Genomic DNA, 57,431 nt, shown 5'->3' with positions numbered 1-57,431 from the left:
GGGCTACCGCTGGCAGATCTTCGAGCCGCTGATGATGTGGAACCCGGTCAAGCCGGCCGAGCCGTTCAAGCCGTGGCTGGCCACCAAGGCCGAGTGGTCGGCGGACTACACCTCGGTCAAGGTCACCATCCGCGACAACGCCACCTGGTCGGACGGCCAGAAGGTCACGGCCGAGGACGTCGCGTTCACCTACAACCTGGTCAAGAAGTACCCGGCCCTCAACGACCAGGGCGTTCCCTACACCGACGCGACCGCGAGCGGCAACGAGGTCACGATCAAGATGTCCAGCCCGCAGTTCGTCAACCAGCAGAAGGTGCTGTGGCGGGTGCCGATCGTGCCCAAGCACGTCTGGGAGAAGATCAGCGACCCGACCACCGACCCGGTCAAGCAGCCGATCGGCAGCGGGCCGTACACGCTGAAGTCGTTCACCCCGGCCACCACGACCCTGACCGTGCGCGACAGCGGCTACTGGCAGGACCTGCCGAAGGTCAAGGAACTGCGCTACACGTCGTACACCGACAACAGCGCGCAGACCACCGCCCTCGCCAACGGCGAGTCGGAGTGGAGCTTCGTCTTCATCCCCAACTACCAGGCGGTCTTCGTCGCCAAGGACCAGGCCCACCACAAGGTGTGGGCACCGCCGGTGCTCGGCATCCACGGCCTCTACCTCAACACCACGAAGAAGCCGTTCGACGACCCGACGCTGCGCCGCGCGATGAACATGGTCATCGACCGCGAGGACATCTTCACCACGGCCGAGGCCGGATACTTCCACCCGCTGGTGAAGAGCGTGACCGGTCTGCCCAGCCCGGCCGGTGACGCGTTCGTGGCGCCCGAGTTCAAGGGCCAGGAGCAGAAGGTCGACGTCGAGGGCGCCAAGGCGCTGCTCACCGGCGCCGGCTACAAGCTCGACGGCAACACCCTCAAGGACAAGGCGGGCAAGGCCGTCACCATCAAGCTGACCGACCCGGCCGGCTGGTCGGACTACCAGACCAGCCTCGAGATCGTGAAGGACGGTCTGTCGAAGATCGGCATCGCCGCGACCGTCGACAAGGCCAACCAGGACGCCTGGTTCCGCAACGTCGAGCAGGGCAACTTCGAGGCGACCTTCCGGTGGACCGAGGGCGGCGCCACGCCGTACGACATCTACCGGACGGTGATGGACGGCCGGCAGCTCAAGCCGATCGGCACCGCCTCCCCCGCCGGCAACTTCGGCCGCTTCAACAGCAAGGAGGCGACCGACGCCCTGGTCGCCTACGCGAACGCGACCGACGACGCCACCCGTACCACCGCGATGAACACGCTGCAGAAGGTCTTCGTCGACCAGATGCCGATGATCCCGGTCGGCGCGGACAACATCGGTGGCGCGTACAGCACCAAGAACTGGACCGGCTGGCCCGACGACTCGAACCCGTACGGCGCCCTGCAGCCCACCCAGCCGAACGCGCTGGACGTGGTCCTGCACCTCAAGCCCGCCAACGGCTGACACCCGGCACCGCCTCCCCGGCCGCGGTCGGCCGGGGAGGCGGTGGCCACCTCCATCACATGGCAACCCCAGACAGGAACTCGGCATGACGTTGAGCGACAGCGCGGCGGCGCCGGCCGACGAGGTGGTGCTGGAGGCCGTCGGCCTGACCAAGCACTTCCCCGTCCGCAGGCGGCTGCGTGACCTCTTCACCCGTACGCCGGCGGTCGTGCACGCCGTCGACGACGTGACGTTCGCGCTGCGTCGTGGCCAGGTGACCGCGCTGGTCGGGGAATCCGGCTCCGGCAAGTCCACCGTGGCCCGGCTGCTGGCCCAGCTCTACCCGCGCACCGCCGGCGACGTCCGCCTGCACGGCAGGTCGACCCGGGTGCGCGGCGGCCGGGCGTTCCGGGCCTACGTACGACGGGTCCAGCTGATCCTGCAGGACCCGTTCGCGTCCTTGAACCCGGTGCACACCGTCCGCTACCACCTCACCCGATCGCTGCGGATCCACGGCAACGCGGGCCGGACCGACGCGGACCTGGACCAGGCCCTCGCCGACCTGCTCACCCGGGTCCGCCTCACCCCGCCCGAGCGCTTCCTGGACGTGTTCCCGCACGAACTCTCCGGCGGCCAGCGGCAGCGCGTCGCCATCGCCCGGGCGCTCGGCGCGAACCCGGAGGTGCTGCTCGCCGACGAGCCCGTCTCCATGCTCGACGTCTCGATCCGGCTCGGCGTGCTCAACCTGCTCCAGGACCTCAAGGAGCGGCTCAACCTCGCCATCCTCTACATCACCCACGACATCGCCTCGGCCCGCTACTTCGCCGACGAGACGATCGTCATGTACGCCGGCCGCATGGTCGAGGGCGGCGACAGCGAGACGATCACCCAGCAGCCGGCCCACCCGTACACCCGGCTGCTCATCGAGTCCGCGCCCGACCCCGACCGCATCACCGGCGACGATGCCGACGAGACCGCCGGGAAGGACCGCGGTCAGGGCGAGCCGCCGAGCCTGATCCGCCCGCCCACCGGCTGCCGGTTCCACCCCCGCTGCCCGCACGCCATGCCCCGCTGCACCGCGGACCTGCCGCCCCGGCTGACCATCGCCGACCGGCCCGGCCACTGGGCGGCGTGCTGGCTCTACGACCCGGCCGCCGTCGCCGCCGACGTGCCCGGCTCCGCCGTTCCCGACGCCGACCCGACCGTGCCGCCACCGCCGGCCGCGCAGGAAGGCGCCGCCACCCTGGGTGAGGCACGATGAGATTCCTCCTGCAACGCACGATCTTCTATCTGTTCACCGCGTGGGCGGCGATCACGCTCAACTTCTTCATCCCGCGGCTGGTGCCGGGAGACCCGGTCCAGTCGCTGATCTCGCGCAACCAGGGCCGGATCAGCGCCGACGCGATCCAGTCGTTGCGCGTGCTGTTCGGGCTGGACAAGAACGAGAACGTCTGGGAGCAGTACCTCGACTACTGGCGGCAACTCTTCCACGGTGACCTCGGTCTGTCGTTCACCTTCTTCCCGACGCCGGTGTCCACGGTGATCGGCGACAGCCTGCCGTGGACGGTGTGTCTGGTGGGCATCACCACGATCGTCAGCTTCCTGCTCGGCACCGCGCTCGGCGTCGGCGCCGGCTGGCGGCGCGGCTCATGGATCGACGCGCTGCTGCCGGCCACCACGTTCCTGTCCTCGATCCCGTACTTCTGGCTGGGTCTCGTCGCCATCGCGGTGTTCACCGGGCCGGGGAGTTTCTTCCCGTCCTCCGGCGGCTACGAGCCGGGACTGGTGCCGGCGTTCGACCAGTACTTCATCCCGAGCGCGATCCAGCACAGCGTCCTGCCCGCCGCCACCATCCTGGTCTCCTCGATGAGCGGCTGGATCCTCAGCATGCGCAACATGATGGTCACCGTCTCGTCGGAGGACTACATCACGGTCGCCCACGCGAAGGGTCTGCCGGAGCGCCGGGTCGCACTCAGCTACGCCGCCCGCAACGCGCTGCTGCCCAACGTCTCCGGATTCGCGCTGTCGCTCGGGTTCATCGTCGGCGGCACGCTCCTGGTGGAGATCGTCTTCTCCTACCCGGGCCTCGGCTACCAGCTCTTCCAGGCGGTCGGCTACAAGGACTACCCGCTGATGCAGGGGATCTTCCTGATCATCACGATCTCGGTGCTGGTGGCGAACCTGCTGGCCGACGTCGCGTACCTGCTTCTCGACCCGCGCACCCGAAAGAGCTGAGCGATGGCAATCTCACCGTCGAGCATCGAACAGGTCATCCCCGGCCAGGGGGCGATGGCCCAGCCGTCGGCCGTGCCGGGCCGGGCGAAGCGGCGCCGGTTCCGCTTCCTGGCCAACGCCAAGGCCGCGACCGGCGTGGTGATCCTGGCCGGCTACTGCCTCTTCGCGGTCATCGGGCCGTGGGTGGCGCCGTACGACCCGGACGCCCGCAGCGGCGACGTCCTGCAGGCGCCCTCGGCCCGGCACTGGTTCGGCACCACGCACCTCGGTCAGGACATCTTCAGCCAGATCCTGGTCGGCGCACGCAGCGTCATGGTGGTGGGCCTGATCGCCGGGGTGCTGGCGACGATCCTGTCCATCCTCATCGGCGTGACGGCCGGCTATCTCGGCGGGGCCGCCGACGAGGGGCTGTCGGCCCTGTCCAACGTGTTCCTGGTCATCCCCGCGCTGCCGCTGATCATCATCGTCACGTCGATCGTCGAACAGGCCAGTGACACGCTGGTCGCGCTGATCATCGGCCTCACGTCGTGGGCGTGGGGCGCCCGCGTGCTGCGCGCGCAGACGCTGTCGCTGCGCCGCCGGGACTACGTCGAGGCGGCGCGGGCCACCGGCGAGCGGACCGGGCGGATCATCCTGTTCGAGATCCTGCCCAACCTGACCGCGATCATCGCGTCCGGCTTCGTCGGCACGGTCATCTTCGCGGTCATGTCCGAGATCACCCTGGCCTTCATCGGCATCTCGTCGGTCTCGTCCTGGAACTGGGGCACCATCCTGTTCTGGGCACAGGGCCAGCAGGCCCTGGCACAGGGCGCCTGGTGGTGGTTCGTCCCGGCCGGGCTGGCCATCGCGCTGCTCGGCACCGCCCTCGCGCTGATCAACTTCGGCATCGACGAGTTCGTCAGCCCCCGGCTGCGCAGCAGCGGCCGGACCCGGATCCGCACCGCCGACGGGCGTACCGCCCGGATGCGGGTCGGCTTCACCCCCGTGCTGGCGCCGGCCCGCACGGTCCCGGCTCCCCGCAAGGAGGTTGCGCGATGAGCGATCCCGTCCTGGAGATCCGGGGACTGCGCGTCGACTACGGCCTCGGCGACGCGGCGGTGCACGCGGTCCGCGACGTCGACCTGACCCTGCACCGGGGCGAGGTGCTGGGGCTGGCCGGGGAGAGCGGCAGCGGCAAGTCCACCCTGGCGTACGGGCTGACCCGGCTGCTGCCCCCGCCGGGCGTGGTCAGCGGCGGCCAGGTGATCTACCACCCGGTCGACGGGCCACCGGTGGACGTGCTGGCCCTGAGCCCGGCGCAGCTGCGGGCGTTCCGCTGGGCGGAGACCTCGATCGTGTTCCAGGGGGCGATGAACTCGCTCAACCCGGTGCACCGGATCTCCACCCAACTGCTCGACGTGATCAAGGCGCACGAGCCGCGGAGCACGGCGGCGGCGCGGCGGGACCGGGCGCGCGAGCTGCTGCGCCTGGTCGGCATCTCCGCCGACCGACTGGACAGTTACCCGCACCAGCTCTCCGGCGGAATGCGGCAACGCGTCATGATCGCCATGGCGCTGGCGCTGGAGCCGCAGGTCGTCATCATGGACGAGCCGACCACCGCGCTGGACGTGGTGATGCAGCGGCAGATCCTCGGGCAGCTCGCCGAGCTGCGCGAGCGGCTGGGCTTCGCGGTGCTGTTCATCACCCACGACCTGTCGCTGCTGGTCGAGTTCTCCGACCGGATCGCGATCATGTACGGCGGCCGGATCGTCGAGGAGGCGCCCGCCGCGCAGCTGTACCGGCGGGCGCTGCACCCGTACACCGACGGGCTGCTGCACTCCTTCCCCGCGCTGCGCGGCGCGCGCCGCGAGCTCGCCGGCATCCCCGGCTCGCCGCCGGACCTGCGAGCCATGCCGGACGGGTGCGCGTTCCACCCGCGCTGTCCGAAAGCGTTCGACCCGTGCGACAAGGAGTTGCCGCCGCTCGGCCCACCCGGCGACGGGGACCCGCGGCGGAGCGTCGCCTGCTGGCTGCATCCGGCCGCCATGCCGCTGTCCCGCTGACCACCACCGCCCGACCGACCACCCGCACGACTCGCGAGGAGAACCATGGACACCGACCTCACCAGCCCAAGCCTCGGCCAGGCCGACCCGATCGACACCCTGCCGCCGACCTTCCGGTGGGGGGTGGCGACCTCGTCGTACCAGATCGAGGGTGCGGTGGCCGAGGACGGCCGCACGCCGTCCATCTGGGACACGTTCTGCCGCGTCCCCGGGGCGGTGGCGAACGGCGACACCGGCGACGTGGCCTGCGACCACTACCACCGGATGCCGCAGGACGTCGCGCTCATCGCCGACCTGGGCCTGGACACGTACCGGTTCTCGGTGGCCTGGCCCCGCGTGCAGCCGGGCGGGCGCGGCCCGGCGAACCCGGCCGGGGTGGGCTTCTACGACCGGCTGGTCGACGAGCTGCTGGGCCGGGGCGTGGACCCGTGGGTGACGCTCTACCACTGGGACCTGCCGCAGGAACTGGAGGACGCCGGCGGCTGGCCGAACCGGGACACCGCGTACCGGTTCGCCGACTACGCCGAGCTGGTCTTCGCCGCGCTCGGCGACCGGGTGAAGACCTGGACCACGCTGAACGAGCCGTGGTGCTCGGCGATGCTCGGCTACGCGTACGGCCAGCACGCGCCGGGCCGGCGGAACCTGGGCGACGGGATCGCCGCCGTGCACCACCTGCTGCTCGGCCACGGGCTGGCGGCGCAGCGGCTGCGCGCGGCGGCCGGCACGCCGATCGAGCTGGGCATCACCCTCAACCTGGCCCCCGCCGACCCGGCCACCGACTCCCCGGCCGACCGGGACGCCGCCCGGGCCGCCGACGGCCTGGCCAACCGGATCTACCTGGACCCGCTGGTCCACGGCCGCTACCCGGAGGACGTGGTCGCCGACCTGGCCGCCGAGGGGGTCCGCATCCCGGTCGAGGACGGCGACCTGGCGGTCATCGCCACCCCGGTCGACGTGCTCGGGGTGAACTACTACTTCGGGCAGCTGCACTCCGGGGTGGACGAGCAGGGGCGGGAGCGGGACGAGCAGGGCCGGCCGGTGCGCCGCGTGGTCCCCCGGGACCTGCCGCGCACCGCGATGGACTGGGAGATCGTGCCGGAGTCCTTCACCGACCTGCTGGTCCGGCTGCACCGGGACTACCCGGGCGTGCCGCTGGTGATCACCGAGAACGGCGCGGCCTTCGCGGACCGGCCGGACGCCGACGGGTACGTCGCCGACGACGACCGGGTGGCGTACCTGGCCGAGCACCTGCGGGCGGTGGCCCGGGCCCGGCAGGCCGGCGCCGACGTGCGCGGATACTTCGCCTGGTCACTGCTGGACAACTTCGAGTGGGCGTACGGCTACGACAAGCGGTTCGGCATCGTCCGGGTTGACTACGACACCCAGCGGCGCACGCTCAAGCGCAGCGCCCACTGGTACCGGGACACCGTCCGGCGGGTGCGCGGGGACGCCTGATCCCGCTCCGGGACGGCCGCGCGGGCGCTGCCCGGGTGGCCGTCCCGGCGTGCCCGTGCGCCCTGCCGGGGCGCTTTTTTCATGTCTTGACATAAGCAGGTGCGAGGGGTTTTCTCATTCACGGATGTCGATTTTGCGAAGGGAGCATCCGTGTCCCCCACCACCGCCCCCCGGCTCGCCGGCCGGGTCGCCCTGGCGCTCTGCCTGGCCGCCGGCACCGTCGCCCTGTCCCCGCCCCCGGCCGCGCACGCCGCCGGGGAGACCGTCAACGTCTGGCTCACCACCACCTCCGACTCCGGCGGCCGTACCGTGACCCGCGGCCTGCAGCAGCAGAGCCCGCTGGGCTTCGCCGCGTCCAGCGCCGCCGCCACGCACACCGTGACGATCGACGAGAACACCCGCTACCAGCAGTTCGAGGGCGCCGGCGCGTCCATCACCGACACCACCGCCTACCTGCTGCGCGGCGGGCCGGTCAGCGCGGCCACCCGGGACGAGGTGATGCGCAGGCTCTTCAGCCCGACCGACGGCATCGGCCTGTCGTACGTGCGCAACCCGGTCGGCGCCTCGGACCTGTCCCGTCCCGGCAACGTCTCCCTCGACGACACCTGCTGCGACCTGAACGACTTCGGCGCCAACGGGTACGACACCAACGTGGAGCTGCTGACCGCGCAGGCGAAGCAGCTCAACCCGGGCCTGCGGGTGATGGTGGTGCCGTGGAGCGCGCCCGGCTGGATGAAGGACAACGGCCGGATGGACCAGATGGGCTGGCTCAAGTGGGAGTACTACGCCACCTACGCCCAGTACTTCGTGAAGACCATCCAGGCGTACGCGGCCCGGGGTGTCACGGTCGACTACGTGTCGCTGCAGAACGAACCGAACTGCTGCCAGGCGAGCAACCCCACCGCGATGGACTACCCGGGGATGAACTGGAACTCCTCCGGCCTCGTCGAGCTGAGCAAGAACTTCGTCTACCCGGCGTTCCGCAACGCCGGCATCACCACCAAGGTCCTGGTGCACGACTGGAACTACGGCGACTACGGCACCATCGGCTCCGGGCTGCTCGCCGACAGCGCGGTCCGCACCGACCCGCTGTTCGGCGGGATCGCCTGGCACGGCTACTGGGGTGACCCGGCGGTCGGCAGCCAGGTGCACGACCAGTACCCGGCGGTGCCGCAGTTCAGCACCGAGCACTCCGGCGGCACCTGGATCGCCAACCAGCACAACGAGGACATGGCCGACATCGTGAACTACGCCCGGAACTGGAGCCGGAGCGTCGTCAAGTGGAGCCTCGCGGTCAACCAGAACATGGGCCCGCACAACGGCGGCTGCGGCACCTGCACCGGCCTGATCACCGTGCACGAGGGCGACTCCCGGGCCGGGCAGGTCGACTACACGATCGAGTACTACACCACCGGCCACCTGACCAAGTTCGTCAAGCCCGGGGCGTACCGGATCGCCTCCACCGCCAACGCGACGGTGCAGAACGTCGCCTACCGCAACCCGGACGGCTCCAAGGCGCTGATCGCACACAACGGCGGCACCTCGGCCCAGTCGGTGAAGATGGTGTGGGGCGGGCAGTCCTTCACCTACACCCTGCCGGCCCGCACCACCGCCACGTTCACCTGGTCCGGCACCCAGTCCGGCGGGGGCACGCCGAGCGGCCTGATCACCGGCATCGACGGCAAGTGCCTCGACGTCACCGACAACGCCACCGCCGACGGCACGCCGATCCAGATCTGGACCTGCTTCGGTGGGCCGAACCAGCAGTGGACCCGGGCCGCCGACGGCACCCTCCGGTCGCTGGGCAAGTGCCTCGACGTCGCCGGCGGCGGCACCGCCGACGGCACGAAGGTGCAGCTGTGGACCTGCAACGGCACCGCGGCCCAGCAATGGGTCTGGACGTCCGGGCGGGACCTGGTGAACCCGCAGGCCAACAAGTGCCTCGACGTCACCGGCAACACCTCGGCCGACGGCACGAAGACGCAGATCCGGAGCTGCACCGGCGGCGCCAACCAGAAGTGGACGCTGCCGTCCTGAACCCGGCGCCGGGCCGGCGGCTCCCCGCCGGCCCGGCGGCTCAGCGGGTGCGCGCCCCGGGACTCAGGTGGTCCGCGACCGCCGGCGCAGCGGGCCCGCACCCGGCGGCTCGGCGGTGGCGCGCGCCGGCCGCGTCGGCGGGGCCACCCGGACGACCGGCTCGCGGGGCACGCCGCCGTCGCGCAGCAGCCGGGCCATCGGCAGGGTGGCCGCGCCCATCGCGACCGCGTCCGGTCCGAGCCGGCACAGCTCGATCGAGGTCTGCGCGTACGGCTGGCGCAGCGCGTGCCGCGCGGTGGCCTCGCGGATCTGCGGCAGATAGCGCTCGCCCAGGGCGAGGCCGGCCCAGCCGCCGAGCACCACCCGCTCGGGGTTGAAGAGGTTGACCAGGTTCGCCACCCCGGCGCCGAGGTAGCCGACCGTCTCGTCGAGCACCTTGGCGGCGGTGCGGCCGGTCGACCGGAGCAGCTCGCCGAAGGCGGTCTCCTCGTCGCCGCCGGCCGCCGGGCGGCCGCGGTTGGCCTGGCGGAACCGGTCCAGGACGCCCTCCGCCCCGACGTACGCCTCCAGGCAGCCGAGGTTGCCGCAGCGGCAGCGGCGGCCCCCGTACACGATGGTGGTGTGGCCCCACTCGCCGGCGCTGCTGTGCGCGCCGCGGTAGCCGACGCCGTCGGCGACCACGCACGCGCCGACGCCGGAGCCGACCAGCGCGACCACCGCGTGCCGGACGCCCCGGCCTGCGCCGAACCACATCTCGGCCTGGCCGAGGGTCTTCGCGCCGTTGTCGATGTGCACCGGGATGTCGGTGCCGGCACGCAGCATCGCGCCGAGCGGCACACCCTCCCAGCCGAGCGTCTGCGCGTGCACGACCGCGTCGGCGGTCCGCTCGACGGTGCCGGAGACGGCGACGCCGAAGCCGAGCACGGCGGCCGGGTCGACGCCGGCCTGTTCGACCACCGCGTCGAGGCCGTGCAGCAGGTGGCGGGCCACGTCCTGCGGGTCGGGGTCGGCGGCGGCGATCGGGTACTCGGCCTTGGCGAGGGCGGTCATCGCGAGGTCGAAGAGCTCGACCTGGACCCGGGTCTCGCCGACGTCGGCGCCGACCAGGTAGCCGTAGCCGGGTGCGACGCGCAGCAGCACCCGCGGCCGGCCGCCGTCGGAGTCGACCGAACCGGCCTCCTCGACCAGCCCCTCGCCGATCATCTCGCCGACCAGGTTGCTCACACTGGCCAGGCTCAGCGCGGTGGTCTGCCCCAGCTCGTGGCGGCTGAGCGGGCCGTCCAGCCAGATCCGGCTGAGCAGCACCGACCGGTTGGCCCGGCGCATGTCGCGCACCGTGGTGCGTCTGGCGTCCACGTCCCGCGCCGTCCTCTCCCCGACCGCCCTGCGGGCGGCCGCATTCACTCCGTGAAGCAAGTGGTGACAGAGTACTGCGCATTTACACTTAACAAAGTTAACTGATAACCTCCGGCGCATCGATGAGGAGGTATGTCATGCGACTTCGACGCGGGTTGACCGCCCTGCTCGGCGGCGCCGTGCTGCTCGCCGTCGGCACCGCCCTGCCGGCCGCCACCGGCCTGGCCGCCACCGCCGGCACCACCGCGCTGGTGTCCTGCGCCGGCGTGCCGGCCTGGGCCGAGGGGGTGACCTGGACCGCCGGCAGCAAGGCCACCTACGCCAACCGGCTCTACCAGGCGCTGCAGACGAACACCCCGCCGGTCGGCGCCGGCTGGACCCCGCCCGCCACCCCGGCGCTCTGGACCGACCTCGGCGCCTGCGACGGCGGGAGCACCCCGTCCCCCACCCCCACCACGTCCTCGCCCTCCCCCACGCCGTCGCCCACCACGTCCCCCTCCCCCACCACGTCACCCACCCCCACGGCGTCGCCGTCGCCCACACCCACCTCGTCCCCGGGCGGGACCACCTGCGCGCCGAAGCCCCGGCCGGCGGGCAAGGTGCTCCAGGGCTACTGGGAGAACTGGGACGGCGCCGCCAACGGGGTGCACCCGGGCCTCGGCTGGACCCCGATCACCGACGCGCGCATCACCGGGCACGGCTACAACGTGGTCACCGCCGCCTTCCCGGTGATCCGCTCCGACGGCACGGTGCTCTGGGAGGACGGCATGGACGCCGGGGTGAAGGTGCCCACCCCCACCGAGATGTGCCAGGCCAAGGCCGCCGGGCTGACCGTCCTGCTCTCCATCGGCGGGGCCACCGCCGGCATCGACCTCAGCTCCAGCGCGGTCGCCGACCGGTTCGTCGCCACCGTGGTGCCGATCCTGAAGAGGTACAACTTCGACGGCATCGACATCGACATCGAGACCGGACTCACGGGCAGCGGGAACATCACCCAGCTCTCCACCTCGCAGGCCAACCTGGTCCGGATCATCGACGGGGTGCTGGCCCAGATGCCGGCCGGCTTCGGACTCACCATGGCCCCGGAGACCGCGTACGTCACCGGCGGCAGCGTCACCTACGGCTCGATCTGGGGCGCGTACCTGCCGATCGTCAAGCGGTACGTCGACAACGGCCGGCTCTGGTGGCTGAACATGCAGTACTACAACGGCAGCATGTACGGCTGCGCCGGCGACTCGTACTCCGCCGGCACGGTGCAGGGCTTCGTCGCCCAGACCAACTGCCTGAACACCGGGCTGGTCGTGCAGGGCACCACCATCCGCGTCCCGTACGACAAGCAGGTGCCCGGTCTGCCCGCCCAGTCCGGGGCCGGCGGCGGGTACCTGAGCCCGTCCTCCGTGGCGCAGGCGTGGAACACGTACCAGGGCGGCCTGAAGGGGCTGATGACCTGGTCGATCAACTGGGACGGGTCGAAGGGCTGGACCTTCGGCGACAACGTCAGGGCTCTCCAGGGCCGGTGATGCCGGCGGGGCCCCGCAGGCGCGCGGGGCCCCGCGTCACCGCCCGGCCAACCAGTCCCGGACGGCGGCGTAGTCGGCGTCGGTGAGGCCCCGGCGCGGGTCCACCCGGTACGCGAGCACCGGGGCGGGATGGTGCGCGGCCAGCCACGCCCGGTCGGCAACGCCGATCTCGTCGTCGATCCAGACGAACGGCCGGCGCCGGGCCCAGTCGGACAGCGCCCGGGTCTTCCAGTGCAGACCGTCGGGCGGAGGGTCGACGTCGGGCCAGTCGACCACCGGCAGCTCGGGCAGCCCGAGCCGGCGGCCGACCACGCGGTTGGCCTCGGCCATCCAGGTCGTCGCCCAGACCAGGTCGCCGGGCAGCGCCCAGAGGCGGACACCGTGCCGCGGATCGAGGCGGCCCAGCAACGGATTCCCCGGGCCGCCGGCCGGGACGGGCGCACCCGCGCCGAACGGGATGAGGGGTCCGTCGACGTCGAGGAAGAGCAGGGGGCGATCGGGCATCCCGCCGACCCTAGCCGCCCGCGGACCTGACCGTGGCCCGACTGATCGGCTGCGACCACGCGCCCACCCTCCACGAGGGCGACACCGTGGACAGCGTCAGCCCGCATCGACTGGCTCGCCGGCCACCTCGACGCCGCGGGATGACGCCGGGCCGCCCTCGGACGGCCCGGCGTGAGCGAGGTCAGCCCTGCTTCTGCTGGCAGGGTACGCAGAAGCGGGCGTGCGGCAGCACCTCCAGGCGCTCCGGCGGGATCTGCGTCCGGCACCGCTCGCAGGTGCCGTAGGCGCCCTCGGCGATGCGGCGCAGCGCGTCACCGATCTGCCCGAGGCTCTGCCGCGTGGTGGCGATCATCGCCGCGCGGGTGTGCGCCTCGCCGGGGTCGCCGGTGTCCGCGGTCAGTTCGGTCAGCCGGGCGGTCTGCGTCTCGAACTCGCTGGTGAGAGTGGCCCGCAGCCGCGCGAGCCACTGCTGGTCGATGCTCTCTCGAATGTCGGTGCCCATGTCGGATCCTTCCTCGGAAAAAGAAAAAGGGCCGAAGCCGGATGGCTTCGCCCTGGTGGCCGTTCGCGGAGTGGGATGCGGTTCTCCGGGCGGGCCACGGTCCGTGGGGATCGGACTGGGCAGGCCGTGCACGGGCGCGACGGCGGCCCGGAGGCCACAGGCAGCGGCCGGCGCCACCGCGGCGACCGCGGTGGGGGTCGACTGACCGGCCCGGACCATGCGGCCACCATAGGCCGGGCCGGCGGGTACGCCAAGGCATTTCCGCGCCGGACGCCGGTTCCGCCGGCGTCGCCCGCTGGACGCCGGTGCGTCACAGGACCGTCGCGACGGCGGCATTTCATATTCATGATCTTCCTTGTACGGTGCCGCTCATGTCCGTACCTATCCGCCATCGGAGCCCGGGAATCCTGGCCGCGCTCCTGCTGGCGTTCACTCCCGCCCTCGCCGCGCCGGCCACCCCCGCCGCCGCGGCAACCACCGTGCACCGGGTCCTGTTCGACAACAGCAAGGCCGAAACGGCCGGCAACGCCGACTGGATCATCAGTACCAGCCAGCCCGATCCGTTGAACCAGAACGCCAACCCGACGACCGAGACCTCCTGGACCGGCGCCATCTCGGCCTGGGGGGTGGCGTTGCAGCGGACCGGCCGGTACAGCCTCAAGACGCTGCCGGCCGGCAGCACCATCACGTACGGCGGCGGTGGCAGCCTCGACCTCGCCAACTTCGACGAGTTCGTGATGCCGGAGCCGAACTCCCCGCTCAGCGCGGCCGAGAAGAGCGCCATCATGCGGTTCGTCCAGAACGGCGGCGGCTTCTTCCTCGTCGTGGACCACACCCAGAGCGACCGGAACAACGACGGCTGGGACTCCGTCCGCATCGCCAACGACCTGTTCAGCAACAACGGCGTGGACAACACCGACCCGTTCGGCATCAGCGTCGACGTCAACAACATCGCCAACGAGAACCCGAAGGCGATCAGCGACGCCACCGACCCGGTGCTGCACGGCCCGTTCGGCACGGTCACCGGCAGCATCATCCGCAACGGCAGCACCCAGACCCTGCACCCGGCCGACAACCCGTCGGTGAAGGGCCTGGTCTACCGGGTCGGCTACAACGGCAACACCGGGGCGGAGTTCTCCGTCGCCACGTTCGGCTCCGGCCGGGTGGCGGTGTGGGGCGACAGCTCCCCGATCGACGACGGCACCGGCCAGTCCGGAAACACCCTCTACAACGGCTGGACCGACCCGGCCGGCACCGACGCCGCGCTGGCGCTGAACGCCACCGAGTGGCTGGCCGGCGGTGGCTCCGGCGGTGGCGGCACCGGCGGTTGCACGGCGGCCCAGCTCCTCGGCAACCCCGGCTTCGAGACCGGCACGGCCGCACCGTGGGCCGCCTCCACCGGCGTGGTGTCCAACTCGGCCAGCGAGCCGCCGCACAGCGGCTCCTGGGACGCCTGGCTCGACGGGTACGGCTCGACCACCACCGACTCGCTCAGCCAGTCGGTCACCATCCCGGCCGGCTGCGCCTCGGCCACCCTGTCGTACTGGTTGCACATCGACACCGCCGAGACCGGCAGCACCGCGTACGACAAGCTGACCGTGACCGTCAACGGCACGACGGTGGCCAGCTGGTCGAACGTCAACGCCGGCAGCGGCTACACCCTACGCAGCGTGAACCTCTCCGGCTACCTCGGCCAGACCGTGACGGTGACGTTCACCGGCACCGAGGACTCCTCGCTGCAGACCTCGTTCGTCATCGACGACACCGCCCTCACCGTCGGCTGACGCCGCGCCGGGCCCGCCGGTGGCTTCCTCCACCACCACCCGGCGGGTCCGGCCACCAGCGGTGGTCAGTGGGCCGTCGTGCTCGGCCCGTTGGCGGCCACCCAGGTCGGGTGGGCCTCGACGAAGGACCCGACGTCGTCCACCTTGACCGCGTGCATCAGCTCCATGCTGGTCGGGCTGAGGATCTCGGCGCTGCCCACCCCCGGGACCGACCGGCTGTTGAAGCTGCCGCCGTTGGTCTTGATGGTGGTGATCGCGTCCGGCTTGATGCCGCGCATGGCGAACGCCCAGTCCTCCAGCGGGATGCCGCCGTCGTCGACGGTCATCGTCTTGCCGACGGCCGTCAGCAGGCCGGGCAGCTTGGTCGGCGAGTTCAGGCCGTCGGTCATCACCTGGTGCAGCACCGCCCGGAGGAACTGCTGCTGGTGGCGCTGCCGGCCGTAGTCGTAGTCGCCGTTGGCCAGCAGGTCCCGCTGCCGCACGAAGTCCAACGAGTCCGCCGGGTTCAGGCAGTGGTTGCCCTTGGTGTAGACGTTCGGGGTGACCCCGGGGATGCGGTGGTTCACCGTGCCGTCGGGATTGATCTTGTACGGCCCTGCCGGCTTGCCGTTCTTGTCGTGCCCCACGTGGATCGAGGTGGTGGTCTCGTCGACGTACAGGCAGACCTTGCCGAGGACCTGGACGATCTGCTTGAACCCCTGGAAGTCGATGATCGCGCCGGCGTCCGGGGTGATCCCGGTGAGGTCGCGGATGGTCAGGGCCAGCAGCTCGAAGCCGTGCGACAGCGCCGCCGGCCCGCTCAGGCCACGGCTGCCGAAGGCGAAGGCGGCGTTGATCTTGTTCTTCCCGCCGCGGTACGGCGTGGCGCCGTTCTCGTACGCGGGGATGTCCACCAGCGAGTCGCGCGGCAGCGAGACCAGGTAGGCCTGACTGTGGTCGGCCGGAATGTGCACCAGGATGATCGAGTCGGACCGGGTGAGCTGGCTGGGGTCCTGGTTCGGCCGGGTGTCGACCCCGACCAGCAGGATGTTCTTCGCACCCGTGATCGTCCGGTGCTGGCGCGGGGCCGCCGCCGCGCCGAGCAGGTTCTGCTGGGTGACCTTGCTGGTCGCGGCGTGCAGCAGGAACTGGCTGCCGCCGAGCGCCACACCGCTGAGCGTCATCAGCGTCGCGCCGGCCGCCACGCACCACCGGGCCCAGCGCGGGGCACGCCGACGCGCCGGCCGCGCGGGCGGGATTGGCGCGTCCGGCCGGTTTGGTCGGTCGGAACGCACGGGGGCGTGCGGCACGAGGTTGCCTCCTGCGGACGGGTTGGTCAAGCGGCACAAGGGTATGCGCCCGAACGGCCCACCGTCTGCCCGCGCAGCTGTGAATCGGCTGGGCGACCCGGCTCTTCCCGAGTTGTTCGACGAATGATCCACAAGAGGTAACGTGCCGGCCACGGCCCCTTCGGCCGCCGCCGCCCGCATGATCCCGACGGACAGCGGGGACACCCCGGCCTGATCCACTCCACATGCCGCAAACAACGGCGTGCGACGCGTCGAACACCGCGACCTGCCGCCGGGCGAACCAACCACGCGCTCGGGCCCGGACCGCACGAAACGGAGCGGGCCGGGACGAGGCGTCCCGGCCCGCTGCGCGTACCCGATCGGTCAGCCGGCCCGGCGGCGGCGGGTGACCGCCAGCGCGGTCGCGCCCGCGGCGACCAGCGCGAGGCCGGCGATCACCAGGCCGGCGACGTCGACGCCGGTGATCGCCAGGCCGCCGCCCTGACCGCCCTGACCGCCCGGGGCAGCCTGGCCACCGCCGGCGCCCCCCTGGTCGTCGTCGCCCTGGTCGTCGCCGCCGTCGCCGAAGGCGGTGGCGAGGCTGGCGACCTTCGCGTCCCGGCCGGTCAGCGGCGCCAGGTGGAACTTCTCCTCGATGGTGGCGAGCACCGAGGTGGTGTCGTGGGCGGTGCGGTCCACGCTGAACGGGGTGGCCAGGCGGGGCGAGATCACCAGGGCCGGGATCCGGGTGCCGGGGCCCCACACGTCGCCCTTCGGCGGGGAGACGTGGTCCCACTGGCCGCCGAACTCGTCGTAGGTGACGATGACCATGGTGTCCTTGGCCTGCTTGCCACCCTCGATGGCCTTGAGCAGCTCGACCAGGTGGTCGCTGCCGGTGGCCTCGGAGGCGTAGCCGGGGTGCTCGTTCTCCTCGCCGACCGGCTTGACGAAACTGACCGGCTTGAGCCTGCCCGCCTTCGCCGCCGCGATGAACTCCACCTCGTCGCGCAGGTGCCGCTCGCGCGCCTCGGTCTCCGGGGCGTACTTCTTGAAGTAGGTGAACGGCTGGTGGTGGAACTGGAAGGTGGCGTCCGGGCAGTTCGGGTAGGCCGCGCCGGTCATGGTGCGCGGGTCGGCGCAGGTCTTGCCGTCGGCGCCGTTCGTCCAGCCGGCGCCGCCGACGTTGCCGGCGGCGTTGTCCCAGCCGCCGGCGTACCAGGCCCAGTCGATCTTCCTGGCCGACAGCCGGTCGCCGATGGTGTCGTAGGTCAGCGCGGGCATCCGCTTCGCGTCCCCCGTGCCCGGGGCGTACGGCTGGTACCAGGGCTGCACGGTGTTCACCGCGTAGTCGCCGCAGACCGCGACCTTGCACGAGCCGTCCGGTTCGGGGGCCTGGGTCAGCGCCCCGTCGTGATAGAGCGTGGTGTCGGTCGGGTGCAGGGGGTAGCTGCTCGGCATGCCGTCCGGGCCCACCACGGCGTTCTTGCCCGCGGCGGTGGCCTTGTCCGTCCACACCGGAGTGCGGGCCGCGATCAGCCACTGGTGGTTGAGGAATGAGCCGCCGAACGCGGCCTGGAAGAAGTTGTCCGCGACGGCGTAGCGCGGCGCGCCGGCCCCGTGCAGGTACCGGTAGATGGGCAGCGACCTCGTGTCGTAGTGGCCCATGGTGAGGCCGATGGCGTCGCTGCCGGTGACGTAGCGGTTCTGCCCACCGCCGTTGATCTGGTACTGCTCCTGGTAGAAGCGGTGCACGAGGTCCTCGGTGCAGCCGCCCGGCGTGCCGGTGCCGGCGAGCCAGCCGTTCGGCTTGTACGGGCCGTTCAGCACCGGGCAGGTGGTGTCCTCGGGCTTGATGTAGTCCTCGATGCCGAACGGCTTGTTGGGGAAGGTGCCGCCGGTGCAGTCGGTCGCGATCGGGGGCAGGTTGACGTCGTTCTGCGGCAGGCAGCCGAGCGCGGTGCCGTCGACGCCGACCTGGGTGGTGTGGGCGGAGTCGGCCCCGGCCAGGCCGTTGACGCCCTCCCAGTCGCCGAAGAGGTTGTCGAAGCTGTGGTTCTCCTCGTAGATGACCACGATGTGCGTGATGCCGGCCAGCGCGTCGCCGGCCGCGAGGGCCGCCGACGGGTTCGGCACGGCGACGGCCGTGACGACGGCCAGCGCGGCGCAGCCGGTGAGCACCCGGCGCGCGTGGGAACGGATGGACACGGATCCTCCCGTGGGACGGGGAACGACGCGGAGCCCAGGGGCGCTTGCCAAACGGCAAACGTCGCCCGGGTAAACCTATCGACCGCGGTGCCCATCCGGAAGCATCCCGGCCGGTCGAGCCTCACTCCGCCAGCCAGGCGCGGATCTCGGCGCCGTGCGCGTCCAGCGCGGGCGGGGGCAGGTGGTAGCGCGGCGGGGTGACCGAGAAGCCGACCGGGTGCCGCACCCCGGGCGCCCCGTCGACCTCGACCACCGGGTCGAGGCCCAGGTCACGGGCCAGCGCGACGCCCCGGTCGAGGGTGTTGATCGGGCTGCACGGCACCCCGGCCGCCCGCAGCTCCCGGAACCAGTCGTCGCCGCCGCGCCGCCGCAGCCGTTCGACCAGCAGCGGCCGCAGCGCGTCCCGGTTGACCGTGCGGTCCTGGTTGCGGCGGAACCGGGGATCATCCGCCAGCTCCGGCACCCCCAGCACCTGGCAGAGGGTACGGAACTGGCGGTCGTTGCCGGCGATCACGACCAGCTCGCCGTCGGCGGTGGGCAGCGGCTCGTACGGGAAGATGCTCGGGTGGGCGTTGCCCATCCGAGCCGGGACCACTCCGGCGGCGACGTGCGCGCTGGCGTGGTTGACCAGCCCGGACAGCGCCGAGGAGAGCAGGTCCACCTCGACGTGCTGGCCGACGCCCGTCCGCTCCCGGTGGCGCAGGGCGGCGAGGATCCCGACCGCGGCGTGCAGTCCGGCGATCACGTCGAACACCGCCACCCCGGCCTTGTACGGCGGGCCGTCGGCGTCGCCGGTGAGGCTCATCAACCCGGAGGCCGCCTGCACCATCAGGTCGTACCCCGGCAGGTCGGCGCCGGCCGCGGCGCCGAAGCCGCTGATCGAGGCGTACACGATCCGGGGGTTGGCGGCCGCGACCCCGGCGTGGTCGAGGCCGAACCGGCGCAGCGCGCCCGGCCGAAAGTTCTGGATCATGACGTCGGCGCGCTCGGCGAGCCGGCGGGCCAGCACCAGGTCGCCGGGGTCGGCGAGGTCGAGCACCACCGAGCGCTTGTTCCGGTTGACGCCCAGGTAGTAGGTGGCGACGCCGTCGCGGACCGGGGGCGCCCAGGTGCGGGTGTCGTCGCCGCCGGGGCCCTCCACCTTGACCACGTCGGCGCCCAGGTCGGCGAGGAGCATGGTGGCGTACGGCCCGGCGAGGATCCGGGAGAAGTCCGCGACCAGCAGGCCGCTCAACGGGCCGGACCGGTCCGCATCCATCGACGTCCCCTTCGCTCGGCGGAGGACCACCATGTCACACCGCCGGGTGCCGGCGGGGTGCCCCGCCCCACCGGTTTCCGGGCACGGTCGGGAACCGGGCGGGCGGCGCCGACGACTACCCGTACATGGCGTGTGAGCAGTGGCGGGAGATCCTGTCGGCGCAGCTGGACGGGGAGGCGACCCGGTCCGAGGCGGCGGCGGCCGAGGAGCACCTGGCCGGCTGCGCCGGCTGCCGGGCCTGGCGCGACGCGGCGGTGGCGGTGACCCGGCGGGCGCGGACGCACGCGGTGCCGCAGCTGCCGGACCTCGTCGACGTGGTGCTCGCGGCGGCGCCCCCGGCGCCGGTGCGGCGGCCCTGGCGGGACCGGGTGTCGCTCGGCCTGCGCACCCTGCTCGGGCTGCTCGGCGCCGTGCAGTTGGTGCTCGGGCTGGCCCAGGTCGGCCGGGACGCCGTCGTCGACCACGTGCACACCTCCGGCCAGCACCTGTGGCACGAGTCCGCGGCGTGGAACGTCGCCGTCGGCGCCGGTTTCCTGGTCGTCGCGGTACGCCGGTCCACCCCGGCCGGGCTGCTGCCGATGCTCAGCGCCTTCGTCGCCACGCTGCTGCTGTTGTCGGTGAACGACCTGATCACCGGCCAGGTGGGGGTGTCGCGGCTGGTCAGCCACGGGTTCCTGCTCGTCGGGTGGGCGGTCATGATGGTGCTCTCCCGGCCCCGCTGGCGGCCGGGTGGCACGCCGCCGCGGCGCGGAAGGTCGGCCGGCCCCGGCTGGTCACTGCGGCTGGAGGAGCCGCCCGAGCCCGCGCCGCTGCGGCTGCTGCCGCCGTACTCCGCCCAGGCCCGCGACCGCCGGGCCGCCTGACCGGCGCCGGACCATGCCCGTGCTCAGACCACCCGGGTGCCCCGGGCCGGGCGGGATCCGTCCTGCCAGGCGGCGACCAGGTCCTCCCGGGCCCGGGCCACCCGGGAGCGGATGGTGCCGACCGGGCAGCCGCACACCTCGGCGGCCTCCGCGTACGACAGGCCGACGACCTGGGTGGCGACGAACGCCTCCCGGCGCTCCGGGGCCAGGGCGGCGACGAGGTGCCGCAGGGTCACCGTGTCGTCACTGCCGGCGGTGACCGCGCCGGCCGCCTCGGCCGCGCTCTGCCAGTCGGGCAGCGCGGCCACCCGGGGCCGGACCGTCGCGGCCCGGACGTGGTCGACCGCGACCCGTCGGGCGATGGTGAAGATCCAGGTCCGGGCGGAGGAGCGGCCGGCGAAGCCGGGCAGGCTCCGCAGCGCGCGCAGGAACGTCTCCTGGGTCAGGTCGTCGGCCTCGCCAGGCCCGGCCAGGTGGGCGAGGAACCGCCACACCGGGCCCTGGAGGGCCCGGACGAAGGCCGCGGCGGCCTGTTGGTCACCCCGCCCGGCCCGCTGCGCCCAGCGGGTCACCTGGTCGTCGTCGGCCTCGGCCGTCATCCGACCGGCCTCCCCCGCCGCCCGCTCACCATCGACGGTACGGAGCGGGGCCTCGCTCGGTTCATCCGCACGGTCCTCCTCCGACCTCACATCCGGCGCGGGCGGCCGTCGCCGCGGCGACGGCCCTCCCGTGTTGGTCGGCGGTGCGGGCGGGAAAGTTCCCGAGCGATGCGCCCGGCGGTGCCGGCGGTCCGGCTAGCGGTCGCCGGTCGAGGCGGGGCGGGGCGTGCCGGTGGGCTCGGTGCGGTGGTCCGCCGGGCCAGCGTGCCGGCGGGTGTGCCGGCGGGCGCGGAGCAGTTGGAGGCCGATCGGCAGCACCGAGACCAGCACGATGCCGAGCAGGATGAACTCGATGTTCGACCGGACGAAGCCGATCTGGCCGAGGAAGTAGCCCAGCACCGTCACGCCGGTGCCCCAGAGCGCGCCGCCGAGGACGTTGTAGACCACGAAGGTGCGGTACCGCATCCGGCTCACCCCGGCGATGATCGGGGTGAACGTCCGGACCACCGGCACGAACCGGGCGAGCACCACCGACCGGGCGCCGTAGCGCGCGAAGAAGTCGTTGGCCCGCTGCACGTTCTGCTGCTTGAACAGCCGGGAGTCGGGGCGGCGGAACAGGCTCGGGCCGACCCGCTTGCCGAACAGGTATCCCACCTGGTCCCCCGCGACGGCGGCCACCGCCACCAGCAGGCAGACCAGCCAGAGCGGCTGGTGCAGGTAGTGGCCGTCGGCGACGAGCAGCCCGGCGGTGAACAGCAGCGAGTCCCCCGGGAAGAAGAAGCCGATCAGCAGGCCGGACTCGGCGAAGACGATGGCGAGGATCCCGACCAGCCCGAACGTGGAGATCAACCACTGGGGGTTCAGGAAGCCGGGACCCGCGGCCGGCAGGGCCAGGGATGGGGACACGGGGACCTCCGGTGAGGTGGGGTGCGGCGGGCGCCCGTCCGCTCACCGGTACGGCGATCAACGGGCTGCCCGAACCGCTACCCCGGCCCACCGGGGTGGAAACGCCGAGCGGCGGTCAGGAGCGCGGCGGGGTGAGCAGGTAGTCGTCGGCGTCCTGGTCCCAGCGCAGGTCGACCACGCCGCTGGTGGCGGCCGCCTTGACGAACTGGAGGAAGCTGCGGTAGCCCAGCTTCTTCTCGCTGAAGTCCGGCCGGGCCCGGCGGAGCTGGTTCTTCAGGCCGGACAGCGCCGCGCTCCCGCCATCCGCGGCCAGGTCCGCGACCACCGCGCGGAGCAGCTCGAAGGCCGCCTCCCGATCGCCCCGTTCCGGCAGCGACACCTCCGGGTCGCCCTTGGCCGGCCCCTCCCCCAGCTCGACCACGTTGTGCTCGGCCAGGTGCCGCAGCAGCTCGCCAAAGGTGCGGAAGCCGTAGTCGGACTCGGTGAACGTGGGATCCTTCCGCAGCAGCGTCCGCTTCAGCCCCGAAGCGGTCACCTCGCCGCTGGAGCTGCCCTGCAGGCCGGCCACCGTCTGCGCCACGAGGACGGCCAGGCGGTCCACGTCCCGGGCGGGTTCCTCCTCCTCCGCCACGGGCGGGACCTCGGGCTGCGGCTCCACCTCGGGCGCGGCCGCCCGGGCCGCCGCCCGGCCCCGCCGGGCGGCAGGGGGGGGCACCTCGATCCCCTCCAGCCGGTCGTAGTAGAGGAACTCGTCGCAGGCGGGCGGGAGCAGCGCCGAGGTGGACTTCTCCACCCCGACGCCGATGACCCGCTTGTTGAGCTCGCGGAGCTTGTGCACGAGCGGGGTGAAGTCGCTGTCGCCGGTGCAGATCACGAAGGTGGAGATGTAGTCCCGCTCGAAGGCCAGCTCGACCGCGTCCACGGCCATCTTGATGTCGGCCGCGTTCTTCCGGGAGGCTCCCATCCGCTGCGGGATCTCGATGAGTTCGACGTGCGAGCGGGTGAGCATGCGCCGGTCCTCGTCGAAGTACGACCAGTCCGCGTACGCCCGGCGCACCACCACCCGGCCGCGCTCGGCGAGCGCGTCGGCGATCGGGCGGAAGTCGAAGGACCTGCCGCCGTGATGGTCGCGTACGCCCAGCGCCAGGTTCTCGTAGTCGAGGAACAGCGCGATCCGGTCTTCCTGATCCACGCCGTTCAGCCTACGCGGACGATCACGTTTCGACCGTGACGGCGAGCCGGCCGACACGGAGCAGACCGTCGGTGAGCGGCTCGCAGCGGACGCCGCCCCGACCCCGCAGCGCCTTCCAGGCGCCGGGCCCGACGGTGACGTCCATCCAGGCGCAGGGGTGGGCCCGGGTGTGCACCCGCAGCCGGACCGGCCCGGCGCCGGAGTCCAGCACCAGCACCCGGCCGACCAGGTCGTCGACGGCGAGGCCGGCGGTCAGCACGTTGCGCCGGACCTGGGTGAGGTCCGCGCCGGGCGGCAGCGACTCCTGCGCGATCAGCGTCACACTCGCCTCCCGATGCGCCGGCTGGCCGAAGTAGCGGTCGCCGACGATGCCGAGGCCGGCCCGGATCCGCACCTCGTCGACCAGTTCGCCGGGCGGGGCGGGTGCCGGGCCGTCCGCCGGGCGGCCCACGAACCGGTGGGCGGGCGAGGCCAGCAGCTGGACGATCCGGGGCACGGGTCGAGTCTAGGAAGCCGGGCCCCGGCCCGCGGCCGGGACGGCCGGGCCGGGGTTCGGTGGGCGGATCCGGCGGACGTCAGGAGCCCGAGATCAGCGCCAGGCCGGTCTCCGGGTCGACCCGCTTGGCCAGTTCCGGCGAGACCTCCGAGATGATCACCTCCAGCGTCGGCCAGACCTGGCCGCGCAGCAGGTGGCCGCCGACGGTGCCGCCGTCCGAGCGGCCCAGCACGGCGTGCACGTGCAGGACCGGCGCGCCGTCGTGTTCGGCGACGTCGCCGAGCAGGGAGAGCACCTCGACCTGCTCGGTCACCGGGATGCGCCGGTAGTCGCCGGCCGCGCGGTCGAACCAGCCGACCTCGGCGTCGGCGAACCCGCCGACGGCGGTCACCCGGGCGGCGCGGATCCCCTGCTCGCGCAGCGCGGCGCCGACCGCGGCGACCGCCTCCTCCCCCTTGTCGCAGACCACCACCAGCACCCGCCCGGTCTGGTGGCGTACCTCCCGTGCCCGCATCGGGGCCTCCTCTCCCGGCGGTCCATCGACCGCTCAGCCGATCCGGTACCGCTCCGCGTCGGCGCTCCGCAGGTCCAGGCCGGTGCCGGGCCGGTCGAGCGGGACGGGCACGGCGCCGCCGGTGGCCGGCGCCGCGCCGTCGAAGAACATCGACTCGATCCGTACGTGGTCGTGGAACCACTCGACGTGCCGCAGGTTGGGGGTGGCGGCGGCGACCGCGAGGTGCTGGTGCGGGGCGCAGTGCGCGGACACCTCGAGGCCGGCCGCCGCGGCCACCGCCGCCGCCCGCAGGAACTCGGTGATCCCGCCGCACCGGGTGACGTCGATCTGGAGGCAGTCGACGTACGGGGCCATCCGGTGGAAGTAGACGAGGTCGAAGCCGTACTCGCCGGCCGCCACGTCGGGCAGGACCTGGTCGCGGACCAGTCCGAGGCCGGGCAGGTCGTCCGAGCTGACCGGCTCCTCGTACCACCGCACGTCCAGGTCGGCGGCGGCCCGCATCACCCGGACGGCCTGCTTGCGCTGGTATCCGCCGTTGGCGTCGACGTACAGCTCGGCGTCGTCGCCGATGGTCCGCCGGGCGGCGGCCATCCGGGCCAGGTCGCGCGGCACCTCGGTGCCGCCGGACTCGCCGATCTTGATCTTCACGCGGGGGATGCCCTGCTCGTGCACCCAGCCGGCGAGCTGCCGGTGCTGCTGCGCGTCGTCGTAGGTGGTGAAGCCGCCGCTGCCGTACACCGGCACCTGCCGGCGGGCGGTGCCGAGCAGCCGGGCCAGCGGCAGGCCGTGCCGGCGGGCCTTGAGGTCCCAGACCGCGCAGTCGGCGGCGGAGAGCGCCAGCCCGGCCACCCCGGGCCGGCCGGCGTTGCGCAGCCGGCGGCGCATGGCCGACCAGGCCGCCGGCACGTCGTCCGGGTCCAGGTCGGCCACCGCCGGGGCGAGCAGGTCGCGCACCGCCGGCGCGACGGCCGCCGGGCCGTACGTCCAGCCGAGGCCGGTGTGCCCGCCCGCCTCGGCCCGGACCAGGACCAGCGTGGTGGCATCCCAGGCAAGGGTGCCGTCGCCCTCGGGCGCGTCGGTGGGCACCTGGTACGCGGCCGCGGTCAGCCGCACGCCCTCACCGTCCGCCTCGGCGCAGCCGGGCGGCGACGGCGGCTGCCGCCGGGGCGAGCGCGGCGAGCCCGACCAGCCCGGCGGCGGCCCATCGGGACAGCCGCGACGGCGGCGCGGGCCGCTGCGCCCAGGCCTGTTCCGGCCGGGGCGGCACGCCGGTGCCGTGCAGGCCGGCGCGGAGCAGCTCGGCGAGGTGGATCGCGGTGCGGCCGTCCGCCGCGCTCTGCTGCACCTGGGTACGGCAGCTGAAGCCGTCGGCCAGGATGACGTCCCGGTCGGCGGCGTCCCGCACGGCGGGCAGCAGCACCCGCTCGGCGCACGCCTCGGAGACCTCGTAGTGCCCCTGCTCGAACCCGAAGTTGCCGGCCAGCCCGCAGCAGCCGGAGTCGAGGAACTCCGCCCGCACCCCGGCGCCGGCGAGCACGGCCTGGTCGGCGGTGGTGCCGAGGATGGCGTGGTGGTGGCAGTGGGTCTGGATCAGGGCGTGTGCCGGGATCCGTGGCGGCGCCCAGCCGGGGCTGTGGTCGTGCAGCAGCTCGGCCAACGTCACGGTCTGCTCGCGCAGCTTGGTGACGTCCTGATCGGCGGGGAACAGCTCGTGGGCGTCGCCGCGGAACACGGCCGTGCAGCTCGGTTCCAGCCCGACCACCCGGGTGCCGGCCCGCAGGTGCGGGCGCAGCACGTCCACGGTCCGCGCCAGCACCCGCTTGGCGGCGCCGAGCTGGCCGGTGGAGATCCAGGTCAGCCCGCAGCAGACCGGCCGGTCGGGGACGCGCACCCGCCACCCGGCCGCCTCCAGCACCTCGACCGCAGCCCGGGCGACACCGGGGTGGAAGTGGTTGGTGAAGGTGTCCGGCCAGAGCAGCACCTCGCCCCGTGACCCGTCCCCGCCGGGGGTCCGGCCGGCGAACCAGCGTTGGAAGGACTGCGGGGCGAAGACCGGGATGTCCCGGCGCTGGTCGACGCCGCCGGCCACCTTGGCCAGCCGGCCCAGGCCGGGCGCGTGCGCCAGGGCGTTGACCACGCGGGGCGCGCGTCCGGCGGCCGCGGCCATCGCCGGCAGCCAGCCCATCGAGTAGTGCGCGCGGGGCCGCAGCCGGCCCGCGTAGTGGTGGGAGAGGAACTCCGCCTTGTAGGTGGCCATGTCCACGTTGACCGGGCAGTCCGCCTTGCAGCCCTTGCACGCCAGGCAGAGGTCGAGGGCGTCCCGGACGGCGGTGGAGCGCCAGCCGTCGGCGATGGTGCCGCCGCGGGCGGTCCCGTCGAGCATCTCGAACAGCAGCCGGGAGCGGCCACGGGTGGAGTGCTCCTCCTCCCGGGTGACCATGTAGGACGGGCACATCACCCCGCCGTGCTCCCGCCGGCACTGCCCGACGCCCACGCAGCGCAGCACGGCGCGGCTGAAGCTGCCGGCGTCGTCGGGGTAGCGGAACGTCGTCGCCACGTCGCCGTGGTTGAAGTCGACGCCGAGCCGCAGGTGGCTGTCCAGCGGGTAGGGGGCGACCACCTTGCCGGGGTTCATCCGGTCGTCCGGGTCGAAGATCGCCTTGAACTGCCCGAACGCGCGGATCAACCGGTCACCGAACATCCTCACCAGCAGTTCGCCGCGGGCCTGCCCGTCGCCGTGCTCGCCGGAGAACGAGCCGCCGTAGGACATCACCAGGTCGGCGGCCCGCTCGACGAACGAGCGGAACTGGCGGATCCCGTCGGCCGTCCCCAGCTCGAACGGGATCCGGGTGTGCACGCAGCCCTGCCCGAAGTGCCCGTAGAGCGAGGCCTGCTCGAAGCCGTACTCGCGGAAGAGGCCGGCCAGGTCCCGCAGGTAGTCGCCCAGCCGCTCCGGCGGGACCGCCGAGTCCTCCCAGCCCTCCCAGGTGTCCCGCTCCCCCGGCACCCGGGCGGTGGCGCCGAGCCCGGACTCGCGGACCGCCCACATCCGCTCCTCGTCGGCCATGTCGTCGAACCGGTGCACGCCCGGCCCGCCGTCGCCGCGGACGGCGTCGATCAGGCGCGTGGCGGCGGCCTCCGCCTCCTCGACGGTGTCGCCGCCCAGCTGCACCATCAGCCAGCCACCGCCGGGGGGCAGCTTGTGCAGGGCCACCGGGTGCAGATGCTTGCGCTTCTCGAAGTTGATCAGTTTGTCGTCGAGCCCCTCGAGCGCGATCGGGTCGTGCCGCAGCACCCGCGGCACGTCGTCGCCGGCCGCGCCGATGTCCGGGTAGGACAGGAACACCATCGACTTGGCGCGTACCACCGGCAGCAGCTTGAGCCGGGCCCGCAACACGGTGACCAGCGTGCCCTCGGAGCCGACCAGGGCCCGGGCCACGTGGAAGTCCTGCTCCGGCAGCAGGCTGTCGAGGTTGTAGCCGGAGACCCGGCGGGGAATGTGCGGGTACCGGGTGCGGATCTCGGCCAGGTACTCGTCGCGCAGCGCCCGCAGTTGCCGGTGGATCTCGGCCGGGCGGCCACCGCGGCGCTGGATCTCGGCGTACCGCGCGTCGGTGGTCTCGCCGACCCACATCCGGGTGCCGTCGTAGAGCAGCACCTCCAGCTCGACGACGTTGTCGACCGTCTTGCCGCTGCGCTGCGCGGTCGACCCGCACGAGTTGTTGCCGATCATCCCCCCGATGGTGCAGTGGCTGTGGGTGGAGGGACGCGGCCCGAACTCCAGTCCGTCCGGCGCCAGCAGCTCGTTCAGCGTGTCGAGCACGATGCCCGGCTCCACCAGGCAGGTCCGCGCCGCCCGGTCGACCGCCAGTAGCCGGTTGCAGTACTTGGACCAGTCGATGACCACCGCCACGTTGGTGACCTGCCCGCCCAGGCTGGTGCCCCCGCCCCGGGACAGCACGGGCACGCCGTGCCGCCGGCAGACGGCGACCGCGGCCACCGCCGCGTCGACCGTCCGGGGCACCACCAGGCCGAGCGGCACCTGCCGGTAGTTGGAACCGCCGGTGGCGTACGCCGCCCGGGAGCCGGCGTCGAAGCGGACCTCGCCGTCCACCTCGGCGCGCAGCGCGGCGGCGAGGGCGGTCAGGTCGACGTCGCACGCCGGTTCGGGTGGGCGCAGGACGGGATCGGGCAGCGCGACGGTCGCCGCGGTCCGCGCCGCGGTGCCGGTGGCGCGGCGGCTCATGACCGCAACTCGTTGATCTTGTCGCGGGCGACGGTGGCGAGGGTGGCCATCTTGTGCGGCTGGCCGCGCAGGAACGCCTCGGTGAAGTGCTTGGCCTGGTCGTACTTGACCTTGCCGGGCATCGGCGGCTCGTTCGGATTGACGTCGCAGTCCACCAGCGCGGGGCCCGGGTGGGCCAACGCCTCGCGGACCGCACCCGGTACGTCCTTCGGGTCGGTGACCTTCGCGCCGTACCCGCCGCAGGCGCGGGCCCAGGCGGCGAAGTCGGCCTCCGGCTGCCGGTGGCGCACCGCGTACTCGGGGTAGCCGAGGACGATCTGCTCCCAGAGGATCTGCCCGTACGAGTTGTTGTTGTTGATGATCACCTTGACCGGCAGCTCGTGCCGCACCGCGGTGAGAAACTCCGCCATCAGCATGGCGAACCCGCCGTCGCCCACGAAGGCGATCACCTGCCGGCCCGGGTACGCCTGCTGCATGGCGATCGCGTACGGCAGGCCCGGCGCCATCGTGGCGAGGTTGCCGGAGAGGTAGAACTCGCGTCCGTCCCGGATGGTCCAGTGCCGGGCCGCCCAGGTGGCGATGGTGCCGGAGTCGCAGGTCAGGATCGCGTCCGAGGTGGCCGCCCGGTCCACGCAACTGATCAGGTACTGCGGCGCGATCGGGTCACGGGAGGCGTCCTCCAGGGCGGTCATGTCGGCGCGCCAGGCATCCCGCTCCCGCTGGTACCCGGTCAGGAAGGACCGGTCGGCGCGGGGCTGCAGCAGTGGCAGGAGCTGCCGCAACGCCACCCCGGCGTCAGCGGTGACCGCGGCGTCCACGGGCAGGCGCAGGCCGATCAGGCTGGCGTCGACGTCGATCTGCACCACCCGCGCCTGCCCCGGTGCGGGCAGGTACTTCCCGTACGGATAGGACGTGCCGACCATCAGCAGGGTGTCGCACTCCTCCATCAGCTCCTCGCTCGGCTTCGTGCCGAGCAGGCCGAGGCCGCCGGTGGTGAGCGGGTGGTCGTCGGGGACCACCATCTTGCCCGACAGCGTCTTGACGATCGGGCTGCCCAACGCCTCCGCCACCGCGATTACCTCGTCCCGCGCGCGGCGGGCGCCGATCCCCACCAGCATGGCGATCTTGTTGCCCGCGTTGAGCACCTCCGCCGCGCGGGCCAAGTCGGCCTGCTCCGCCGGCACCGCCGGCTGCGACACCACCGGGCTGCTGGCCGGCGGCTGGCCGGGGCTGACGTGCCGGTAGGGGTCGTCCCCCGCGGCGGCGACCTGCACATCGTTGGGGAAGCTCAGGTGCGCGACGCTGCGCCGGGCCAGCGCGTGCCGGATCGCGATGTCGAGCACGCCGGGCATCTGCTGCGGGTTGGTGACCATCAGGTTGTAGGCGTCCGCGACGTCCTGGTAGAGCAGCTCGGTGTGCACCTCCTGCTGGTAGTGCGAGCCGAGCACGGAGGTCTCCTGCATGCCGGTGATGGCCAGCACCGGCACGTGGTCCAGCTTGGCGTCGTACAGGCCGTTGAGCAGGTGGATGGCGCCGGGGCCGGAGGTGGCGACGCAGACCCCGAGCCGTCCGGTGGCCTTGGCGTACCCGGTCGCCATGAAGGCGGCCGCCTCCTCGTGGTGCACCAGGACGAAGTTCAGCTTCTCCCGCTGCCGGCGGAAGCCCTCCATCAGGCCGTTGATGCCGTCGCCGGGCAGGCCGAAGACGGTGTCGACGCCCCATTCCACCAGTCGCCGGGCCAGGCTCTCGCCCACGATCTCCTGCACGTCACGCCTCCTGAGCTGGAGTTCCGCGTTGTCCGCCCCCCGCTGGCGCCGGTCGTCTCACCGCCGGCGCGGGCGGCGCGCCGGCCGCCCGCGGCAGGGCGCGCGGGCGTCGAGCCCGCCCGGCGGTCCACCGCGCGTCCCCCGATGGTTCGGCAGCTACCCGTGCCCATTGCCGGCAAACATCCGATCCGGCCGGATTTCCGGCGTGGGCCCCGTCGGCCGCCGGTGCCCGGGCCGTCCGACGCGCCCTCACGTCCGCCCGCCGGTGGCCGGTTCCTCCGCCGGCTCGGGCGGCGGCCCGGCGTCGCCCGACTCGGGTGGCGGCGGCGCGACCTCGCTCCCCGGCGGCGGGCGGCGGCGGTCCCGCCGCCGCTGCAGGAGGGCGGCCGCCAGCAGCGATCCGGCGGCGGCGGCGCGACCCCAACGACGCAGCGCGGCCCGCAGCGGTCCGGGGGGCGCGGCCGGCGGCGGCCCCGGCACCACCACCCGGTCCACCCCCGGGTACGCCAGCCGCGACGCCGCCACCGCCTCCGCCTCGGACCGCAGCGCCCGGTTCCCGGTGAGCACGACCCGCCGCTCCGCGTCCCGGTAGCGCCACCGCCAGAGATCGCCCTCCGGCCACAGCTCGATCCGCTCGCCCGGCCGGTCCGGGGCGGGCGTCTCGAGTTCCTCCTCCCCCCTCGTCGGGCCGGTGTTCCGGTGACCGGCCCGGCGCAGGTCGGCACGGGTCAGCTCACCGAGGGAGGCGGCGTCGCCACGGCGCAGCGCCCGAGCGGTCAGGTACGCGGCCAGCCCGGTCACCACGGGCAGCACGAGCACCAGCGCCCGGAACACATTCAGCAGGTCGTAGACCGGCACCCCCAGCAGCCGGGCGAGGATGTCGTCCCCGGCGGCCACCACGAGCACCGCGTAGAAGGTCAACGCGGCGACGCCGACGGCCAGCCGGACCGGGTGGTCCCGTGGCCGGTCGAGCAGCTGGTGGGCGCGCCGGTCCCGGGTCCGCCGGCGCTCGACGAACGGCCAGGCGTACAGGGCGAGGAAGGTGACCCCGCCCAGCAGCACGCCGGGCACGAACGGCGCGGGCACCAGGTGCCCGAAGACGCGGATCTCCCACGGCGGGAACAGGCGCAGCGCCCCGTCGCCCCAGGCGACGTACCAGTCGGGCTGGGCCGGCGAGGTCGACTGGCCGGGCTCGAACGGCCCGTACAACCAGACCGGGTTGATCTGCACCAGCCCGCCGAGCGCGAACAGCACCGCCAGCACCCAGGCGAACAGGGCGAGCGTCCGCAGCGTGTAGCTCGGCCACAGCCGCGAGCCGACCACGTTGTGCTCGGTCCGCCCGGGTCCGGGGAACTGGCTGTGCTTCTGCCGGACCAGGATGCCCAGGTGCAGCGACAGCAGGGCGACCAGGATCGCGGGCACCAGCAGCACGTGAGTGACGAACATCCGCGGGATCATCGCGTCGGAGGGGAACTCGCCGCCGAGGCCCAGCGCCACCAGCCACGTCCCGACCAGGGGCACCGACTCCACCACCGAGGTGATGATCCGCAGGCCCAGGCCGGAGACCAGGTCGTCCGGCATGGAGTAGCCGGTGAACCCGTTGGCCAGGGCGAGGGTGAGCATGGTGACGCCGATCAGCCAGTTCAGCTCGCGCGGCCTGCGGAACGCGCCGGTGAAGAAGATCCGGGTCAGGTGCAGCAGGATCGCCGCCACGAAGACCAGCGCGGCCCAGTGGTGGGTCTGCCGGATCAGCAGTCCGGCCCGGACGTCCCAGCTCAGCCGGACCGTGGAGGCGTACGCGGCGGAGACGGTGGCGCCGTCCAGCGGGGCGTACCGGCCGTGGTAGACCCGGTCGGCGGAGCTGGCGTCGAAGAAGAAGGTCAGGTAGACCCCGGTCAGGATCAGCGCGACGAAGGAGTAGAGCGCGATCTCGCCGAGCATGAACGCCCAGTGGTCCGGGAAGACCTTCGCCAGTGCGCGGCGGGTGATCGGGGAGAGCCGGAGCCGGTCGTCCAGCGCCCGGGCGAGCCGGTCGGTGATCACGGTGCGCTCCAGAAGCCGGCGCCGGGCGGGGCGGTGAAGTCGCCGGTGGCGCGCAGGTACCCGTCCGGGCCGACCTCGATCGGCAGTCCCGGCAGCGGCCGCGCGGCCGGTCCGGCGAGCGGGCGGGCGCCGGCGAGCAGGTCGAAGGAGGACTGGTGGCAGGGGCAGAGCACCCGCCCGGTGCCCTTGAGGTAGAGCCGGACCGGGCAGCCGGCGTGGGTGCAGAGCGACGACCAGACGGCCAGGCCGTCGAGGTGGCCCCCGGAGGGCGGCCGGATGAAGCGCCCGGGATCCAGCCGGACCGCGAAGGCGGGCCCGTCACCGGCGTCGACCTGCCCCTCCGGGTAGACCGCCAGCACCGTGTCGGCGGGTACGTCCGCCGGCCGTACCGGGCGGCCGTCGACGGTGACCAGCCGCATCCCGGGTCCCCACGGGGTGTCCTTGCGCGCCCGGTCCGGGCGGCCCCGGTCCCACGGGAGCAGGGAGCGCAGGGGGAACAGCGCGGCGGCGCCGAGCGCGGCCAGCGCCAGCCCGAGCGCCGCGAGCAGGCCGCGCCGCCGGACCGGGCTGTCCGGCGCGGTGAGTTCCGCCGCCGTCATGGCCTGCTCGTCCGGTGTCGGGGGGAAACCCTCGTGCTCCTCGACGTAGCCGCCGACCGGGACCAGGTGCCGCCCCCACTGCGCCAGCCCGACGGCCAGGCCGGCGAAGGCGATCGCCAGCGCGACCCCCTCCCACTGCGGGCCCGCGTCCAGGCCGTAGACCACCGCGAAGCCGACCGCCCCGGCCGCGCTGGTCAGGAAGGCGGTGACGATCCGACGGTTCGCGCGGCGCTCGGCCGCCGAGGGGTGCCGGGCCCTCACTGCCCCGCCCTCCGGCCCAGCCAGCGGACGGCGGCCACCAGTAGCCCCAGCACCGCCAGCCAGGCCACCAGTCCTTCGGCGAGCGGGCCCAGCCGCCCCAGCGGGTCGCCACCCCGGTCCGCCCGCTCGCCGCGCAGCCGCTGCACGTAGCTGGTGACGTCGTTCACCTGCGCGTCGGTGAGCACCTGGCTGGGGAAGACCGGCATCAGCCCGGGGCCGACCCGGATCGCCTCGGCGACCTGGGTCGGGGTGGCGTCGTACAGCGGCGGGGCGGTCCACCCGTTGGTCAGCGCCGCGCCGGCGCCGGTCGTTCCGTGACACGGCGCGCAGTTCGCCGCGAACAGGTCCCGGCCGGACCCGACGTTGCCGGGCGCGACCCGGGGCACCTGCGGCCCGCCGCCGCCGAAGCTGGTCACGTGGTCAACCAGCGCGGCGATGTCGTCGGCCGAGAAGACCGGCTCGCCGCGCCGGGCCTGCTGCACCTCGGTCGCCGCCGGCATCCGGCCGGTGGAGAGCTGGAAGTCCACCGCGGCGGGCCCGACGCCGACCAGGGACGGGCCGCGCTGCGCACCCTGCCCCTGCGGGCCGTGGCAGCTGGCGCAGTGCTCGAGGTAGAGCTGGGTGCCCCGGTCCCCGGCCGTCGGCGGGACCGGCGCGGCGGCCGTCGCGCCGCCGGGGCCCGGCGCGGCGAGCGCCACCGGACCGGCGGCGAGCACCAGCACCGCCCCGACCGCGAGGGCGCGGCGCGGGCGCGGGGCGGGCCGGCGTACGGCCGGACGTGATCGCGGCATGGTCAGCCCAGCGTGTAGAGGTAGGCGGCGATGTCCTGGGCGTCGATCGCGCTGACGCCGAGCTTCGGCATGGCGGTGCCCGGCTCCACGGCCTGCGGGTCGGTGATCCAGCGGCGCAGGTTGTCGGCGTTGTTCGGCAGCTCACCGGCGATGTAGGAGCGGGCCCCGAACCGGGTCAGCGGCGGGCCGACCAGGCCGTCGGCGCGGTCGACGCCGGGGATGGTGTGGCACGAGCCGCAGCCGTACTGGGCGATCAGTTGCGCGCCCCGGTCCGGCCGCCCGACCCGCGACTCCGCCGGGGGCGGCGGCGGGGTCGAGGCGCAACCTGCGACGGTGACCATCGGCAGGCCGACGAGGGCCGCACCGAGCACGCGGAGCCGACGGGTCGGTGTCATCGGGCCATCCCTTCCGATCCGAGGTCGACGGCCGCCGGCCCGGGCACCGGCCGCACCGGGTCCGTGCGCAGGCCGTCGGGGCGGTCCAGCGCCATCCGCCGCAGCCAGCGCAGGAAGACGCTCAGCGCCACGACCAGCACGACCAGGTCCATCGGCGCCCACATCAGCAGCCCGGCGAGTTGCTGGTCGGTGAGCGGGTCGGCGGCAAGCACCCGCGCCGGATAGACCGGCGCCGGCGCGAAGGTGAGCACCGCGCCGAGCGCCGCGGCGGGCAGCATCGTGCCGACCAGCAGCAGGACGGTCACCGGCGGGGGCGGGCGGTGCCGGGCCGGGCCGAGCACCGCCGCCCAGAACCACCAGGCGGTGGCCAGCAGGCACAGGTGTTCCACCGCGTGCGGCACCGGGTCGTCGACCGCCGCCACGTACGGCCCGGGCAGGTGCCAGAACCACAGCACGGCCGTCTGCGCCGCGCCGGCCAGCAGCGCGTACGTGGTGGGCCGGCGCAACCGGCGCACCGGCGGCGCCACCCGGGCCCGGGCGAGCAGCCGACGCAGCGACGGCGGCGCGGCCAGGCTCAGCGGCAGTCCCGCGGCGCCCGCCGCGAGCAGCGGCCCCGCCCCCAGCAGGAGCAGCATGTGCTGGGCCATGTGCCCGGCGAACGACGACTCGGCCAGCTCGTGCACCGGCCCCTGGTCGGCGGCCAGGGCCAGCACGGTCCCGGCGACGAAGGCGGCCACCCGACCGCCGGGCACCACCCGGCCGCGACCGCGACGCGCCCACAGCTCCTGCACCCCACGCCCGTAGCCGGCGACGAGCAGGCAGGCGGTGGCGACCGCGAGCATGGTGAGCAGCCCGTCGGCCACCGGGTGCTGGCCGGGCCCGTGCGCCCGGTCGAGGGTCAGCGCTGGCATGGCGGCAGCACCAGCACGGCGATCCCGCCGAGCACGATGATGGTCAGGAACAGCAGGTTCGCCCAGACGCCCACCACGGCGAGCATCCGGGCGCGCCCGTACGCCCGATCCCGCGCCCCGGTCGCCTGGGCCGCCGCCGTCCGCCGCCAGGTCAGCACGGCGACCAGCAGGGAGCCCACGGTGACCACGGCGGGCAGCGCCACGGCCAGCCCGACGGCCTGCCAGAGCGGTACGGCGGCGACGGTCTCCGACCCGGCGGCGCAGGTCAACTCGTCCAGCGGCCAGGCGACGAGCAGGTGCACCGCCCAGGCGACGGCGCCGCCGAGCACGCCGTACCAGAGCAGCAGTCCACCGGCGAGGCGGGCGTGTGCGTCGGGTCGCGTGGTCATCACAGCCGCGGGGAGAGGTAGATGGTGAACAGGATGGCGACCCACACCGCGTCGACGAAGTGCCAGTAGATGGCGGCGTTGCGGACCCGTTCGTGGCGGTGGGCGCCGAAGCTGCCGCCGCGCAGCGAGGCGGCGAGCAGCCAACCGATCATCGTCAGTCCGACCAGGACGTGCAGCCCGTGGAAGCCGGTGATCAGGTAGAACAGCGAGCCGTACGCGTCGGTGGTCATGGTGAAGTGCCTGAGCTTCTCGGCGTACTCGCCGGCGAACAGGGCCAGGAAGGTCAGCCCGAGCACCATGGTGGCGGCCAGCCCGGCCCGCAGCCGCCACCGCTGGCCGCGCCGGATCCCGCGCTCCGCCCAGACCACCGGCAGGCTGCTGGGCACCAGCACCGCCGTCATCACCAGCGGGGTGAGCAACTTCGGCGCCTCGATGCCGTCGGGCGGCCACTGCGGTCCGTACTGGAAGCGCAGGTAGAAGTAGCTGCCGAGCAGGCAGGCGAAGAGGGTGGCCTCGGTGACCACGAACATCACCATGCCCCACCAGCCGGTCGGCCGGCCGACCGGCAGCTCCGTGCTCAGCGCCCGCGCGCCGGTGGCCGCGGCCACCACCCCGCCCCGGCCCGTCACGCGGCCACCCCGACTTCCTCGTCCGGGCGGCGGGGCGGCCAGAGCCACACCGCCATCGTCGCCGCCACCACCAGCACCGCGACCGCCGCCACCGGGTACCAGGCGAAGAGCATGGCGGTGAAGAAGAGCAGCAGGACGCCGGCGAGCAGCAGCGGCTTCAGGCTGGACTCGGGCATCTCCACCGCGCGCTCGACGCGGGCGTCCAGTTCGCTGGTGACCAGCGTGCGGCGTCCCTCGCTGAGGATCCGGTCCGGGGTCGCGCCGGGCCCGGTGGACTCGGCGGTCCGCTCGTCCCAGGTGGGGTGCAGGCTGTGCACCGTCGGCACGACCGGGAAGTTGTACGGCTCCGGCGGCGAGGCGGTGGACCACTCCAGGCTGTCGCCCTGCCACGGGTCGGCCGGGGCCGGCCGCCCCCGACGCAGCGCGTGCAGCACGCCGATCAGCACCAGCAGCAGCCCGAGCGCGAGCAGGTACGCCCCGGCGGTGCTGACCAGGTTCCAGCCGTCCCAGCCCGGCTCGCTGCGGTAGGTGTAGACCCGCCGCGGCATGCCGAACAGGCCGTAGAGGTGCATCGGGAAGAACGTGATGTGCATACCGGCGAAGACCAGCCAGAACGCCCAGCGGCCGAGCCCCTCGTGGTACATCCGCCCGGTGATCTTGGGAAGCCAGTAGTAGACGCCGGCGAGCATCGGGAAGACCGCGCCGCCGATCAGCACGTAGTGGAAGTGCGCGACGACGAAGTAGGTGTCGGTGACCTGCTGGTCGAACGCGGTCAGCGCGAACATCGCGCCGGTGAGGCCGCCCAGCACGAAGGTCACCACGAACCCGATGACGTACAGCAGCGGCACCCGGAGCACCAGCCGACCGAGCAGCATGGTGGCCAGCCAGGCGAAGATCTGGATCCCGGAGGGGATGGTGATGACCGTGCTGGCGGCGCTGAAGAAGCTGTACGACAGCTGCGGCAGGCCGGTGGCGAACATGTGGTGCACCCAGACGCCGAACGAGATGATCGAGATCGACACGATGGCGAGCACGATGAGCGGGTAGCCGACCACTCCCCGGCGGGTGAACGCGGGCAGCACCGCGGAGACGATGCCGAGCGCCGGCATCACGATGATGTAGACGTCCGGATGACCGAAGATCCAGAACAGGTGCTGCCAGAGCAGCACGTTCCCGCCGGCCGACGGGTCGAAGAAGTGGGTGTGGAACCGGCGGTCCAGGAAGAGCATCACGTTGTCCGCGTTCAGCGCCGGCAACGCGAAGATCACCATGAACGCGGTGGCCACGATCGCCCAGACGAACAAGGGCACCCGGTTCAGCGACATCCCGGGCGCGCGCAGCTTCAGCGCGGTGACGATGAAGTTGATCGCCCCCGACGTGGTGGAGATGCCGAGGAAGAGCAGCCCGAGGGTGTAGACGTCCATGTGCAGGCCGGGGTTGTGCGCTGCCCCGCTGAGCGGCGCGTACGCGAACCAGCCGTTGTTGGGGGCTGCGCCGAAGGGCAGGCTCGCCCACATGAACAGTCCGGCGAAGAGGAAGACCCAGTAGCCGAAGGCGTTGAGTCGCGGGAAGGCCATGTCCCGGGCGCCGATCATCAGCGGGACGAGGAAGTTGCCGAAGCCGAAGAGCATCGGGGTGGCGAACAGGAAGATCATCGCCGTGCCGTGCATGGTGAACAGCTGGTTGTACAGCTGCGGCGACACGACGCCCGCTTCCGGCCGGGCGAGCTGGGTACGCATCGCCAGGGCGCTGAGTCCGGCCAGGACGAAGAAGAACCCGGCGGTCACCAGATAGCGGCGGCCGATCCGCTTGTGGTCGACCGTGCCGAACCAGGCCCGCAGCGAGGGCCGCTCACCCCAGTGCTCGGCCAGCCGGGTCAGGTCGTCGCGGCCGATGCCGGTGGCCGCCTCGGTGGTCGTGGACATCCGCCACCTACTCCAACGACCGCAGGTAGGCGATCAGGTCGGGCAGCCGGGCGGCGTCGACCGGCTGCGGCGGCATGGCGTTGCCGGGCTTGACCGTCTGCGAGTTGGCGATCCAGCCGCCGAGGTGTCCGGCGTCGTTGGGCACGGCTCCCGCGCCGATGCTCCACCGGGAGCCCACGTCGGACAGGTCCGGCCCCACCCGGCCCTGCGCGCCGGTGCCCCGGACGGCGTGGCAGGCGGCGCAGGTGCCCTGCACGAACGCCTGCTGGCCACGGCGCTCGGCGTCCGTGGCGGGTTGCCGGGCGGGGGCGTCCAGCCGGGCCAGCCAGGCGTTGAAGTCGGCGCGCGGCTGGGCGACGACGAGGAACGCCATGTGGGCGTGCTGGGTGCCGCAGTACTCGGCGCACTGGCCGCGGTAGCTGCCGGCCCGCTCCGCCCGCAGCCAGGTCTCCCGGGTCTCCCCGGCGATCAGGTCCGTCTTCGGCATGAGTTGCGGCACCCAGAAGCTGTGCAGGACGTCGTCGGTGCGCAGGCGGACCCGTACCCGCTCCCCCACCGGGATGTGGATCTCGTTGGCGGTGGCTCCGGACGATCCCGCGTAGCGCACCTCCCACCACCACTTGTGGCCGGTCACCTCCACGGTGGGCGCGTCCCGGTCGGGTGCCGCGCCGAGCGCGGCGAGGTCGCGCAGGCCCACGCCGTAGACGGCGACGAGGATGACGAGCGGGATCCCGGCGCCGGCGATGGTGACGAAGCGCAACGGCTGGCCGTGGCGTACCCGGGCGTTGCCCCGCCGGAACAGCAGTGCCCAGGCCAGCAGCGCGACGACCTCGGCGAACACCGCCATGGAGAGCCAGAAGAGCAGCCACCACAGGCCCGCCACGCGGGACGCCCCGCTGCCGGCGGGATGCAGCGTCGAGGGCGCGTCACCGGCGCAGCCGGCGAGCAGCAGCGCGGCGGACAGCGCGGTGAGGACCGGGCGCGGTCGCCGGCGCCGCCCGGCCGCACTCCACGTCGTCTGCGCTGTGGTCTCCACCGGACGGAACGGTAGACCGACCGGAAGCCTTACGCGCCTTTTATTGCGATAAGAACCGCCTCACGGCTTATGGGGCTTATGGTGGGTCCGCTTTCTGCTCATCCGGCAAGCGCCCCTCTGGGCGCGGACAGGGAGATCATGCGCGCCTCCACGGTGGACCTGGTCGCGGACACCGCCCGAGCCGCCGCCGCGCGCCGGACGACCGGCTGGCTCGCCGGCGGGCTCGGCGCCGCCGCCGTGGTGGCCGGCGGCTGGCTGGCGCCCCCGGACGAGATGCAGGGCCAGGCGCAGCGGCTGATGTACCTGCACGTCCCGGCCGCCTGGGTGGCCTACGCGGCGTTCGCCGTGGTGCTGGCCGCCAGCGGCGCGTACCTGATCGGGGGCGACCTGCGCTGGGACCGGTTCGCCCGGGCCGCCGCGGAACTCGGCGTGACGTTCACCGCGGCCGCCATCGGCACCGGCGCGCTCTGGGGACACCTGGTCTGGGGCACCTGGTGGGCGTGGGACCCCCGGCTGGTCGCCACGGCGCTGCTGCTGCTCGCGTACGCCGGTTATCTGGCCCTGCGCCGGACGCTGGCCGAGCGGGGCGGGGCCCGCGACGGCGGTGACCACCGGGTGGCGCGGCCGGCGGCGCTCGTCGGCATGGCCGGCTTCCTGCTCGTCCCGGTGGTCCACTTCTCCGTCGTCTGGTGGCGGTCGCTGCACCAGCAGGCGACCCTGCTCACCCCGCAACGTCCGCCGATCGATCCGCGGATGGCCACGGCCCTGCTGCTCGCGGTGGCCGCCGCCACGCTCGCCGCGTTCGGCGTCCTGCTGCACCGGGTGGTCCGGCTGGAACGGCGGCTGGCCGTCGAGCCGACCGGCACCGGCGAACGCACGCCGGCCCGGATCGGATGATCCGTCGCCGGGCGGGTCGGACCGCCCTCGTCGCCGTCCTGCTGGCCGCCGGTGGCCTGCTGGTCACCAGCGCGCTGCGGGACACCCTGACCTACTACCGCACGCCCGGCGAGCTGCTCGCCGACCCGGCCGCCGCCCGGGAGCGGGTCCGCCTCGGCGGCGACGTGGTGCCCGGATCGCTGCGCCACGACGGCGACCTGGTGGTGTTCCGGCTCGCCGAGGGCGGCCACGAGATCACCGTGGCCCAGCGCGGCGTGCCGCCGGAGACGTTCCGCGAGGGGCAGGGAGCGGTCGTGGAGGGCACCCTCGGCACGGACGGGGTGTTCCACGCCGACCACGTGGTGGTCCGGCACGGCAACGAGTACCGCCCGTCCACCGCCCCGGCGGGACCGGTCGATGCTCGGTGACCTCGGCACCGCCAGCCTCGCGGTCGGCCTGGCCGGGGCCACCCTCACCGCCCTGCTCTGGCTGCGGGTGGCCCTGTTCGGCGCGCCCGCCGGCCCGGCCCGCGCCGGCACCGCACTGACCCTGGCCGCCGCCGCCGGCGCCTGCGGGGTCCTGGAGGTGGCCCTGCTCCGGCACGACTTCGGCGTCCGCTTCGTCGCCGAGAACGGCGGCCGGCACGTGCCCGCCTACTACGCGGTGACCAGCCTCTGGTCCGCCCTGGACGGGTCGCTGCTGCTGTGGCTGCTGGTCCTCGGCGGGTACGCGGCGCTGCTGGCCCGACGCCCGTACCCGGCGCGGCTGCACGCCTACGCCATGGTGGTGGTCAGCGCGGTCACCGTGTTCTTCTTCGCGCTGTCCCGGTTCGCCGCGAACCCGTTCCGGGCGGTCGACCCGGTCCCCGCCGACGGGCCCGGGCCGAACCCGCTGCTCCAGCAGCATCCCGCCATGGGGGTTCACCCGCCCCTGCTCTACGCCGGCTACCTCGGGCTGGTGGTGCCGTTCGCCCTCGCGCTCGCCGCCCCGCTGGCCGGGCCGGAGGGCCGGCGCTGGCTGCGGCTCGCCCGGCCGTGGGCCCTGACGGCGTGGGCGGCGCTGACCGCCGGCATCGGGCTGGGCGCCTGGTGGTCGTACGCGGTGCTGGGCTGGGGCGGCTACTGGGCGTGGGACCCGGTGGAGAACGCCTCCCTGCTGCCGTGGCTGACCGCCACCGCGTTCCTGCACACCACCCTCGGGCGGGCCGCCGGCCGGGCCGCCTGGCACACCGCGCTGGCCTGCGCGAGCTTCGTGCTGGTGCTGCTCGGCACCTTCCTCACCCGGTCCGGCGCGGTCACCAGCGTGCACGCCTTCACCGACTCGCCACTGGGGCCGATGCTGCTCGGCCTCGTCCTGCTGGCCGTGGTGGCGTCGACCCTGCTGGGCGGACGGCGGACCACCCGGCCCGTCCGCCGGGCCGCCCCGCCGCTGTCCCGCCCGACCGCGCTGCTGGTCAACGGGGTGCTGCTGGTGACCATCGCCGCGGTGGTGCTGATCGGCACGATCCTCCCGCTGCTCACCGGGCCGCTCACCGGCGTACGGGCCACCGTCGGACCGGCCTACTACCAGCGCACGGCGGTGCCGCTGGCCATCGTGGTGCTGCTGCTCACCGGGGTGGCCCCGGCGCTGCGCGACCGGGCGCGCGCGCTGCGCCGGCTCGCCGTGCCCGGCGGCGTCGCGCTGGCCACCGTGGCCCTCGTCGGCCTGCTCAGCCGACCCGGCCTGCCCGCGCTCACCGCGTTCGGCGCGGCGGCGTTCGTGCTCACCGGCCTGGCCGGGGACCTGGTCGAGCGGCTGCGCGCCCGCCGGCCCGCCGTCGGCCTGGCGGCGGTCGTCGCGCACGCGGGGATCGCCCTGGTGGCGGTGGGGATCGCCGGGTCCTCGGCGTACGGCCGCAGCGCCGAGGCGACGCTGCGCACCGGGGAGTCCCTGCGCGTCGGCGAGGTCGGCGTACGGCTGGTCGGGGCGGACCGCAGCGCCGGCGGCGCGGGCATGCGGGTGCGCGCCCGGCTCCAACTCACCGGCGCGGACGGCCCGGCCCGCACGGTCACCCCGGCCCTGCGCTACCACCCCGCACGGGACACCGCGGTGACCGTGCCGGTGATCGACACCGGACCGCTGCGGGACACCTACGTCACCCTGATCGCGGTCGCCGCGGACAGCGGCAGCGCCACCGTACGACTCGCCGTGAACCCGCTCGTCGGGCTGCTCTGGGCCGGTGGCGCGCTGACCGCCCTCGGTGGACTCACCGCGGCGCTCGGGGCGGCCCGGTCCCGGCGGCGACCGTCCGGGCGGCCGGTCCGCCACCCACCCGCGCCCGCACCGGTCGCCGCGGGAGCCGGTCGATGAGCCGCCCGCGCCGCCGACGGTCCGCCACACCGCGCGTGGGGCCCGCGCTGGTGCTCGCGCTCACCGTCACCGTCGGTGCCCTGATCGCCCTCGGCCTGCGGGCGCCCGCCCCGCCGACCGACCCGGACGCCCCCACTGCGCCGTCGCCCGCCCCGGCGCTGTCCGGCGCCACGCTCGACGGTGGACGCTTCGACCTGGTCGCCGCCCGGGGCCACGTGGTGCTGGTCAACGTCTTCGCCTCCTGGTGCGGCCCGTGCCGGGACGAGCTGCCGGTGCTGGTCGACGCCGAACGGCGCTGGTCGCCGCGCGGGCTGCGCCTGGTCGGCCTCAACGTCCGGGACGGCACCGAGGCGGTGCGGGCCCTGCTCACCGAGACCGGCGCGACCGGGCTGACCGTGGTGCCCGACCCGGCGGGCACCCGCTCGGTCGACTGGGGCGTACGCGGTGTGCCGGAGACCTTCCTGGTGGACCGGGACGGCCGGATCGTGGACCGCCAGCGGGGCGTGGTCACCCGGGCCTGGCTGGATCAGCGGGTGACCCCGCTGCTGACCGGATGAGGTGGCGGGCGGCGCTGGGCGCCCTGGTCCTCGCGGCGCTGCTCGCCGGTGCCGCCGCCGGGGTGCTGCGCTCCGCCGGCCACACCGGCGGCGAGGACCGGGTACGCACGGTGGCCGCCGGACTGCGCTGCCCGGCCTGCCAGGGCGAGTCGGTGGCGGACTCCCGGTCCCCGATCGCCGCCGCCATGCGGCAGGTGGTGGCCGACCAGCTCGCCCAGGGACGCGAGGGCGCGGAGATCCGCCGCTGGTTCGTCCAGCGCTACGGCCCGGGCATCCTCACCGATCCACCCGACCCGGGCGCGCGGGCGCTGCTGTGGGCGGTGCCCGCGCTCACCCTGCTGGGCGCCGGCTACGCCGCCCTGCGTACGTTGCGCCCCCGGCCCGGCCCGGTCCGGCCCGCCGCCGCGGGGCCGGTGGGCGGGGAACGGCCCGCCGCGCGGCCGGTGGGCGGGGATCGGGCGGCGCGCCGGGCGTGGCGGGCCGGCGCGGCCGGGTTGCTGGCTCTCGTGACCTCGGTCGCGGTCGCCGCCGACCGGCTGGACCGGCCGGCGCGGCAGCCCCCGGCCGACCCGGTGGCGGTGGCCGTGCGGCTGGCCGGCGACCTGGAGGACCAGGACCGGTACGCGGCGGCCGCCGAGCTCTACCGGGAGGCGCTGCGGGACCGGCCGGACGACGGCATCCGGCTACGGCTCGCCTTCGCCCTGCTCCGGTCCGGCGACACCGGCGCGGCCGAGCGGACGGCGCGGGACGTCCTGGCGCGGACCCCGGACTCGCCGGACGGTCTGCTCGTGCTGGGGCTGGCGCAGCGCGCGGCCCACTCCGCGCAGGCGCCGGGCACGCTGCGCCGCTTCCTGACCGTCGCCCCACGGCACCCCGCCGCGCCGGAGATCAGCCGGCTGTTGTCGGCGTCCCGGCCGTGATCCCGTTCCGGTCCGGTCAGCGTCGCCGGGCCCGGGCCAGCAGGAAACCGACGGCCAGTCCCGCCGCCACGGTGACCAGGACGCGGGGCGTGATCACCGCGCGGAGCCGCGCCAGCCCCGCCCGCGGGTCCACCACCGTCCCCGCGACGTCGCCGGCCGCGCCGACCACCAGGTCACTGAGCCGATCCTTGTTCATCACGCGCCGCCCCTCGTCCGCCGGTCATCCCGCCGGTACCCGTCCCGTCCCGGGGCAAACGGCGGATCCGGTTGGCCGAGACGGCGACGGGCCGCCGGCGGATCGCCGGCGGCCCATCGCTGGCAGTCAGTGCAGGCCGACCGGCATCGGCGGCTGCTCCGTCGGCTCGCCGTCGAGCAGGTGCGACGGCTCGCGCCGGCGGGGCAGGAACGCGACCGGGATGAAGGTGGCCAGGACCAGCGCGAACCCGACCCAGAAGGTGGTGGCGAACGAACTGGCGGCGAAGTCGAGGCCGCGCTCGATCAGCGCCGGGGGCACCGGGAACTGCTGGGTCACCTCGGGGTGCTGCTGGGCCGTGATCGCCAGGTAGGCCTCGGTGACGGGCTTGCCGCTCGCCGGGTCGGTCATACCGGGGATGACCCGGGAACCGTTCAGCTCGTTGGTGAGGATCACCGACATCACCGCGGCGCCCACCGAGCCGCCGATCTGCTGGAGGATGTTGACCAGCGTGGAGCCCCGGGCCACCTCGGCGGCGTGCAGCGTCTTCAGCGCCGAGGTCATGATCGGCATCATGGTGGCGCCCATGCCCAGACCCATCACGAACAGCGCCCCGCAGAGCAGCCAGTACGAGGTGTGCGGGTCGACCTGGGTGAAGGCGAAGAAGCCGGCGGCGATGAGCACCAGCGCGAACGGCACGGTCCGGCCGACCGGCACCCGGTCGGCGAGCATCCCGGCGACCGGCATGGTGAGCATGGCGCCGATGCCCTGCGGGGCCATCAGCAGGCCGGCGGTGAGCGTCGACTCGCCGCGGATCTGCAGGAAGTAGCTCGGGAAGAGCAGGCCGGCGCCCATGAACGCGATGATGAAGACGAACAGGCTCGCCGAGGCGACGGCCAGGTTGCGGTTGCGGAACAGCCGCAGGTCGAGCAGCGGGTGCTTCGGCTTGAACGAGTAGAGCACGAACCCGACCACGAGCACGGCGCCGATCAGCATGGGCAGCCACACCGCGTTGTCGGTGACCGTGCCGGCCTCCGGCAGCGAGGAGACGCCGTAGAGGAACAGGGCCAGGCCGGGCGAGAGCATCACCATGCCGAGGAAGTCGAACGACTCCGACGGCTCGGGGGCGTCCTTCGGCAGCGCCAGCCAGGCGTAGCAGAGCGCGATCAGACCGATCGGCAGGTTGATCAGGAAGATCCAGTGCCAGCTCGCGGTGTCGATCAGCCAGCCGCCGAGGATCGGGCCGCCGATCGGGCCGAGCAGCATCGGGATGCCGAGGACGGCCATCAGCCGGCCGATCCGGTGCGGGCCGGCCGCCCGGGTCATGATCGTCATGCCCAGCGGCATGAGCATGCCGCCGCCGAGCCCCTGCAGCACCCGGTAGCCGATCAGCTCGGTGATGCTGTCGGCGGTGGCGCACAGCCCGGAGCCGATGGTGAACAGCGCCAGGGCGGTCATGTAGAGGCGCTTGGTGCCGAACCGGTCGGCGGCCCAGCCGCTGAGCGGGATCACCGTGGCCAGTGCGAGCGTGTAGCCGGTCATCGTCCACGCCACCCGGGCGTACGACGCGTCGAACTCGTTCTGGAAGGTCGGCAGCGCCACGCTGACGACCGTCACGTCGAGGATCGACATGATCGCGCCGAGCACGACCACTCCCGCCACCTTGAGCACCGCGGCGTCGAGCTTGTTCGACGTCGCGACGGGTTGATGGGTCACGAGTTGTCTCCTGATTCCGATCCGGTGGGGGTGGTGGCGGCACCGCGCCCCGGAGGGGGGCAGGCGCGGCGAGGGGCGTGCGCACGCAGACTAACCAGCACCTCCGACGCTCGGCCTCCCGTTTCCGAAGCCTCGTGGCGCGGAGCACGCCTCAGGCCGTCGCCCGATATTCGTGGGGACTGATGCCGCGGACCCGCTTGAAAGCGGCGCTGAGCGCGAACGGACTGCCATAGCCGACCCGGCGGGCCACCGCGGTGAGCGTCAGCCCGGTGTCCCGCAGCAGGTCGGCGGCGATGGCGAGGCGCCAGCCGGTGACGAAGGCCATCGGCGGCTCGCCGACCAGTCGGGTGAAGCGACGGGCGAACGCGGCCCGGGAGACGCCGACGGCGGCAGCGAGCCCGGCCACCGTCCAGGGGTGAGCGGGATCACGCTGGACCAGCCGGACCGCCGGGCCGACCACCGGGTCGGCGTAGGCCCGGTACCAGCCGGGCGGCCCGTCGCCGGGGCGCGCGAACCAGGCGCGCAGCGCGGCGATGACGAGCAGGTCGAGCAACCGGTCGAGGACCACCTCCTGCCCGGGTCGCGCCCGGTCCAGCTCCGCCGCGAGCAGCGGGACGACCGGCAGGTCGCCCTCGTCGGCGGTGAGCACCGCCAGGGGCGGCAGCGCCGCGAGCAGGCCCGCCCCGACCGCGCCGCTGCTGGCGTACGTGCCGGTGAGCAGCGCCGTGCCGGCGTCCGGCCGGGTGCCCCAGGTACGCAGGCCGACCGCCATCGAGTCGGTCAGCTCGCGGCCGTCGAGCGTGGTGCACCGCTGGTCCGGGTGGATCAGCACCTGCGGCGGGGTCTCCGGCCGGTCGGCGACCGTGTACGGGTCGGGCCCGCGCAGCACCGCCACGTCACCAGGGTGCAGCGCCACCGGCGGGCCGCCGTCGGGCAGCACCCAGGCGGCGCCCCGGACCACCGTGGTGACGCTCAGCGGGGCCGCGTCGCACACCCGGATCGACCACGGCGGATCCATCACGGTACGGAGCAGGAAGGCGTCCCGGGCGCGCAGACCCCGCAGCACCTCGGCGAGCACGTCCACCCGGCGAGCGTAGACGCCTGCGTATGGTTCCGGGCTTTCCGGCCATGGACCGTCCAGCCACGGTCGGGTGCGATGGAGGGCATGACGAGACGAGGAGGCGCCCGGTGACCGCGCTGCGGACCGGCGCGCTGCTGTTGGCGACGCTGACCACGGGCCTGACGGCGGGGCTGTTCGCCGGCTTCGCGTACGCGGTGATGCCGGGCCTGGCCCGGGTGGACGACCGGACCTTCGTGGCCACCATGCGGTCGGTCAACCAGGCCATCCTGAACGGCTGGTTCGCGCTCTGCTTCGGCGGCGCCCTGGTCGCCACCCTCGCCGCCGTGCTGCTGCACCTGCCGGACGGCCGGCGCGCGCCGCTGCCCTGGCTGCTGGCCGCCCTGCTGCTCTACGGGCTGGTGCTCGCCGTGACGGCCACGGTGAACGTGCCGCTCAACGACCGGCTCGCGGCCGGTGCCGCCCGGTCGGCCGACCCGGCCCAGCTGCGGGCGATGTTCGAGGACGCCTGGGTGCGCGGGAACCTGGCGCGGGCCGTGCTGAACACCGCCGCCCTCGGTTGCCTCTGCGGGGCGCTGCTGGTCGCCCGGTCGGCGGCCGGCTGACCGGCGCCCGGGTGGTCACGGCCGGTGGGCCGCCCGGAGCTTGGCCATCAACCCGACCTCGGCGGTCCGGGACCGTTCGATGCGCCCGGCCAGCTCGCGCACGCGGGCGCTGGTGCCGGCGCGTACCTGCGCCCGGGCCAGGTCGGCGGCCTGGCGCTGGTGTGTGCCGAGCACGTCCAGCAGGACCGCGTCCACCCGGCCCGGCGGCGCGGCCCGCAGCCGCGCCAGGCCGGCGGCGGCGTCGCTGTGTCCGGAGTGGTCGTGGTGGGCGGCGACGGCCGCCGCCGAGGGACCGGACTCGCGCAGCCAGCCGCGCATGGTGGACTGTTCGTCGGCCTCGGTCACCTCGACGGCCGCGATGAGGGTACGGATCTCCCGGTCCGTCGTGCGCTCGAGGCCGAGCCGCACGATCTGCCGGGTCTGGTCGATGTGCGCCGCCATCATGGTCAGGAACAGCAGGTCGATGGGGCTGGTGGCACTGTCGCCGGCCGGGGTGGCCGCCGGGCCGGGCCGGGCGGGCGCGGACGTGCAGCCGGCGGCGGCCGTCACCAGCGCCAGCAGGACGGCGGTGAGCAGGCGGCGGGTACGGCCGCGCTGCCCCGGGGCGGGGCGGGTGCCGGGGGCGGCACACGCGGGGCGTGGCCGCACCCGGGCGGTCAGATCCGCTGCCACAGCGCGGGCACGTTCGGCGGCTCCCACCCGGGGAGCGCGGTGTGCGCCTGGATGCACCGGTAGGTCAATCCGCTGTAGGTGACCACGTCGCCGACCCGGTAGGCGGTGCCGGCCGTCCAGGTCCCGGTCGGCGCGGGGCTGGTCGGGCTCACGGTCGGGCTCGGGCTGGGCGACGGGCCGGTCGGGGACGGTGTCGGGGACGGAGACGGGCTCGGCGACGGGCCACCGGACCCGATCTGCAGGTCGACGCAGGAGTAGAAGGCGTTGGCGGTGTCGGCGATGTTCCAGATGGCGAGCAGCTTCTGCCGGCCGGAGAAGCCGCTGAGGTTGACGCTGTGCGACACGGTCGCGTCGGGCTGCCGGCCGCCGCCGTCGAAGACGGCCACCCGGGTGCCGCCGATCCAGTACTCCCAGTTGGCGGTGGCGTGGCGGGCGGTGTTTACCCAGGTGAAGGTGACCGAGCTGCCGACCTGGGTGGCCGGCCAGTCGCGGCTGTCGTCGTTGAGCACGGCGAACTGGGCGATCCCGGCGTGGCAGCTGCGCAGCCCCTTGGGGCCCTCGACGCTCTGCGGCTCGTACTGGATCTGGCCGCAGTCGGGGACCTTGTGCTGGGCGCAGAGCGCCTGGCGGCTGGGAGGCGCGGAGACGTACCCATGGGCCTGGGCGGGCGCGGCGACGGCCAGGGTGGCACCGACCACGCCGGTGGTGAGCAGCGGCAGGGTGATTCTTCGACGCACGGCGGCAACTCCTTCGGTGGGGCGGTAGGAGATGCCACGAACATAAATTAAACCTTGTTAACAGTAAAGACGCCTGTCTATAAAATAAGCCCCCGACGAAGCCGCCTCGAGTTCGGGGGCGCCGGCACGGAAATTTTCTGGTACGTCGATGGCTCAGCTCGCGCGCCGGTTTCACCCGCGGCCCGGCGGCCGGAAGCGGCGAGCGCCGCCGGTGGAGCCCACCCGGTTCCGTCGACGGCGCCCGGCGTGCCGGCGGGTGTCCACCAGGTGGGGCCGGACGGGTCCGGCGGGCGCCGGTACGGCCACCGGGCGTCGGACGGCCGGCGGTCGGGGCAGGACCGCCAGGATCGGCACGAGCAGGACCGTGGCGACCACGGCGTCGAGCCAGTAGTGATTGCCGGTGCCGACCACCACCAGCAGGGTGACCAGCGGGTGCGCCAGCCAGAGCCAGCGCAGCCGCCCGGCGGTCACCGCCACCAGCGCCACGGCGACGGCCAGGGCCCAGCCGACGTGCAGCGATGGCATGGCCGCGTACTGGTTGCTCAGGGTGTCCGCCTCGGGTGACCCGTAGACGGCCGGGCCGTACCGCCGCCCGGTGTCCACCAGGCCGGTCAGCGCGGTCATCCGGGGCGGGGCGAGCGGGACGAGCAGGTGCAGGGCCAGCGCCGCCGCGGTGAGCGCGGCGAGGGCCCGGCGCAGCCGGAGGTAGTGGCCGGGGTGGCGGGCGTACAGCCACATCAGGCAGATGACGGTGGCCGGGAAGTGCACGTAGGCGTAGTAGCCGTTCGCCAACCGGACCAGCAGGTCGTGGGTGAGCAGTGGCTGTTGGACGGCGGCCTCGCCGGGCAGGTGGAGCAGTCGTTCCAGCCGCCACACCCCCTCCCCGTTGGCCAGCGCGGTGGACGTCCGGCCGGCCACGGCGAGGCGGCCCGCCTTGTACGCGAGAAACAGCGTGGCGACGAGCGCCAGTTCCCGGGCCGCCCGGCGTACCACCCCGGTCCACCGGACCCGGGCCACCGCGCGGGACGCCCCGGCCTCGGTCGTGTCCACGTGCTCCTCGATTCGGTCGAGGCCGCCGGGCGGACGGCCCGCGCGACCCACGGGCCAGGGCCGCCGCCGGGTCACGGCGACGGCCCTGGACGGGCGGTCCGGCGTCAGCGCCGGGCCGGATCCGAGGTCACCGGGTCCACGGCGACCTCGTCGAAGGCGGGCGCCCCGTCGACCGCGTCGGCCGCCACGGCCACCGACCGGCCGGTGTCGGGCAGGTCGAGGCTGGACCGCAGGGTGACCGGCTTGAGCAGGAGCGCGGCGATGATGCCGACCACCGCGATGGCCGCGGAGATCAGGAAGATGTGCCCGGTGGCGTCGCCGTACGCGGCCCGGACGATGTGCTCCACCGGCGCGGGCAAGGCGTCCAGGTTGAGGTTGCTCTTGCCCCCGCCGCCGGAGGTGGGGAAGCCGGCGGCGGCCAGGTCGTGGGTGATCCGGTCGGTGACCTGGCGGGCCAGCACCGCACCGAGCACGGAGACACCGATGGTGCCGCCGAGCGACCGGAAGAACGCCACCGAGGAGCTGGCCGCGCCGATGTCCTTGAGCGCGACGGTGTTCTGCACGGCGAGCACGAGGTTCTGCATGGTCATGCCGACCCCGACCCCGACCACGAACATGGCGGCGCCGACCAGCACCAGCGAGGTCTCGTGGTCGATGGTGCCGAGCAGGGCGAAGCCGGCGACCAGGATGATCGACCCGGCGACGATGTACGGCTTGATCCGCCCGGTGGCGGTGATCAGCCGACCGGCGACGATCGAGGAGAGCAGCACCCCGGCCATCATCGGGATGGTGAGCAGGCCGGCCTCGGTCGGGCTGTAGCCGCGGCCGATCTGGAAGTACTGGCCGAGGAAGACGGCGCCGCCGAACATGGCCATGCCGACCGCGAGGCTGCCGAGGATGGCCAGCGCGGTGGTGCGCTCCCGCACGATCTTCAGCGGCACCACCGGCTCGGCGGCCCGGGACTCGACCCAGCCGGCCAGCGCGAGCAGCAGCACGGCGCTGCCGACCATCGCCGCGGTCTGCCAGGAGAGCCAGGCGAACGAGTTGTCGACGAACGAGATCCAGACCAGCAGCACGCTGACGCCGGCGGCGATCAACGTCGCGCCCAGGTAGTCGATCTTCACGTTGTCCCGGCGCAGCGTGGGCAGGTGCAGGGTGACCTGCAACAGGATCAGCGCGATCACGGCGACCGGCACGCCGACGAAGAAGCACCAGCGCCAGCCGAGCCAGGAGGTGTCGACGATGAGGCCACCGAGCAGCGGGCCGCCGACCGTCGCGAGCGCCATCACGCCGCCCAGGTAGCCGTTGTAGCGACCGCGCTCCCGCGGCGGGATCATGGCCGCGATGGCGACCTGCACCAGGGCCTGCAGGCCACCGACCCCGATGCCCTGGAAGGCGCGGGCGCCGATGAGCTGACCGGCGTTCTGCGCGAACCCGGCGGCGACCGAACCGGCCAGGAAGACCACGATGGCGACCTGGATGAGAATCTTCTTGTTGAACAGGTCGGCCAGCTTGCCCCAGATCGGCGTGGTCGCCGTGGCGGTGAGCAGGGTGGCGGTGACCACCCAGGTGTACTGGGTCTGCGAGCCGTTCAGCGCTCCGATGATCTTCGGCAGGGCGGTCGAGACCACCGTGCCGCTGAGCATCGCGACGAACAGCACGAGCAGCAGGCCGCTGAGGGCTTCCAGCGTCTGCCGCTTGCTCATCGGTGCGGCTTCCGCCGTTGCGGTGGGTGCGCTCATCGCGCGTCCTCCAGGTTGTCGTGGTGTGCGAGGGCGACCTCGAGGTCGCGGGTGAACCGGCCGAGCGCGGCGGACAGCGCCGCCACCTCGTCGGGGGTCCAGTCGGCGAGCGCCCGGATGAGCACCCGGCCGTACCAGTCCTGGGTGTCGGCCAGGGCGCCCCGACCGGCGTCGGTGACGGTCAGCCGGCTGGCGCGCCGGTCGGTCGGGTCGGCCCGCCGTTCCACCAGGCCGTTCGCCACCAGGGCGGTCACGGCACGGCTGACGGTGGACGGGTCGAGCCGGGTGCGGTCGGCCAGGTCCCGGGCGTGGCACCCGGCGGCACCGGCGTCGATGTGCCGGAGCAGGCCCACCAGGCCGAGCGGGATGGTCGGCCGGTCCGTGGCACGCCGCTGCTTGAGCAGCCGCACGCCCTTCAGCAGGTCGTGCAGCCGCGTGCCGAGTTCCCGGGTGGCGGTGTCCACGGATCTCCTCCAGGGCGACGTTGGTTGCCTCAAGCAATAATCAACGAATCTTGCGCAGTAGGCAAGTTTGCGCAATGAGAAGCACGTCACGTAGGCTGGACGGGTGACCGAGGGCAGCGGACTGCGCGAGCGCAAGAAGGCGGCGACCCGCCGCGCGCTGCATGAGGCCGCCCTGCGCCTCGCCGCCGAGCAGGGACTGGACCGGGTAACCGTGGAGGCCATCGCCGACGCGGCCAACGTCTCCCGCCGGACCTTCTCCAACTACTTCTCCAGCAAGGAGGAGGCCCTCTTCCACGGCGACACCGCGCGGCTGCGCCGGATGCTGGACCTGCTCCACGAGCGGCCCGCCGACGAGCCGCCGTGGACCGCGCTGAGCGCCGCCGCCGTGGCCCTCGCCGCCGACGTCTTCGACGACTCCGCGATGTCCTGGCTCACCCGGCGACGCCAGCTGCACGGGCACCCGGGGCTGGTCGCGCACCAGGTCGCCGCGTACACCGCGATCGAGCGGGAGCTGGCCGGCGAGCTGGCCCGCCGGCTCGGCGGTGCGGGGGCGGCGCTGCGCTCCCGGGTCCTGGCGGCGACCTTCCTGGCCACCCTGCGGGTCGCCGTCCAGCACTGGCTCGAACACCCGGACGGGCCGCTGGTCGACACCCTCCGAGCCGCCCTCGCCGAGGCCGCTCCCGCACCGTCCGCGAACGCTTCCTGACAACCCGTCCAGCCGGCCACTCGGCCGGCCGCAAAGGGCGGTAACCAACGCCCGGGAAGCCGCGAGCTGCCGCAGGACGAGTCGGCGGGGCGGAGCACCTCCGCCGGGTGCAGAATGTCGGGCGTGATCGGGCGACGGGCAGCCAGGGCGGCACGGGCCGCGGGGCTCGCCGCCGCCGGGACCGCCCTCGTCCTCACCGTCGCCTCCCCGCTCGGGCCGGCGACCGCCGTCCCCTCCCCCGCCGGCACCGTCGTCGCCCTCGGCGACTCGGTCCCGGCCGGCACGGCCTGCGGCTGCACGCCCTTCCCCGACCTGTACGCGCGGATGCTCGCCCCCGCCACCACCTCGGTGAACCTCGCCCTCGGCGGCACCACCTCGGCGGACCTCGACGGGCAGCTGCGGTCGCCGGTCGGGCGCCAGGCGCTACGCCGGGTCGACGCGGTGCTGATCATGTCGGGGGCCAACGACATGGTGCCGCTGGTCGAGTCGCGCTCCGGCGCGGCGGCGTACCGGGCCACCGCGGCGCAGGTGGGCGAGCACGTCGCCGCCGCGATCAGCGCGCTGCGGGCGCTGCACGGCGGTCCGCTGCCGGTGCTGGTGCTCGGCTACTGGAACGTCAGCCGGGACGGGGCGGTCGCCCGGGACAGCACGGACGCCGCCGGGCTCGCCGAGGCGGACACGGCCACCGGGTACGTGAACGAGGCGCTGCGGGCGGCCGCGCGTCGCAGCGGGGCGACCTACGTGGCCACGTACCCGGAGTTCCGCGGCCCCACCGGGGAGGCCGACCCCACCGAGCTGCTCGCCGACGACGGCGACCATCCCAACGCCCGGGGTCACGAGGTGATCGCCCGCGCCGCCTACGACTCGTCGGCGGAAGTCCTGCGGGCCGCGCCGCGCTGAACTGTCGCAGGGCGGCGTTAGCGTCCCCGTGTGATCACCGTCGACGACGTGCGGGCGCTCACCCGGACGCTCCCCCGCACCAGCGAGCACCTGATCCGCGACCGGATCAAGTTCCGGGTCGGCCAGATCGTCTACGTCGCCTTCTCGCGCGACGAGCGGACGATGGGCTTCGGCTATCCCAAGGAGGAACGGGACGGCCTGATCGCCGCCGAGCCGGACCTGTTCTTCCTGCCCCCACCCGCCGACCTGCGCTACCACTGGGTGTGCTGCCGGCTCGACCAGCTCGACCACGAGCAGATGACCGAGCTGGTCTGTGAGGCCTGGCGGATGGTGGTGCCGAAGTTCCTCGCCCGCGAACGGCTGGGCGACTGAGCTGAGCCGGCGGCCGGCACGGGCTTCGGTGAGAACGGTCTCACGCCGTACGGTCCAGGCATGAGCAGCACGCCGACGCCGACCACGTCGATCATCCGGTCCTACCGGCCCGGCGACCACGACGCGGTCTACGACATCTGCGTCCGCACCGCCGACGCGGGCGGGGACGCCCGCGGCCGGTACGCGAGCGACGACCTGATGCCCGACCTGTTCGCCGGCCCCTACCTGCACCTCGAACCGGAGCTGGCGTTCGTCCTGGCGGACGCCGGCCGGGTCGTCGGGTACGTCCTCGGCACGGCGGACACCCCCGCCTTCGCCCGCGCCTACCGGCGGCAGTGGATCCCCCGGCTGGCGCACCGCTACCCCGAACCGACGACCGCGCCGCGCACCCCGGACGAGGAGATGGTGGCCCTGCACCACCGTCCCGAGCGACTGCTCCTGCCCGAGCTGGCGGGCTACCCCGCCCACCTGCACATCGACCTGCTCCCCGAGCACCATGGGCGCGGCCACGGCCGGCGGCTGCTGGAGACGTTCCTGGCCGCCGCGGCCAGGGCCGGCGCGCCCGCCCTGCACGTCGGCATGGTCACGGCCAACGTGCGGGCGCGCGGTTTCTACGACCGGCTCGGCTTCCACGAGATCCCGGTGCCCGACCCGGGGCCGCTCACCTACCTGGGCCGCTCGACCACCTGACGACACCGTGGCCGGGACGGATGGCGTTCGAATCCGCCCCGCGTCGGCCCCGCCGCTGGGAGACTCGTCCGGTGGAGGGCGAGCAGCGGCGCGGCAGGCTCGGGCCCGCCGTGCCGATCGCCCCGGCCGCCCGCGTGGACAAGTTCGAGGTCTTCTTCGACCTCGTCTTCGTCGTGTCCTTCTTCATCATCACCCGGGCCACCGCGGCGAACGTGACCTGGCGGGAGCTGCTGCACGCGCTGCTCGTACTCGCCGTGCTCTGGTGGTGCTGGATCGTGCACAGCGTGGTGGCCAGCCGGCTACGCCTCGGCGAGGGCTTCGTCCCGGTGCTGATGGTGATCGGCATGATGGCGCTGTTCACCTTCGCGCTGGCCCTGCCGCAGACCTTCGGCGGCCTGCACGAGGGCGCGGCCGGACCGATCCTGGTCACGATCAGCTACATGGTGATCCGCGCCGTGCACCTGGCGCTCTACGCACACGCCACGCGAGGGCGCCCGATCGCCCGCCGCAAGCTGTACCAGTTCATTCCCGAGATCGTGATCACGACGCTCCTGCTCTTCGTCGCGGCACTGGTCCCGCCGATGATCAAGGACACCGAGACGGGGCTGTGGCTGCGGGACGGGCTGTGGGTCGCCGTCGTCCTCATCCAGTACGCCAGCGGGCTGGTGGCCGGCAGCAAAGGGTGGGAGATCACCTCCGCGGAGCACTGGACGGAACGCTACGACCTGATCCTCATCATCGCGCTGGGCGAGTCGGTGATCTCGGTCGGCGTCGGCGGCAATCTGCTCGGCAAGCCGGTGACCTGGCCCGCCATCCCGGCGGCGATGCTGGGCATCCTGTTCACTGCGGCCCTGTGGTGGGCGCACTTCGACATGATCGGCCCGGCCGCCCGGATCGCGCTGCACGCCGCCCAGGGCACCCCGCGGGTGTCCATGGGCCGCGACGCGTACGCGTACCTCTACCTGCCGATGATCGCCGGCGTCATCCTGTTCGCCATCGGCGCGGAGGAACTGGTCCGCACCATCACCGACCCGGCGGGCGGGGTCGCGGAGCGGGGACACGGACCCGCGGTGCCCCTGCTGTTCGCCGGGGTGATGATCTACCTGGCCGCGGACCTGGCGTTCCAGTGGCGCACGCTGCGCACCGTGACGTGGACCCGGATCGGCGTGCTCCTGGTGCTGGCGGCCGGGCTTCCGGTGGCCCGGGACCTGCCCGCCCTGGGGGCGCTCGGGCTGCTGACCGCCATCTGCGTCGCGCTGGTCGCGGTCGAGCTGGTGATGCTGGCGGACGCCCGGCACGCGCTGCGCCGGACGGTGTTCGAGGAGAAGACGCACCAGGAGACCAGCGAGGCCGCCTTCCGCGCCCGCTGGCACGGCGGCGGCCCGGAGCAGGCGACCGAGTGACGGTCGCCCGTCCGCGACGGCGGGGCGGGCGAGCCGTAGAGTCTCCGCGTGATCGAGATCGACACCGACGTCGAGCTGTTCCACCCGGCCGATCCGGTGTGGCAGGCGCTGACCGACCGGGCGCTGCTCGCCAAGTGGTTCGCCGAGGCCACGCCGGCGCCGGACGCGCCGGGCCGGCTGCTGCTGCGGACGGCCGGGCTGCCCGGGTTCGACGCCGACGTCGAGGTCGACGTGGTGCGGCAGCGGCCGCCGGAGCTGCTGGTGCTGCGCTGGCGGGAGGGCGAGCGGCAGAGCCTCCTGACCGCCACCGTCGTCCCGACCGGCCACGGCTGCCGGCTGACCGTCCACGAGTCGCTGGAGCAGGGCGGGTGGGACGCCGACCGCCGGGCCGAGCACCACCAGCAGGCGATCGCCGTCCGGCTGCCCGCCATCCTCGACTGGCTGGCGTTCCAACAGATCGACCTGCGTCGCGCCGAGGGCGGGCTGACCGCCGAGCTGCCGATGGTCGGCGCGCGGGCCGGGACCGGCCGGCGGTGGGCGCTGCTGGTCGGCGGAGTGGTGGTGTGCCTCGCCCTGGCCGGCGGGGTCGCGGTGTGGGTGGCAGGCCCGGAGCAGCCGGCGCCCGCCCCGCCGCCGGCGACGGCGCCGCTGGTGATGCCGAGCGCCCGCAGCCAGCTGCCCGAGGCCGGCCCGTCCCGTGCGCCGCGGACCGCCCGCAGCACCGCGACCGTCACCGCCGCCCCGACTCCAACGGCCTCGCCCGGTCGCACGCGCGCCGCGAGCGCGTCGCCGGCGGCGCTGGCCGCCACGTACCGGACGGTCTCCGACCGGGTCTTCGGCTACCGGGCTGAGGTGGTGGTCAGCAACCCGGGCAGCGCGGCGAAGCAGACCTTCACGGTGGTCGTCACGCTCGGCTCCGGGGCCACGGTCGGCAACGTCAACGGTGCTCAGGCGTCCCAGGACGGCGAGGTGGTCACGTTCACCGGGGCGGCGGTCCCGTCCGGCGGGTCGGCGACGATCCGGTTCGACGTACGGGATCCGGATCCGCTCAGCCAGGCGCCGAAGGGCTGCGCGGTCGACGGCAACCCCTGCACCGGCCTCTAGACAGGAGGCGGCGCCGGGGGGGGGCGGGGGGGGGCGGGGGGGGGGGGGGGGGGGGGGGGGGGGGGGGGGGGGGGGGGGGGGGGGTTCGGGGGCCCTGAAAATGTT

At 73.8% G+C, this 57,431-nt stretch carries 53 protein-coding genes (1 of these 53 running past the window's edge); 22 read left to right on the top strand and 31 right to left on the bottom strand.

Annotated elements, in window-relative coordinates:
* The 7 genes from ACZ6S5_RS25710 to ACZ6S5_RS25680 all read left to right on the top strand — a co-directional run.
* Positions 1-1,486, top strand: partial view of an ABC transporter substrate-binding protein gene (locus tag ACZ6S5_RS25710; protein WP_466004425.1) — the 3' portion only. 191 nt of this gene lie to the left of the window's left edge; the window shows 1,486 of its 1,677 coding nt (coding positions 192-1,677); the start codon falls outside the window, past its left edge; it ends in the stop codon at positions 1,484-1,486.
* An 85-nt stretch (positions 1,487-1,571) separates the two neighbouring features.
* Positions 1,572-2,726, top strand: a complete 1,155-nt coding sequence (locus ACZ6S5_RS25705; RefSeq protein WP_466004423.1) for an ABC transporter ATP-binding protein — start codon at positions 1,572-1,574, stop codon at positions 2,724-2,726.
* Complete coding sequence (locus ACZ6S5_RS25700) at positions 2,723-3,700, top strand: ABC transporter permease (protein WP_466004421.1); 978 nt, start codon at positions 2,723-2,725, stop codon at positions 3,698-3,700. The genes ACZ6S5_RS25705 and ACZ6S5_RS25700 overlap by 4 nt, the downstream gene beginning before the upstream one ends.
* A 3-nt stretch (positions 3,701-3,703) precedes the next feature.
* Positions 3,704-4,738 (top strand): ABC transporter permease, encoded by a 1,035-nt coding sequence (locus tag ACZ6S5_RS25695; protein ID WP_466004419.1) that lies wholly within the window; start codon positions 3,704-3,706, stop codon positions 4,736-4,738.
* Positions 4,735-5,742, top strand: a complete 1,008-nt coding sequence (locus ACZ6S5_RS25690; protein WP_466004417.1) for an ABC transporter ATP-binding protein — start codon at positions 4,735-4,737, stop codon at positions 5,740-5,742. The genes ACZ6S5_RS25695 and ACZ6S5_RS25690 overlap by 4 nt, the downstream gene beginning before the upstream one ends.
* A 45-nt stretch (positions 5,743-5,787) precedes the next feature.
* Complete coding sequence (locus ACZ6S5_RS25685; RefSeq protein ID WP_466004415.1) at positions 5,788-7,197, top strand: GH1 family beta-glucosidase; 1,410 nt, start codon at positions 5,788-5,790, stop codon at positions 7,195-7,197.
* Positions 7,198-7,347: 150 nt separating this feature from the next.
* Positions 7,348-9,234, top strand: a complete 1,887-nt coding sequence (locus ACZ6S5_RS25680; RefSeq protein ID WP_466004413.1) for a ricin-type beta-trefoil lectin domain protein — start codon at positions 7,348-7,350, stop codon at positions 9,232-9,234.
* A 63-nt stretch (positions 9,235-9,297) separates the two neighbouring features.
* Here ACZ6S5_RS25680 and ACZ6S5_RS25675 read toward each other — a convergent pair whose 3' ends face one another.
* Positions 9,298-10,590 carry an ROK family protein gene (locus ACZ6S5_RS25675; protein ID WP_466004411.1) on the bottom strand — a complete coding sequence of 431 codons (1,293 nt, stop codon included), beginning with the start codon at positions 10,588-10,590 and terminating at the stop codon, positions 9,298-9,300.
* A gap of 137 nt (positions 10,591-10,727) precedes the next feature.
* On the opposite strand from ACZ6S5_RS25675, the gene ACZ6S5_RS25670 reads away from it, so the two are divergent.
* On the top strand, positions 10,728-12,110 hold the full coding sequence (locus tag ACZ6S5_RS25670) for a glycosyl hydrolase family 18 protein (RefSeq protein WP_466004409.1): 1,383 nt from the start codon (positions 10,728-10,730) through the stop codon (positions 12,108-12,110).
* Between the two features lie 36 nt (positions 12,111-12,146).
* Here the strand turns inward: ACZ6S5_RS25670 and ACZ6S5_RS25665 are convergent, their stop codons facing one another.
* Entirely contained in the window at positions 12,147-12,614 is a 468-nt protein-coding gene (locus ACZ6S5_RS25665) for an HAD domain-containing protein (protein ID WP_466004407.1), read from the bottom strand.
* A 181-nt stretch (positions 12,615-12,795) separates the two neighbouring features.
* Entirely contained in the window at positions 12,796-13,116 is a 321-nt protein-coding gene (locus tag ACZ6S5_RS25660) for a TraR/DksA family transcriptional regulator (RefSeq protein WP_466004405.1), read from the bottom strand.
* A gap of 371 nt (positions 13,117-13,487) precedes the next feature.
* Between ACZ6S5_RS25660 and ACZ6S5_RS25655 the strand changes: the two genes are divergently transcribed.
* Positions 13,488-14,900: a hydrolase gene (locus ACZ6S5_RS25655; RefSeq protein WP_466004403.1), complete on the top strand. Its 1,413-nt coding sequence runs from the start codon at positions 13,488-13,490 to the stop codon at positions 14,898-14,900.
* Positions 14,901-14,965: 65 nt separating this feature from the next.
* Here ACZ6S5_RS25655 and ACZ6S5_RS25650 read toward each other — a convergent pair whose 3' ends face one another.
* The 3 genes from ACZ6S5_RS25650 to ACZ6S5_RS25640 all read right to left on the bottom strand — a co-directional run bounded on the left by ACZ6S5_RS25650 (position 14,966) and on the right by ACZ6S5_RS25640 (position 19,631).
* On the bottom strand, positions 14,966-16,063 hold the full coding sequence (locus ACZ6S5_RS25650; protein WP_466004401.1) for an LCP family protein: 1,098 nt from the start codon (positions 16,061-16,063) through the stop codon (positions 14,966-14,968).
* A gap of 489 nt (positions 16,064-16,552) precedes the next feature.
* On the bottom strand, positions 16,553-18,373 hold the full coding sequence (gene acpA / locus ACZ6S5_RS25645; RefSeq protein WP_466004400.1) for an acid phosphatase: 1,821 nt from the start codon (positions 18,371-18,373) through the stop codon (positions 16,553-16,555).
* A 121-nt stretch (positions 18,374-18,494) separates the two neighbouring features.
* Positions 18,495-19,631 (bottom strand): CaiB/BaiF CoA transferase family protein, encoded by a 1,137-nt coding sequence (locus ACZ6S5_RS25640; protein WP_466004398.1) that lies wholly within the window; start codon positions 19,629-19,631, stop codon positions 18,495-18,497.
* 125 nt (positions 19,632-19,756) lie between these two features.
* Here ACZ6S5_RS25640 and ACZ6S5_RS25635 point away from each other — a divergent pair, with 125 nt between their 5' ends.
* Entirely contained in the window at positions 19,757-20,494 is a 738-nt protein-coding gene (locus ACZ6S5_RS25635; RefSeq protein ID WP_466004396.1) for a zf-HC2 domain-containing protein, read from the top strand.
* 23 nt (positions 20,495-20,517) lie between these two features.
* Here ACZ6S5_RS25635 and ACZ6S5_RS25630 read toward each other — a convergent pair whose 3' ends face one another.
* The 17 genes from ACZ6S5_RS25630 to coxB form a co-directional block, all read right to left on the bottom strand.
* Positions 20,518-21,093, bottom strand: a complete 576-nt coding sequence (locus ACZ6S5_RS25630) for a sigma-70 family RNA polymerase sigma factor (protein ID WP_466004394.1) — start codon at positions 21,091-21,093, stop codon at positions 20,518-20,520.
* Between the two features lie 195 nt (positions 21,094-21,288).
* Positions 21,289-21,999, bottom strand: coding sequence for a DedA family protein (locus ACZ6S5_RS25625; protein ID WP_466004392.1), 711 nt, complete (start codon positions 21,997-21,999; stop codon positions 21,289-21,291).
* A 115-nt stretch (positions 22,000-22,114) separates the two neighbouring features.
* On the bottom strand, positions 22,115-23,191 hold the full coding sequence (locus ACZ6S5_RS25620; RefSeq protein ID WP_466004391.1) for an NYN domain-containing protein: 1,077 nt from the start codon (positions 23,189-23,191) through the stop codon (positions 22,115-22,117).
* A gap of 22 nt (positions 23,192-23,213) precedes the next feature.
* The gene (locus tag ACZ6S5_RS25615) at positions 23,214-23,687 is read right to left on the bottom strand and encodes a molybdenum cofactor biosysynthesis protein (protein ID WP_466004390.1); all 474 of its coding nucleotides are present in this window, start codon (positions 23,685-23,687) and stop codon (positions 23,214-23,216) included.
* Between the two features lie 79 nt (positions 23,688-23,766).
* Positions 23,767-24,201, bottom strand: a complete 435-nt coding sequence (locus ACZ6S5_RS25610; RefSeq protein ID WP_466004389.1) for a PPC domain-containing DNA-binding protein — start codon at positions 24,199-24,201, stop codon at positions 23,767-23,769.
* A 33-nt stretch (positions 24,202-24,234) separates the two neighbouring features.
* Positions 24,235-25,314, bottom strand: coding sequence for an enolase C-terminal domain-like protein (locus tag ACZ6S5_RS25605; RefSeq protein WP_466004387.1), 1,080 nt, complete (start codon positions 25,312-25,314; stop codon positions 24,235-24,237).
* Between the two features lie 4 nt (positions 25,315-25,318).
* Positions 25,319-28,447, bottom strand: a complete 3,129-nt coding sequence (locus tag ACZ6S5_RS25600) for an FAD-binding and (Fe-S)-binding domain-containing protein (protein WP_466004385.1) — start codon at positions 28,445-28,447, stop codon at positions 25,319-25,321.
* Positions 28,444-30,213 carry a thiamine pyrophosphate-dependent enzyme gene (locus ACZ6S5_RS25595; protein ID WP_466004383.1) on the bottom strand — a complete coding sequence of 590 codons (1,770 nt, stop codon included), beginning with the start codon at positions 30,211-30,213 and terminating at the stop codon, positions 28,444-28,446. The genes ACZ6S5_RS25600 and ACZ6S5_RS25595 overlap by 4 nt, the downstream gene beginning before the upstream one ends.
* 249 nt (positions 30,214-30,462) lie before the next feature.
* Positions 30,463-32,256 (bottom strand): cytochrome bc1 complex cytochrome b subunit, encoded by a 1,794-nt coding sequence (qcrB, locus tag ACZ6S5_RS25590; RefSeq protein WP_466004381.1) that lies wholly within the window; start codon positions 32,254-32,256, stop codon positions 30,463-30,465.
* Positions 32,253-33,116 (bottom strand): Rieske 2Fe-2S domain-containing protein, encoded by an 864-nt coding sequence (locus ACZ6S5_RS25585; protein WP_466004379.1) that lies wholly within the window; start codon positions 33,114-33,116, stop codon positions 32,253-32,255. The genes qcrB and ACZ6S5_RS25585 overlap by 4 nt, the downstream gene beginning before the upstream one ends.
* Positions 33,113-33,907 carry a cytochrome bc1 complex diheme cytochrome c subunit gene (gene qcrC / locus ACZ6S5_RS25580; protein WP_466004377.1) on the bottom strand — a complete coding sequence of 265 codons (795 nt, stop codon included), beginning with the start codon at positions 33,905-33,907 and terminating at the stop codon, positions 33,113-33,115. Before qcrC ends, ACZ6S5_RS25585 begins: the two co-directional genes overlap by 4 nt.
* Positions 33,908-33,909: 2 nt before the next feature.
* Positions 33,910-34,302: a c-type cytochrome gene (locus ACZ6S5_RS25575; protein ID WP_466004375.1), complete on the bottom strand. Its 393-nt coding sequence runs from the start codon at positions 34,300-34,302 to the stop codon at positions 33,910-33,912.
* On the bottom strand, positions 34,299-35,213 hold the full coding sequence (locus ACZ6S5_RS25570; RefSeq protein ID WP_466004374.1) for a cytochrome c oxidase assembly protein: 915 nt from the start codon (positions 35,211-35,213) through the stop codon (positions 34,299-34,301). Before ACZ6S5_RS25570 ends, ACZ6S5_RS25575 begins: the two co-directional genes overlap by 4 nt.
* Positions 35,201-35,602 (bottom strand): hypothetical protein, encoded by a 402-nt coding sequence (locus tag ACZ6S5_RS25565; RefSeq protein ID WP_466004372.1) that lies wholly within the window; start codon positions 35,600-35,602, stop codon positions 35,201-35,203. The genes ACZ6S5_RS25570 and ACZ6S5_RS25565 overlap by 13 nt, the downstream gene beginning before the upstream one ends.
* The gene (locus ACZ6S5_RS25560; protein ID WP_466004370.1) at positions 35,602-36,231 is read right to left on the bottom strand and encodes a cytochrome c oxidase subunit 3; all 630 of its coding nucleotides are present in this window, start codon (positions 36,229-36,231) and stop codon (positions 35,602-35,604) included. The genes ACZ6S5_RS25565 and ACZ6S5_RS25560 overlap by 1 nt, the downstream gene beginning before the upstream one ends.
* Positions 36,228-38,156, bottom strand: a complete 1,929-nt coding sequence (ctaD, locus tag ACZ6S5_RS25555) for a cytochrome c oxidase subunit I (RefSeq protein ID WP_466004368.1) — start codon at positions 38,154-38,156, stop codon at positions 36,228-36,230. The genes ACZ6S5_RS25560 and ctaD overlap by 4 nt, the downstream gene beginning before the upstream one ends.
* 7 nt (positions 38,157-38,163) lie before the next feature.
* Complete coding sequence (gene coxB / locus ACZ6S5_RS25550; protein WP_466004366.1) at positions 38,164-39,192, bottom strand: cytochrome c oxidase subunit II; 1,029 nt, start codon at positions 39,190-39,192, stop codon at positions 38,164-38,166.
* A gap of 138 nt (positions 39,193-39,330) precedes the next feature.
* Here coxB and ccsA point away from each other — a divergent pair, with 138 nt between their 5' ends.
* From ccsA to ACZ6S5_RS25525, 5 genes are read left to right on the top strand one after another with little or no spacing between them, the layout of a single operon-like run.
* Positions 39,331-40,089, top strand: coding sequence for a cytochrome c biogenesis protein CcsA (ccsA, locus tag ACZ6S5_RS25545; protein WP_466004364.1), 759 nt, complete (start codon positions 39,331-39,333; stop codon positions 40,087-40,089).
* Positions 40,086-40,496, top strand: coding sequence for a cytochrome c maturation protein CcmE (locus tag ACZ6S5_RS25540; protein ID WP_466004362.1), 411 nt, complete (start codon positions 40,086-40,088; stop codon positions 40,494-40,496). The genes ccsA and ACZ6S5_RS25540 overlap by 4 nt, the downstream gene beginning before the upstream one ends.
* Positions 40,486-42,417 carry a heme lyase CcmF/NrfE family subunit gene (locus ACZ6S5_RS25535; RefSeq protein WP_466004360.1) on the top strand — a complete coding sequence of 644 codons (1,932 nt, stop codon included), beginning with the start codon at positions 40,486-40,488 and terminating at the stop codon, positions 42,415-42,417. The genes ACZ6S5_RS25540 and ACZ6S5_RS25535 overlap by 11 nt, the downstream gene beginning before the upstream one ends.
* A complete protein-coding gene (locus tag ACZ6S5_RS25530) occupies positions 42,414-42,974 on the top strand; it encodes a TlpA family protein disulfide reductase (RefSeq protein ID WP_466004358.1) in 561 nt (186 codons plus the stop codon). Before ACZ6S5_RS25535 ends, ACZ6S5_RS25530 begins: the two co-directional genes overlap by 4 nt.
* Positions 42,971-43,894 (top strand): cytochrome c-type biogenesis protein CcmH, encoded by a 924-nt coding sequence (locus ACZ6S5_RS25525; protein WP_466004356.1) that lies wholly within the window; start codon positions 42,971-42,973, stop codon positions 43,892-43,894. The genes ACZ6S5_RS25530 and ACZ6S5_RS25525 overlap by 4 nt, the downstream gene beginning before the upstream one ends.
* Positions 43,895-43,910: 16 nt before the next feature.
* On the opposite strand, the gene ACZ6S5_RS25520 is transcribed toward ACZ6S5_RS25525, so the two are convergent.
* From ACZ6S5_RS25520 to ACZ6S5_RS25510, 3 genes are all read right to left on the bottom strand, one after another.
* Positions 43,911-44,093: a hypothetical protein gene (locus ACZ6S5_RS25520; RefSeq protein ID WP_466004354.1), complete on the bottom strand. Its 183-nt coding sequence runs from the start codon at positions 44,091-44,093 to the stop codon at positions 43,911-43,913.
* A 123-nt stretch (positions 44,094-44,216) separates the two neighbouring features.
* Complete coding sequence (locus tag ACZ6S5_RS25515; RefSeq protein WP_466004353.1) at positions 44,217-45,803, bottom strand: DHA2 family efflux MFS transporter permease subunit; 1,587 nt, start codon at positions 45,801-45,803, stop codon at positions 44,217-44,219.
* 151 nt (positions 45,804-45,954) lie between these two features.
* Positions 45,955-46,887 carry an AraC family transcriptional regulator gene (locus tag ACZ6S5_RS25510; RefSeq protein ID WP_466004351.1) on the bottom strand — a complete coding sequence of 311 codons (933 nt, stop codon included), beginning with the start codon at positions 46,885-46,887 and terminating at the stop codon, positions 45,955-45,957.
* 104 nt (positions 46,888-46,991) lie between these two features.
* On the opposite strand from ACZ6S5_RS25510, the gene ACZ6S5_RS25505 reads away from it, so the two are divergent.
* Positions 46,992-47,486: an anthrone oxygenase family protein gene (locus ACZ6S5_RS25505; RefSeq protein ID WP_466004350.1), complete on the top strand. Its 495-nt coding sequence runs from the start codon at positions 46,992-46,994 to the stop codon at positions 47,484-47,486.
* Positions 47,487-47,501: 15 nt separating this feature from the next.
* On the opposite strand, the gene ACZ6S5_RS25500 is transcribed toward ACZ6S5_RS25505, so the two are convergent.
* The 5 genes from ACZ6S5_RS25500 to ACZ6S5_RS25480 form a co-directional block, all read right to left on the bottom strand.
* Complete coding sequence (locus tag ACZ6S5_RS25500; protein ID WP_466004348.1) at positions 47,502-48,158, bottom strand: DUF305 domain-containing protein; 657 nt, start codon at positions 48,156-48,158, stop codon at positions 47,502-47,504.
* Entirely contained in the window at positions 48,143-48,895 is a 753-nt protein-coding gene (locus tag ACZ6S5_RS25495; protein ID WP_466004346.1) for a lytic polysaccharide monooxygenase, read from the bottom strand. Before ACZ6S5_RS25495 ends, ACZ6S5_RS25500 begins: the two co-directional genes overlap by 16 nt.
* Positions 48,896-49,066: 171 nt before the next feature.
* Entirely contained in the window at positions 49,067-49,945 is an 879-nt protein-coding gene (locus ACZ6S5_RS25490) for a phosphatase PAP2 family protein (protein ID WP_466004345.1), read from the bottom strand.
* A 104-nt stretch (positions 49,946-50,049) separates the two neighbouring features.
* Positions 50,050-51,687 (bottom strand): MDR family MFS transporter, encoded by a 1,638-nt coding sequence (locus tag ACZ6S5_RS25485; protein WP_466004343.1) that lies wholly within the window; start codon positions 51,685-51,687, stop codon positions 50,050-50,052.
* A complete protein-coding gene (locus tag ACZ6S5_RS25480; protein ID WP_466004341.1) occupies positions 51,684-52,151 on the bottom strand; it encodes a MarR family winged helix-turn-helix transcriptional regulator in 468 nt (155 codons plus the stop codon). The genes ACZ6S5_RS25485 and ACZ6S5_RS25480 overlap by 4 nt, the downstream gene beginning before the upstream one ends.
* Positions 52,152-52,254: 103 nt before the next feature.
* Between ACZ6S5_RS25480 and ACZ6S5_RS25475 the strand changes: the two genes are divergently transcribed.
* From ACZ6S5_RS25475 to ACZ6S5_RS25450, 6 genes are all read left to right on the top strand, one after another.
* Complete coding sequence (locus ACZ6S5_RS25475; RefSeq protein ID WP_466004339.1) at positions 52,255-52,857, top strand: TetR/AcrR family transcriptional regulator; 603 nt, start codon at positions 52,255-52,257, stop codon at positions 52,855-52,857.
* Positions 52,858-52,980: 123 nt separating this feature from the next.
* A complete protein-coding gene (locus tag ACZ6S5_RS25470) occupies positions 52,981-53,757 on the top strand; it encodes an SGNH/GDSL hydrolase family protein (RefSeq protein WP_466004337.1) in 777 nt (258 codons plus the stop codon).
* 30 nt (positions 53,758-53,787) lie between these two features.
* Positions 53,788-54,129 (top strand): MmcQ/YjbR family DNA-binding protein, encoded by a 342-nt coding sequence (locus ACZ6S5_RS25465; protein WP_466004336.1) that lies wholly within the window; start codon positions 53,788-53,790, stop codon positions 54,127-54,129.
* A gap of 60 nt (positions 54,130-54,189) precedes the next feature.
* Positions 54,190-54,819 carry a GNAT family N-acetyltransferase gene (locus tag ACZ6S5_RS25460; RefSeq protein ID WP_466004334.1) on the top strand — a complete coding sequence of 210 codons (630 nt, stop codon included), beginning with the start codon at positions 54,190-54,192 and terminating at the stop codon, positions 54,817-54,819.
* Positions 54,820-54,890: 71 nt separating this feature from the next.
* Entirely contained in the window at positions 54,891-56,222 is a 1,332-nt protein-coding gene (locus tag ACZ6S5_RS25455) for a low temperature requirement protein A (RefSeq protein ID WP_466004333.1), read from the top strand.
* A 48-nt stretch (positions 56,223-56,270) separates the two neighbouring features.
* Positions 56,271-57,326 (top strand): SRPBCC domain-containing protein, encoded by a 1,056-nt coding sequence (locus ACZ6S5_RS25450; RefSeq protein WP_466004332.1) that lies wholly within the window; start codon positions 56,271-56,273, stop codon positions 57,324-57,326.
* The last annotated feature ends 105 nt before the right edge of the window (positions 57,327-57,431 follow it).

It is taken from the genome of Micromonospora sp. NPDC051924 (assembly GCF_055586005.1).
This window is presented reverse-complemented; position numbering and strand designations above follow the sequence as displayed.

Coding starts and splice junctions, on each gene's coding strand:
- ACZ6S5_RS25705 (WP_466004423.1), top strand. CDS start 1,572: ATGACGTTGAGCGACAGCGCGGCGGCGCCGGCCGACGAGGTGGTGCTG.
- ACZ6S5_RS25700 (WP_466004421.1), top strand. CDS start 2,723: ATGAGATTCCTCCTGCAACGCACGATCTTCTATCTGTTCACCGCGTGG.
- ACZ6S5_RS25695 (WP_466004419.1), top strand. CDS start 3,704: ATGGCAATCTCACCGTCGAGCATCGAACAGGTCATCCCCGGCCAGGGG.
- ACZ6S5_RS25690 (WP_466004417.1), top strand. CDS start 4,735: ATGAGCGATCCCGTCCTGGAGATCCGGGGACTGCGCGTCGACTACGGC.
- ACZ6S5_RS25685 (WP_466004415.1), top strand. CDS start 5,788: ATGGACACCGACCTCACCAGCCCAAGCCTCGGCCAGGCCGACCCGATC.
- ACZ6S5_RS25670 (WP_466004409.1), top strand. CDS start 10,728: ATGCGACTTCGACGCGGGTTGACCGCCCTGCTCGGCGGCGCCGTGCTG.
- ACZ6S5_RS25665 (WP_466004407.1), bottom strand. CDS start 12,614: ATGCCCGATCGCCCCCTGCTCTTCCTCGACGTCGACGGACCCCTCATC.
- ACZ6S5_RS25660 (WP_466004405.1), bottom strand. CDS start 13,116: ATGGGCACCGACATTCGAGAGAGCATCGACCAGCAGTGGCTCGCGCGG.
- ACZ6S5_RS25655 (WP_466004403.1), top strand. CDS start 13,488: ATGTCCGTACCTATCCGCCATCGGAGCCCGGGAATCCTGGCCGCGCTC.
- ACZ6S5_RS25650 (WP_466004401.1), bottom strand. CDS start 16,063: ATGACGCTCAGCGGTGTGGCGCTCGGCGGCAGCCAGTTCCTGCTGCAC.
- ACZ6S5_RS25640 (WP_466004398.1), bottom strand. CDS start 19,631: ATGGATGCGGACCGGTCCGGCCCGTTGAGCGGCCTGCTGGTCGCGGAC.
- ACZ6S5_RS25635 (WP_466004396.1), top strand. CDS start 19,757: ATGGCGTGTGAGCAGTGGCGGGAGATCCTGTCGGCGCAGCTGGACGGG.
- ACZ6S5_RS25630 (WP_466004394.1), bottom strand. CDS start 21,093: ATGACGGCCGAGGCCGACGACGACCAGGTGACCCGCTGGGCGCAGCGG.
- ACZ6S5_RS25610 (WP_466004389.1), bottom strand. CDS start 24,201: ATGCGGGCACGGGAGGTACGCCACCAGACCGGGCGGGTGCTGGTGGTG.
- ACZ6S5_RS25600 (WP_466004385.1), bottom strand. CDS start 28,447: ATGAGCCGCCGCGCCACCGGCACCGCGGCGCGGACCGCGGCGACCGTC.
- qcrC (WP_466004377.1), bottom strand. CDS start 33,907: ATGCCGCGATCACGTCCGGCCGTACGCCGGCCCGCCCCGCGCCCGCGC.
- ACZ6S5_RS25575 (WP_466004375.1), bottom strand. CDS start 34,302: ATGACACCGACCCGTCGGCTCCGCGTGCTCGGTGCGGCCCTCGTCGGC.
- ACZ6S5_RS25570 (WP_466004374.1), bottom strand. CDS start 35,213: ATGCCAGCGCTGACCCTCGACCGGGCGCACGGGCCCGGCCAGCACCCG.
- ACZ6S5_RS25565 (WP_466004372.1), bottom strand. CDS start 35,602: ATGACCACGCGACCCGACGCACACGCCCGCCTCGCCGGTGGACTGCTG.
- ctaD (WP_466004368.1), bottom strand. CDS start 38,156: ATGTCCACGACCACCGAGGCGGCCACCGGCATCGGCCGCGACGACCTG.
- ccsA (WP_466004364.1), top strand. CDS start 39,331: ATGCGCGCCTCCACGGTGGACCTGGTCGCGGACACCGCCCGAGCCGCC.
- ACZ6S5_RS25540 (WP_466004362.1), top strand. CDS start 40,086: ATGATCCGTCGCCGGGCGGGTCGGACCGCCCTCGTCGCCGTCCTGCTG.
- ACZ6S5_RS25535 (WP_466004360.1), top strand. CDS start 40,486: ATGCTCGGTGACCTCGGCACCGCCAGCCTCGCGGTCGGCCTGGCCGGG.
- ACZ6S5_RS25530 (WP_466004358.1), top strand. CDS start 42,414: ATGAGCCGCCCGCGCCGCCGACGGTCCGCCACACCGCGCGTGGGGCCC.
- ACZ6S5_RS25525 (WP_466004356.1), top strand. CDS start 42,971: ATGAGGTGGCGGGCGGCGCTGGGCGCCCTGGTCCTCGCGGCGCTGCTC.
- ACZ6S5_RS25485 (WP_466004343.1), bottom strand. CDS start 51,687: ATGAGCGCACCCACCGCAACGGCGGAAGCCGCACCGATGAGCAAGCGG.
- ACZ6S5_RS25460 (WP_466004334.1), top strand. CDS start 54,190: ATGAGCAGCACGCCGACGCCGACCACGTCGATCATCCGGTCCTACCGG.